The organism is Paraburkholderia sp. EG286B, from assembly GCF_040965655.1.
Lineage (GTDB): Bacteria > Pseudomonadota > Gammaproteobacteria > Burkholderiales > Burkholderiaceae > Paraburkholderia.
On the sequence record NZ_JBFRCF010000004.1, the window covers coordinates 509,378 to 564,968 of the forward strand.

General features: G+C 62.4%; 54 protein-coding genes and 2 pseudogenes (1 of these 56 only partly in view). 32 read left to right on the forward strand and 24 right to left on the reverse strand.

Annotated features, from left to right (window positions below):
* Nucleotides 1-1,577, forward strand: the 3' portion of a protein-coding gene (locus AB4Y42_RS11225; RefSeq protein ID WP_368694173.1) for an acyl-CoA dehydrogenase. Its footprint begins 211 nt before the window's first position; the window shows 1,577 of its 1,788 coding nt (coding positions 212-1,788); its start codon lies off the left edge, out of view; its stop codon occupies nt 1,575-1,577.
* A gap of 81 nt (nt 1,578-1,658) precedes the next feature.
* On the opposite strand, the gene AB4Y42_RS11230 is transcribed toward AB4Y42_RS11225, so the two are convergent.
* On the reverse strand, nt 1,659-2,945 hold the full coding sequence (locus tag AB4Y42_RS11230) for a D-amino acid dehydrogenase (protein WP_368694174.1): 1,287 nt from the start codon (nt 2,943-2,945) through the stop codon (nt 1,659-1,661).
* A 176-nt stretch (nt 2,946-3,121) separates the two neighbouring features.
* On the opposite strand from AB4Y42_RS11230, the gene AB4Y42_RS11235 reads away from it, so the two are divergent.
* Nucleotides 3,122-3,610: an Lrp/AsnC ligand binding domain-containing protein gene (locus AB4Y42_RS11235; protein ID WP_028206748.1), complete on the forward strand. Its 489-nt coding sequence runs from the start codon at nt 3,122-3,124 to the stop codon at nt 3,608-3,610.
* A 114-nt stretch (nt 3,611-3,724) separates the two neighbouring features.
* Nucleotides 3,725-4,870 (forward strand): PA0069 family radical SAM protein, encoded by a 1,146-nt coding sequence (locus AB4Y42_RS11240; RefSeq protein ID WP_368694175.1) that lies wholly within the window; start codon nt 3,725-3,727, stop codon nt 4,868-4,870.
* 28 nt (nt 4,871-4,898) lie between these two features.
* On the opposite strand, the gene AB4Y42_RS11245 is transcribed toward AB4Y42_RS11240, so the two are convergent.
* Together AB4Y42_RS11245 and AB4Y42_RS11250 are read right to left on the reverse strand one after the other, a co-directional pair.
* The gene (locus AB4Y42_RS11245) at nt 4,899-5,372 is read right to left on the reverse strand and encodes an NINE protein (RefSeq protein WP_368694176.1); all 474 of its coding nucleotides are present in this window, start codon (nt 5,370-5,372) and stop codon (nt 4,899-4,901) included.
* 137 nt (nt 5,373-5,509) lie between these two features.
* Entirely contained in the window at nt 5,510-6,724 is a 1,215-nt protein-coding gene (locus AB4Y42_RS11250; RefSeq protein ID WP_368694177.1) for a sorbosone dehydrogenase family protein, read from the reverse strand.
* A 174-nt stretch (nt 6,725-6,898) separates the two neighbouring features.
* On the opposite strand from AB4Y42_RS11250, the gene rpsP reads away from it, so the two are divergent.
* The 6 genes from rpsP to AB4Y42_RS11280 all read left to right on the forward strand — a co-directional run bounded on the left by rpsP (nt 6,899) and on the right by AB4Y42_RS11280 (nt 11,296).
* Complete coding sequence (gene rpsP, locus AB4Y42_RS11255) at nt 6,899-7,162, forward strand: 30S ribosomal protein S16 (RefSeq protein WP_028206744.1); 264 nt, start codon at nt 6,899-6,901, stop codon at nt 7,160-7,162.
* 97 nt (nt 7,163-7,259) lie between these two features.
* Entirely contained in the window at nt 7,260-8,012 is a 753-nt protein-coding gene (gene rimM, locus AB4Y42_RS11260; RefSeq protein WP_368686657.1) for a ribosome maturation factor RimM, read from the forward strand.
* A gap of 72 nt (nt 8,013-8,084) precedes the next feature.
* The gene (trmD, locus tag AB4Y42_RS11265; RefSeq protein ID WP_368686656.1) at nt 8,085-8,852 is read left to right on the forward strand and encodes a tRNA (guanosine(37)-N1)-methyltransferase TrmD; all 768 of its coding nucleotides are present in this window, start codon (nt 8,085-8,087) and stop codon (nt 8,850-8,852) included.
* A gap of 150 nt (nt 8,853-9,002) precedes the next feature.
* Complete coding sequence (gene rplS / locus AB4Y42_RS11270) at nt 9,003-9,398, forward strand: 50S ribosomal protein L19 (protein ID WP_028206741.1); 396 nt, start codon at nt 9,003-9,005, stop codon at nt 9,396-9,398.
* An 86-nt stretch (nt 9,399-9,484) separates the two neighbouring features.
* Nucleotides 9,485-10,207, forward strand: a complete 723-nt coding sequence (locus AB4Y42_RS11275) for a CoA pyrophosphatase (protein ID WP_368694178.1) — start codon at nt 9,485-9,487, stop codon at nt 10,205-10,207.
* A gap of 150 nt (nt 10,208-10,357) precedes the next feature.
* The gene (locus AB4Y42_RS11280) at nt 10,358-11,296 is read left to right on the forward strand and encodes a CobD/CbiB family protein (protein ID WP_028206739.1); all 939 of its coding nucleotides are present in this window, start codon (nt 10,358-10,360) and stop codon (nt 11,294-11,296) included.
* An 82-nt stretch (nt 11,297-11,378) separates the two neighbouring features.
* Here the strand turns inward: AB4Y42_RS11280 and AB4Y42_RS11285 are convergent, their stop codons facing one another.
* The 3 genes from AB4Y42_RS11285 to AB4Y42_RS11295 are packed head-to-tail and all read right to left on the reverse strand — an operon-like array spanning nt 11,379 to nt 13,943.
* Nucleotides 11,379-11,702 (reverse strand): DUF2007 domain-containing protein, encoded by a 324-nt coding sequence (locus AB4Y42_RS11285; RefSeq protein ID WP_321912620.1) that lies wholly within the window; start codon nt 11,700-11,702, stop codon nt 11,379-11,381.
* Between the two features lie 25 nt (nt 11,703-11,727).
* Nucleotides 11,728-12,669 carry a ribosome small subunit-dependent GTPase A gene (gene rsgA / locus AB4Y42_RS11290; RefSeq protein WP_368694179.1) on the reverse strand — a complete coding sequence of 314 codons (942 nt, stop codon included), beginning with the start codon at nt 12,667-12,669 and terminating at the stop codon, nt 11,728-11,730.
* Nucleotides 12,666-13,943 carry a M48 family metallopeptidase gene (locus tag AB4Y42_RS11295; RefSeq protein WP_368694180.1) on the reverse strand — a complete coding sequence of 426 codons (1,278 nt, stop codon included), beginning with the start codon at nt 13,941-13,943 and terminating at the stop codon, nt 12,666-12,668. Before AB4Y42_RS11295 ends, rsgA begins: the two co-directional genes overlap by 4 nt.
* 112 nt (nt 13,944-14,055) lie before the next feature.
* Between AB4Y42_RS11295 and orn the strand changes: the two genes are divergently transcribed.
* Entirely contained in the window at nt 14,056-14,685 is a 630-nt protein-coding gene (gene orn / locus AB4Y42_RS11300; RefSeq protein WP_368686651.1) for an oligoribonuclease, read from the forward strand.
* Nucleotides 14,686-14,752: 67 nt separating this feature from the next.
* Here orn and mog read toward each other — a convergent pair whose 3' ends face one another.
* Nucleotides 14,753-15,376 (reverse strand): molybdopterin adenylyltransferase, encoded by a 624-nt coding sequence (mog, locus tag AB4Y42_RS11305; protein ID WP_368694181.1) that lies wholly within the window; start codon nt 15,374-15,376, stop codon nt 14,753-14,755.
* Entirely contained in the window at nt 15,363-15,977 is a 615-nt protein-coding gene (gene yjgA / locus AB4Y42_RS11310; protein WP_368694182.1) for a ribosome biogenesis factor YjgA, read from the reverse strand. Before yjgA ends, mog begins: the two co-directional genes overlap by 14 nt.
* A 267-nt stretch (nt 15,978-16,244) precedes the next feature.
* Between yjgA and pmbA the strand changes: the two genes are divergently transcribed.
* A complete protein-coding gene (gene pmbA / locus AB4Y42_RS11315; protein WP_342921810.1) occupies nt 16,245-17,615 on the forward strand; it encodes a metalloprotease PmbA in 1,371 nt (456 codons plus the stop codon).
* 94 nt (nt 17,616-17,709) lie between these two features.
* Here the strand turns inward: pmbA and AB4Y42_RS11320 are convergent, their stop codons facing one another.
* The 9 genes from AB4Y42_RS11320 to AB4Y42_RS11360 all read right to left on the reverse strand — a co-directional run bounded on the left by AB4Y42_RS11320 (nt 17,710) and on the right by AB4Y42_RS11360 (nt 26,577).
* Entirely contained in the window at nt 17,710-18,207 is a 498-nt protein-coding gene (locus AB4Y42_RS11320; protein ID WP_368694183.1) for a dihydrofolate reductase, read from the reverse strand.
* 96 nt (nt 18,208-18,303) lie between these two features.
* Nucleotides 18,304-19,830, reverse strand: a complete 1,527-nt coding sequence (locus AB4Y42_RS11325; RefSeq protein WP_368686649.1) for a sigma 54-interacting transcriptional regulator — start codon at nt 19,828-19,830, stop codon at nt 18,304-18,306.
* Between the two features lie 16 nt (nt 19,831-19,846).
* Nucleotides 19,847-21,331, reverse strand: coding sequence for a hypothetical protein (locus AB4Y42_RS11330; protein WP_368686648.1), 1,485 nt, complete (start codon nt 21,329-21,331; stop codon nt 19,847-19,849).
* A gap of 155 nt (nt 21,332-21,486) precedes the next feature.
* On the reverse strand, nt 21,487-22,332 hold the full coding sequence (locus AB4Y42_RS11335; protein ID WP_368694184.1) for a peptidase C39: 846 nt from the start codon (nt 22,330-22,332) through the stop codon (nt 21,487-21,489).
* A gap of 13 nt (nt 22,333-22,345) precedes the next feature.
* Nucleotides 22,346-23,035 (reverse strand): C39 family peptidase, encoded by a 690-nt coding sequence (locus AB4Y42_RS11340; RefSeq protein ID WP_342921955.1) that lies wholly within the window; start codon nt 23,033-23,035, stop codon nt 22,346-22,348.
* 148 nt (nt 23,036-23,183) lie between these two features.
* Complete coding sequence (locus AB4Y42_RS11345) at nt 23,184-24,761, reverse strand: beta strand repeat-containing protein (RefSeq protein ID WP_368686646.1); 1,578 nt, start codon at nt 24,759-24,761, stop codon at nt 23,184-23,186.
* Between the two features lie 27 nt (nt 24,762-24,788).
* Complete coding sequence (locus AB4Y42_RS11350; protein WP_368686645.1) at nt 24,789-25,418, reverse strand: hypothetical protein; 630 nt, start codon at nt 25,416-25,418, stop codon at nt 24,789-24,791.
* A complete protein-coding gene (locus AB4Y42_RS11355) occupies nt 25,415-25,915 on the reverse strand; it encodes a hypothetical protein (RefSeq protein WP_368686644.1) in 501 nt (166 codons plus the stop codon). The genes AB4Y42_RS11350 and AB4Y42_RS11355 overlap by 4 nt, the downstream gene beginning before the upstream one ends.
* Before the next feature lie 122 nt (nt 25,916-26,037).
* Nucleotides 26,038-26,577 (reverse strand): hypothetical protein, encoded by a 540-nt coding sequence (locus AB4Y42_RS11360; RefSeq protein ID WP_368694185.1) that lies wholly within the window; start codon nt 26,575-26,577, stop codon nt 26,038-26,040.
* Nucleotides 26,578-27,126: 549 nt separating this feature from the next.
* On the opposite strand from AB4Y42_RS11360, the gene AB4Y42_RS11365 reads away from it, so the two are divergent.
* The 3 genes and pseudogenes from AB4Y42_RS11365 (at nt 27,127) to AB4Y42_RS11375 (ending at nt 30,403) form a co-directional block, all read left to right on the forward strand.
* Nucleotides 27,127-28,512, forward strand: a complete 1,386-nt coding sequence (locus AB4Y42_RS11365; RefSeq protein ID WP_342921819.1) for a sigma 54-interacting transcriptional regulator — start codon at nt 27,127-27,129, stop codon at nt 28,510-28,512.
* 312 nt (nt 28,513-28,824) lie between these two features.
* Nucleotides 28,825-29,406 (forward strand): annotated as a pseudogene (locus AB4Y42_RS11370) (thymidylate synthase); the annotation flags it as partial.
* 163 nt (nt 29,407-29,569) lie between these two features.
* Nucleotides 29,570-30,403 carry a thymidylate synthase gene (locus AB4Y42_RS11375; RefSeq protein WP_368694186.1) on the forward strand — a complete coding sequence of 278 codons (834 nt, stop codon included), beginning with the start codon at nt 29,570-29,572 and terminating at the stop codon, nt 30,401-30,403.
* A gap of 54 nt (nt 30,404-30,457) precedes the next feature.
* Here the strand turns inward: AB4Y42_RS11375 and AB4Y42_RS11380 are convergent, their stop codons facing one another.
* The gene (locus tag AB4Y42_RS11380) at nt 30,458-30,733 is read right to left on the reverse strand and encodes a helix-turn-helix domain-containing protein (RefSeq protein WP_368694187.1); all 276 of its coding nucleotides are present in this window, start codon (nt 30,731-30,733) and stop codon (nt 30,458-30,460) included.
* A 173-nt stretch (nt 30,734-30,906) separates the two neighbouring features.
* Here AB4Y42_RS11380 and AB4Y42_RS11385 point away from each other — a divergent pair, with 173 nt between their 5' ends.
* From AB4Y42_RS11385 to AB4Y42_RS11410, 6 genes are all read left to right on the forward strand, one after another.
* Complete coding sequence (locus tag AB4Y42_RS11385) at nt 30,907-32,976, forward strand: hypothetical protein (protein ID WP_368694188.1); 2,070 nt, start codon at nt 30,907-30,909, stop codon at nt 32,974-32,976.
* Between the two features lie 21 nt (nt 32,977-32,997).
* Complete coding sequence (locus AB4Y42_RS11390; protein WP_368694189.1) at nt 32,998-35,058, forward strand: hypothetical protein; 2,061 nt, start codon at nt 32,998-33,000, stop codon at nt 35,056-35,058.
* Nucleotides 35,055-35,717 carry a hypothetical protein gene (locus AB4Y42_RS11395; RefSeq protein WP_368694190.1) on the forward strand — a complete coding sequence of 221 codons (663 nt, stop codon included), beginning with the start codon at nt 35,055-35,057 and terminating at the stop codon, nt 35,715-35,717. The genes AB4Y42_RS11390 and AB4Y42_RS11395 overlap by 4 nt, the downstream gene beginning before the upstream one ends.
* Before the next feature lie 3 nt (nt 35,718-35,720).
* Nucleotides 35,721-36,905 carry a tyrosine-type recombinase/integrase gene (locus AB4Y42_RS11400; RefSeq protein ID WP_368694191.1) on the forward strand — a complete coding sequence of 395 codons (1,185 nt, stop codon included), beginning with the start codon at nt 35,721-35,723 and terminating at the stop codon, nt 36,903-36,905.
* 297 nt (nt 36,906-37,202) lie between these two features.
* Complete coding sequence (locus AB4Y42_RS11405) at nt 37,203-37,886, forward strand: SOS response-associated peptidase (protein WP_368694192.1); 684 nt, start codon at nt 37,203-37,205, stop codon at nt 37,884-37,886.
* A complete protein-coding gene (locus tag AB4Y42_RS11410) occupies nt 37,883-38,242 on the forward strand; it encodes a hypothetical protein (RefSeq protein WP_368694193.1) in 360 nt (119 codons plus the stop codon). Before AB4Y42_RS11405 ends, AB4Y42_RS11410 begins: the two co-directional genes overlap by 4 nt.
* Before the next feature lie 728 nt (nt 38,243-38,970).
* Here the strand turns inward: AB4Y42_RS11410 and AB4Y42_RS11415 are convergent.
* Nucleotides 38,971-39,864 (reverse strand): LysR family transcriptional regulator, encoded by an 894-nt coding sequence (locus AB4Y42_RS11415; protein WP_368694194.1) that lies wholly within the window; start codon nt 39,862-39,864, stop codon nt 38,971-38,973.
* Between the two features lie 101 nt (nt 39,865-39,965).
* Between AB4Y42_RS11415 and AB4Y42_RS11420 the strand changes: the two genes are divergently transcribed.
* The 6 genes from AB4Y42_RS11420 to AB4Y42_RS11445 all read left to right on the forward strand — a co-directional run bounded on the left by AB4Y42_RS11420 (nt 39,966) and on the right by AB4Y42_RS11445 (nt 45,757).
* A complete protein-coding gene (locus AB4Y42_RS11420; RefSeq protein WP_368694195.1) occupies nt 39,966-40,865 on the forward strand; it encodes an aldo/keto reductase in 900 nt (299 codons plus the stop codon).
* Between the two features lie 88 nt (nt 40,866-40,953).
* Nucleotides 40,954-41,700, forward strand: coding sequence for a carboxymuconolactone decarboxylase family protein (locus tag AB4Y42_RS11425; RefSeq protein ID WP_368694196.1), 747 nt, complete (start codon nt 40,954-40,956; stop codon nt 41,698-41,700).
* A gap of 28 nt (nt 41,701-41,728) precedes the next feature.
* On the forward strand, nt 41,729-42,487 hold the full coding sequence (locus tag AB4Y42_RS11430; RefSeq protein ID WP_368694197.1) for an SDR family NAD(P)-dependent oxidoreductase: 759 nt from the start codon (nt 41,729-41,731) through the stop codon (nt 42,485-42,487).
* A 148-nt stretch (nt 42,488-42,635) separates the two neighbouring features.
* A complete protein-coding gene (locus AB4Y42_RS11435) occupies nt 42,636-43,865 on the forward strand; it encodes an MFS transporter (protein WP_368694198.1) in 1,230 nt (409 codons plus the stop codon).
* Nucleotides 43,866-43,894: 29 nt separating this feature from the next.
* Nucleotides 43,895-44,572 carry an isochorismatase family protein gene (locus AB4Y42_RS11440; RefSeq protein WP_368694199.1) on the forward strand — a complete coding sequence of 226 codons (678 nt, stop codon included), beginning with the start codon at nt 43,895-43,897 and terminating at the stop codon, nt 44,570-44,572.
* Nucleotides 44,573-44,713: 141 nt separating this feature from the next.
* Nucleotides 44,714-45,757, forward strand: coding sequence for a LysR substrate-binding domain-containing protein (locus AB4Y42_RS11445; protein ID WP_368694200.1), 1,044 nt, complete (start codon nt 44,714-44,716; stop codon nt 45,755-45,757).
* 347 nt (nt 45,758-46,104) lie between these two features.
* Here AB4Y42_RS11445 and AB4Y42_RS11450 read toward each other — a convergent pair.
* Nucleotides 46,105-46,729: pseudogene (locus AB4Y42_RS11450) on the reverse strand (tyrosine-type recombinase/integrase).
* 645 nt (nt 46,730-47,374) lie between these two features.
* Between AB4Y42_RS11450 and AB4Y42_RS11455 the strand changes: the two are divergent.
* From AB4Y42_RS11455 to AB4Y42_RS11465, 3 genes are all read left to right on the forward strand, one after another.
* Nucleotides 47,375-47,911 carry a phasin family protein gene (locus AB4Y42_RS11455; protein WP_368694201.1) on the forward strand — a complete coding sequence of 179 codons (537 nt, stop codon included), beginning with the start codon at nt 47,375-47,377 and terminating at the stop codon, nt 47,909-47,911.
* Between the two features lie 85 nt (nt 47,912-47,996).
* Nucleotides 47,997-48,194 (forward strand): hypothetical protein, encoded by a 198-nt coding sequence (locus tag AB4Y42_RS11460; RefSeq protein ID WP_368694202.1) that lies wholly within the window; start codon nt 47,997-47,999, stop codon nt 48,192-48,194.
* Between the two features lie 373 nt (nt 48,195-48,567).
* Nucleotides 48,568-48,846 (forward strand): hypothetical protein, encoded by a 279-nt coding sequence (locus AB4Y42_RS11465; RefSeq protein WP_368694203.1) that lies wholly within the window; start codon nt 48,568-48,570, stop codon nt 48,844-48,846.
* 311 nt (nt 48,847-49,157) lie between these two features.
* On the opposite strand, the gene AB4Y42_RS11470 is transcribed toward AB4Y42_RS11465, so the two are convergent.
* Complete coding sequence (locus AB4Y42_RS11470; protein ID WP_368694204.1) at nt 49,158-49,505, reverse strand: hypothetical protein; 348 nt, start codon at nt 49,503-49,505, stop codon at nt 49,158-49,160.
* A 177-nt stretch (nt 49,506-49,682) separates the two neighbouring features.
* Here AB4Y42_RS11470 and AB4Y42_RS11475 point away from each other — a divergent pair, with 177 nt between their 5' ends.
* Nucleotides 49,683-50,072, forward strand: a complete 390-nt coding sequence (locus AB4Y42_RS11475; protein ID WP_368694205.1) for an NUDIX hydrolase — start codon at nt 49,683-49,685, stop codon at nt 50,070-50,072.
* Nucleotides 50,073-50,139: 67 nt separating this feature from the next.
* Here AB4Y42_RS11475 and AB4Y42_RS11480 read toward each other — a convergent pair whose 3' ends face one another.
* Nucleotides 50,140-50,580: a hypothetical protein gene (locus AB4Y42_RS11480; protein WP_368694206.1), complete on the reverse strand. Its 441-nt coding sequence runs from the start codon at nt 50,578-50,580 to the stop codon at nt 50,140-50,142.
* A 182-nt stretch (nt 50,581-50,762) separates the two neighbouring features.
* Here AB4Y42_RS11480 and AB4Y42_RS11485 point away from each other — a divergent pair, with 182 nt between their 5' ends.
* Entirely contained in the window at nt 50,763-51,425 is a 663-nt protein-coding gene (locus tag AB4Y42_RS11485; RefSeq protein WP_368694207.1) for a winged helix-turn-helix domain-containing protein, read from the forward strand.
* Nucleotides 51,426-51,613: 188 nt separating this feature from the next.
* On the opposite strand, the gene AB4Y42_RS11490 is transcribed toward AB4Y42_RS11485, so the two are convergent.
* The gene (locus AB4Y42_RS11490; RefSeq protein ID WP_368694208.1) at nt 51,614-52,018 is read right to left on the reverse strand and encodes a hypothetical protein; all 405 of its coding nucleotides are present in this window, start codon (nt 52,016-52,018) and stop codon (nt 51,614-51,616) included.
* 66 nt (nt 52,019-52,084) lie between these two features.
* Between AB4Y42_RS11490 and phoU the strand changes: the two genes are divergently transcribed.
* Entirely contained in the window at nt 52,085-52,792 is a 708-nt protein-coding gene (gene phoU / locus AB4Y42_RS11495; RefSeq protein ID WP_368694209.1) for a phosphate signaling complex protein PhoU, read from the forward strand.
* A 375-nt stretch (nt 52,793-53,167) separates the two neighbouring features.
* Here phoU and AB4Y42_RS11500 read toward each other — a convergent pair whose 3' ends face one another.
* Nucleotides 53,168-55,531: a PAS domain S-box protein gene (locus AB4Y42_RS11500; protein WP_368694210.1), complete on the reverse strand. Its 2,364-nt coding sequence runs from the start codon at nt 55,529-55,531 to the stop codon at nt 53,168-53,170.
* Between the last annotated feature and the right edge of the window lie 60 nt (nt 55,532-55,591).

Below are 55,591 nucleotides of genomic sequence, written 5' to 3' on the forward strand. Positions count from 1 at the left end.
ACGCCACGCCCGGTTTCAAGGCGGCATTCCGGCAATACGTGGAAGGCGGCTGGCAAGGCGTGCAGCATCCTCAGGAATACGAAGGACAAGGCTTGCCGAAGCTCGTCGGCACGCCGTGCGTGGAAATGCTCAATGCGGCGAATCTCTCGTTCGCGCTGTGTCCGCTGCTCACCGACGGCGCCATCGAAGCGCTCCTCACCGCCGGCAGCGAAGCGCAAAAGCAGCGCTTCGTGCCGAAGCTCATCTCCGGCGACTGGACCGGCACGATGAACCTCACCGAGCCGCAGGCGGGCTCCGATCTCGCCGCCGTGCGCACGCGCGCCGAGCCGCAGGGCGACGGCACCTACAAGGTGTTCGGCACGAAGATCTTCATCACGTGGGGCGAGCACGACATGGCGGAGAACATCGTCCATCTCGTACTCGCGCGCACGCCCACGGCGCCCGAAGGCGTGAAGGGCATCTCGCTCTTCATCGTGCCGAAGTTCCTCGTGAACGACGACGGCTCGCCAGGCGCGCGCAACGACGTGCACTGCGTGTCGATCGAACACAAGCTCGGCATCAAGGCGAGCCCGACCGCCGTGCTGCAGTTCGGCGATCATGGCGGCGCGATCGGCCAGTTGATCGGCGAAGAGAATCGCGGCCTCGAATACATGTTCATCATGATGAACGCGGCGCGTTTTGCGGTGGGCATGCAGGGCGTGGCCGTCTCCGATCGCGCGTACCAGAAGGCGCTCGCCTATGCGAAGGAGCGCGTGCAGAGCCGTCCGGTGGACGGTTCCGCGAAAGCGGCGGTGAGCATCATCCATCACCCCGACGTGCGCCGCATGCTCGCCACGATGCGGGCGCTCACCGAAGCCGCGCGTGCGCTCGCTTACGTGGCGGCGGGCGAGAGCGACCGCGCGCATGGCGACCCCGACGAGGCGGCCCGGGCGCGGCATCAGGCGCGCTACGAATACCTGGTGCCGATCGTGAAGGGCTGGAGCACCGAGCTGGCGCTCGAAGTGACGAGCCTCGGCGTGCAGGTGCATGGCGGCATGGGCTTTATCGAGGAAACGGGCGCGGCGCAGTTCTACCGCGACGCGCGCATCCTGCCGATCTACGAGGGCACGACGGCGATTCAGGCAAACGATCTCATCGGGCGCAAGACGCTGCGCGACGGCGGCGCGGCAGCAAAGGCGCTGCTTGCCGATATCGCGCAGACCGTCGACGCGCTAGCCGCACAACAAGGCGCGGCGTTCGAGTCGATGCGTAAGCATCTCGCGGCAGGCAAAGAGGCGCTGGCGTCGGCCGTGGACTTCGTGCTCGCGAAGGCGAAGAGCGATCCGAACGCGGTGTTCGCGGGCAGCGTGCCGTATCTGAAGCTGGCGGGCATCGTGCTGGGCGGCTGGCAGATGGCGCGCGCCATGCTCGCCTCGCAGCGTCTCATGCAGGCGGACCCGAAGTTTCATGGCGCGAAGATCGCCACGGCGCAGTTCTTCGCGCAACACGTCTTGCCGCAGGCGGTGGCGCTCGAAGCGGCGATCGTCAGCGCAAACGGCAGCGAGGGCGTGCTGGCGCTGGCGGAGGATCAGTTCTGACGCAGCCGGGCGCTACTCAAAACGAGAAATGAAACACGGCGCCCTGGAGGCGCCGTGTTCGTTCCCGCAGCGTGGCTGGCTTCAGGCATACGCCGGACGATGCGAGCCTTGCGTGTCGCCGAGATAGCGGTGCACCGAAAGATCGTCGGCGCGGATGGCGGGCTGCTTGCCCGAGATCAGGTCGGCGAGCAACTGGCCCGAGCCGCACGACATCGTCCAGCCGAGCGTGCCGTGACCCGTGTTCAGGAACAGGTTCGAGATCGGCGTGCGGCCGACGACCGGCGTGCCGTCCGGCGTCATCGGGCGCAGACCGGTCCAGAAGGTGGCCTTCGTCGTGTCGCCGCCGCCCGGGAACAGGTCGTTCACGCACATTTCGAGCGTTTCGCGGCGCGCTTGCTTGAGCGTCTTGTCGAAGCCGACGATCTCGGCCATGCCGCCCACGCGGATGCGGTCGTCAAAACGCGTGATCGCGATCTTGTAGGTTTCGTCGAGCACGGTCGAAACCGGCGCGGCACTCGCATTCACGATCGGCGCCGTGATCGAATAGCCCTTGAGCGGATAGACCGGAATCTTCACGAGGCCCGCGAGCAGCTTCGTCGAGAAGGAGCCGAGTGCGACCACGTACGAATCGGCGCGCACCAGCTCGCTGCCGCATTGCACGCCCGCGATCCGGTCGCCCTGCATGGCGAGACCATCGATCGGCGTGTTGTAGCGGAATTTCACGCCCAGTTGTTCGGCCATGGCGGCAAGGCGCGTAGTGAACATCTGGCAGTCGCCGGTTTCGTCGCCGGGCAGCCGCAGGCCGCCCGTGAGCTTGCCCGACACCGCGGCGAGCGCGGGTTCGGCGCGGCCGAGTTCGGCGGCCGTGAGCAGTTCGTACGGAACGTTCGCGTCTTCGAGCACGGCGATGTCCTTCGCCGCGCCTTCGAACTGCTGCTGCGTGCGGAACACCTGGAGCGTGCCGCCCGTGCGGCCTTCATACTGAATGCCCGTGTCGGCGCGCAGCGCCTGCAGGCAGTCGCGGCTGTATTCGGCGAGGCGCACCATGCGGCCCTTGTTGAGCGCGTAGCGCTCGGCCGTGCAGTTCTGCAGCATCTGCCACATCCATTGCAGCTGGAATTTGGTGCCGTCCAGACGAATGGCGAGCGGCGCGTGCTTCTCGAACATCCACTTGATCGCCTTGAGCGGGACGCCCGGCGCGGCCCACGGCGCGGCGTAGCCCGGCGAGATCTGGCCGGCGTTGGCAAAACTGGTTTCGAGCGCGGGACCGGCCTCGCGGTCGATCACCGTGACTTCGTGGCCCGCGCGGGCGAGATACCAGGCGCTGGCCACACCGACCACACCACTGCCCAACACGACGACTCGCATAGCTGCTCCATATAGATTCGTTGAGCTACGCCGCGTTGCCGGGACCCTGGAAGCCGTGTTTTGGCACCGATAGGGAAGAAGGCATGAAATTTCGGGTGTAGCCAGTATTTCTAGCTATGCTATTGTTGTACGTCCAGGTTTTGTTATCGTATTTTTCAGATTTTCGGGAAGAAATCATGAGAACGCAGCGCCAACCGGTCCGTGCGCTCGACCGGCTCGATCACCGCATCCTGAAGCTGCTCCAGGAGGACGGCCGCATGGCCATGAAGGACCTCGCAGAGCAGGTCGGGCTCTCGGTCACGCCGTGCATCGAGCGGGTCAAGCGCATGGAGCGCGACGGCGTGATCACGGGCTACTTCGCACGCGTGAATCCCACGGTGCTGGGTGCGGCGCTGCTCGTGTTCGTGGAGATCACGCTCGACCACAAGAGCGGCAACATGTTCGACCAGTTCCGCCGCGAGGTGCAGAAGATCCCGGAGGTGCTCGAATGCCATCTCGTCTCGGGCGACTTCGACTATCTCATCAAGGCGCGCATCGGCGAGATGGCGGACTACCGCAAGCTGCTCGGCGACATCCTGCTGCAACTGCCGGGCGCCGTGCAGTCGAAGAGCTACGTGGTGATGGAAGAGATCAAGGAGACGCTGACCATCGCCGTGGGGGAATGACGAGGGTCACTGTGGCGGCTGAAAGCGCCCCGTTTTTAGGACTCGACAACGCGGATCGATACTGTATATTTATACAGTATCGATCCGCGTTTTCTTGTCTATTTCGCTCCAGCCGTGACCGACTCCCATCACCCCGATCCCGACGCCTGGTATCCCGTTGCGCCGCCCACGGCGCGCAAGGGGCGCGGGGCGGTCACGAATCTGCAAGGGCGCTACGAAGTCGACCGGCGCGAAGCGTTCGACGACGGCTGGCAGCAGACGGGCGGCGGCGGGGACCATGGCGATGAAACGGGCGAGCCCAGGCTGCGCAGCGAAGTGTTCGAAGAGCGCGCGAAAAGCATCCTCACGCGCAACCAGTCGCCGGACATTCCGTTCAACGTGTCGCTCAATCCCTATCGAGGCTGCGAGCACGGCTGCATCTATTGCTTCGCGCGGCCCACGCACAGTTATCTCGGCCTCTCGCCGGGGCTCGATTTCGAGAGCCGTATCTACGCCAAGGTCAATGCGGCGGAGTTGCTCGCGCGGGAAATCGCCAAGCCGTCGTACGAGCCCGAGCCGATCGCGCTGGGCGTGAATACCGACGCCTGGCAACCGGTGGAGCGCGACCTGCGCATCACGCGCCGCGTGGTCGAAGTGCTGGCCGAACGGCAGCATCCGTTCGCGGCCATCACGAAATCCTCGCTGATCGAGCGCGATCTCGACCTCCTCGCGCCGATGGCCGCGCGCAAGCAGTTCATGGCGGCAATCACGATCACCACGCTCGACGCCGATATCGCCCGCACGCTCGAACCCCGTGCGGCGACACCCGCGCGGCGGCTGCGCACCATCCGCACGCTAGCTGAAGCCGGTGTGCCGGTGGGCGTGAGCATCGCACCCGTAATCCCGTTCGTGACCGAGCCCGACATGGAGCGCGTGCTAGAAGCCTGCGCCGAGGCCGGTGCGACAAGCGCAAGCTACATCGTGCTGCGCCTGCCATGGGAGGTCGCGCCGCTGTTCCAGGACTGGCTGGCGGCGCACTTCCCGCAGCGTGCGGAGCGCGTGATGAGCCGCGTGCGCGATATGCGCGGCGGCAAGGACTACGAGTCGGCGTTTTCGCAGCGCATGAAGGGCACGGGGCTATGGGCCGACCTGCTCAAGCAGCGCTTTCACAATGCCGTGCGGCGCCTCGGGCTCAACGAGCGGCGTCACGGCATTCTGGACATGTCGGCGTTCGTGCAGTCGAAGACCGTGCGCGAGAAGCCGCAGCTCGACCTGTTCTGAGCCGTTACTGCGCGATTTACGGCGCGATTTACTGCGAGATCGCCTTCGCGGCCTCGACCTGCGACTCGAAGTACGTTTGAAACGAAAGTGCGAGTCCCGTCATCAGCAGGAACGCGCCAATCAGCAGCGAGAAGATCACGACGAAGATCACCGTCCAGCCCGAGCGGCTCGTGCGGCCTTGCTCCACGAACGCGGCGTTGAACTGCGCGTCCCATTTGGCGTCGGGGCGCAGCCCGTAGACGATCGCCGCCAGAAACGCCGAGATGACCGACACCGCGCCGATCACGGCGAGCACCCAGCCGGCAATCGACGCGCGTTCGGTGGCGACGAGCAGCATCACGCCCGGAAGGCCGATGAGCGTGCCGAGCAAATGCGCCCAGCCCCACACGTCGCGTGGGCCGTATAGATAGAAGCGGTGTGCGCCGAGACTGCCAAACAGGAAGGCGAGGGCGGCGGTGAGCGTCTTGGAGCGAAAGCGTGCGGGGTTCTTGTCGTTGGGCATGGGCTCGGGCGAAACGTGGGCGTTCGGCCGTCATGAGCGCATTACGTCAAACACACACGGGCCGCCGGGCATTGTATGCCGCACGCCGCGCTTGCAGCACAAGCGCACGCTTATGCCCGGCACCATGCCTGCCCGCGTCACGGTTTCGTGTAGGTCACGCGATAGATCGCGCCCGCATAGTCGTCGCTGACAAGGAGCGATCCGTCGGGCAGCGGCAGCACGTCGGCGGGGCGGCCCCATTGGGTTTCGTCGGCGTTGAGCCAGCCCTGCGCGAACACTACCTGGTGCGCGTTCGTGCCGTCGGGGTTGGCGCTCACGCGCACCACGCGATAGCCGACCTTCTTGCTGCGGTTCCACGAGCCGTGCTCGGCGATGAACATGCTGTTCTTATAGTCGGCCGGGAACATCGAACCGGTGTAGAAGCGCATGCCGAGCGACGCCACATGCGCGCCGAGTTTGAGGACCGGGGGCGTGAAAGCGCTGCACGGATGGCCTGCGCCGAACTCGGGGTCGGCGACGTTGCCGCCGTGACAATAGGGAAAGCCGAAGTCCGCGCCCCCATGCGCGAGGCGGTTGAGCTTGTCGTCGGGGATGTCGTCGCCGAGCATGTCGCGGCCGTTGTCGGTGAACCAGAGTTCGTGCGTCTGCGGATGCCACGCGAAGCCGACCGTGTTGCGCACGCCGCGGGCGATAGTCTCGTAGTGCGAGCCGTCGGGGTCCATGCGCCCGATCATCGCGAAGTGCACGCGCTGCGGGTCGCTGGCCGGCAGGCAGACGTTGCACGGCGCGCCTTGCGGCACGTAGAGCTTGCCGTCGGGGCCGAAGGCGATGAACTTCCAGCCGTGGTGGTGCTCGCTGGGCAGCGAATCCGTGACGACGACGGCTTTGGGCGGATCGTCGAGATGGCGGTCGATGTCGTCGAGCCGCACGATCGACGACACCGCCGAGACATACAATTCGCCGTTGCGCCAGGCCACGCCCACCGGCATCGTCAGTCCCGAGGCCACGATATGGCGCTTGATGGCCTTGCCGTCCCTGAGTTCGAGTGCGTAGACGTCACCGCCCATACTCCCCACATACAGGAGGGTGCCGTTGCCCGACAGCGTCATTTCGCGTGCGCCGGGCACGTCGGCGGACAGCACCTCGATGTGGAAGCCCGGTGGCAGCTTGATGCGGTCGATCGGAAGCGCCGCGTGAGCGAGCGGTGCCGCGAGCAGGGCGGCGGCAAGGACGAGCCATGCCGCTGCCAGGCGTCTGGCCGTCTCGCGAGACACTGGGAAAAGCGAGCCGTTACCCATGCCGCGGCCGCCACCGCGACGCGGCCATTGCACGAGTCGTCTGAAAGTCGCCACAATTCGCTCCAGGGCCCGCCCGTCGCGGGCATGGGCCGCAGTTTGACCGCTGTGTCTTGCCGCTTTCTGCGCGCCGGCGCGCAATTTCCCGTTAAGTGTTTGTTATGCCTCCGGTTTCGGGCTATAATCGCATGTTTCAGTAGTCCCGAACCCCCGGTTTTCAAGGATTTTAGTATGGTCATCATCCGTCTGGCACGCGGCGGCTCGAAGAAGCGCCCGTTCTACAACATCGTCGCAACCGACTCGCGCAACCGTCGCGACGGCCGTTTCATCGAGCGCGTGGGCTTCTACAACCCGGTCGCTACCAAGGGTGAAACGCTGCGTATCGCTCAAGATCGCGTGACGTACTGGAAGGAAAACGGCGCGCAAATGTCGCCGGCCGTCGAGCGCCTCGTGAAGGAAGCGCAAAAGACCGCCGCCGCTGCGCCGGCTGCTTAAGTCATTAAGCGTCTTTTCAGTCCGTTGTCCGTGTTTTGCCCGCGTACGCGCTGCATGATCCGCGTATGCAATATCAAGCTGGTCGCAAGGGGTGCCGATGTCCGCGCATGACGCCAAATCTGCCGTAGAGGCGAACGACGCGTCGGAACGCGGGGCGCCCGAAGTTGCGACCGGCGGCGCCGGCAAGGCTGCCGCCCGCGGCGCGCCGTCGTTTGGCGCGTTCGTGCGCAAGCCTGCACGCGAGAGCGCCGCGAAAGCTGCGCCCGCAGGTGAGAGTCTGCGCGCCGAAACCGAAGCGAGCTGGCCGGCCGACGCCGTTGAAGTCGGTGCCGTGATCGACGCCTATGGCCTCAAGGGCTGGCTGAAGATCGCGCCGCACGCGCAGGACGGCCGCGCGTTGCTTTCCGCCAGGCGCTGGTGGCTCCTCAAGGGCCGCGAGGGTCAGGCGCATCGCGAGCGTCATTCCGCGGTGCGCGTGAGCGCCAAGGTTCATGGTGACAGCGTCGTTGGCCAGCTTTCGGGCCTGGACGACCGCGATGCCGCGCTGCTGTTGCGCGGCGCGCGCGTGTATGTGAGCCGGGCCGAATTCCCGGCGCCCGCAGCCGATGAATATTACTGGGTCGACCTGATCGGCCTCGATGTCGCCAATGAGGCGGGTGTCGAGCTCGGCAAGGTTGCCGACCTGATCGACAATGGCGCGCAATCGGTGTTGCGTGTCACGTACGCGTCCACAGACAAGGATGGCAAGCCGGCCACCGGCGAGCGCCTGATCCCGTTCGTGGGCGTGTTCGTAAAGACGGTGGACCTGGCGGCGAAGCGTATCGTCGTCGACTGGGAAGCCGACTACTAGGCACCGCGGCAACGCTGTGCTGTGGCAACCCCGCCGCGCGCCCTGATTCAATTTCGCTGAACGGAGAGAGCGATGCAGTTCGATGTCGTCACGCTCTTTCCCGAGATGTTCCGCGCGCTGACCGACTGGGGCATTACCAGCCGGGCGGCGAAGCAGCAGCGTTACACGTTGCGCACGTGGAATCCGCGTGATTTCACGACCGACAACTACCGCACGATCGACGACCGCCCCTACGGCGGCGGCCCCGGCATGGTCATGCTGGCCAGGCCGCTCGAAGCGGCGATCGACGCGGCGCAGGCCGCGCAGGCGCAAGCCGGCGTGAGCGCCCCGCGTGTGCTGCTGATGTCGCCGCAAGGCAAGCCGCTCACGCACGAACGCGTCATGCAGTTCGCGCAGGAGCCGGGCCTCGTGATGTTGTGCGGCCGCTATGAAGCGATCGACCAGCGTCTCGTCGACCGCTGCGTGGACGAAGAAGTGAGCCTCGGCGACTTCGTGCTCTCGGGGGGCGAATTGCCCGCGATGGCCTTGATGGACGCCGTGGTGCGCAACCTGCCGGGCGTGCTGGGCGATGCGCTTTCGGCGGTGCAGGACAGCTTCGTCGACGGTTTGCTCGACTGCCCGCATTACACGCGCCCCGAGGAATACGACGGCGTGCGCGTGCCCGATGTGCTGCTTGGCGGCCATCATGCGGAAATCGAGCAGTGGCGTCGCCGCGAGGCGTTGCGCAACACGTGGAACAAGCGGCCCGATCTGATCGCGCGGGCCAGAAAGAACAAGATGTTGAGCCGGGCCGACGAGGCGTGGCTCGCTAGTCTCGCGAAGGGCGCGGACGAAGCGTAAGGCTTCGGGCGTGCGCGACAAGGGGCGCAAAAGGCGGTGCCGCTTCATGCGTGAACGGCGCCAGTTGTGAATCCATCCTCTATCGGGGCCGTAGTGCAGGCAACCCTGCACAGGTACGAACGCCGACAAGATGGCATACGGAGTCAATCCATGAATCTGATTGAAAAACTCGAGCAGGAAGAAATCCAGCGCGTGCTGGGCGAGAAGACCATCCCCGAATTCGCTCCCGGCGATACGGTGATCGTCAACGTGAACGTGGTTGAAGGTAACCGCAAGCGCGTTCAGGCATACGAAGGCGTCGTGATCGCGAAGCGTAACCGCGGCCTGAACTCGTCGTTCATCGTGCGCAAGATCTCGTCGGGCGAAGGCGTCGAGCGTACGTTCCAGACGTACTCGCCGCTGCTGGCCAGCATCGTGGTGAAGCGTCGCGGCGACGTGCGTCGCGCGAAGCTGTACTACCTGCGCAACCTGTCGGGCAAGAAGGCACGTATCAAGGAAAAGCTGGTGTCGAAAGACCGTGCAGCTGCTCCGGCCGACCAGGCGTAAAAGCTGTAAGAAAGAAGCACCCTCCGGGGTGCTTTTTTCTTTTTGGCCGCAAAATAATCTCGTGTACGTGTCATCCGGGACGCCCGTTGATCCGCCCAGTATTTGAACCCGAAAGCCTGCCGATCGAATCGACGGGCGCGAGCCTTCCGCAGGTCGCCGCGGAACGCCTGACTGCCGCCGGCTTGCGCACGCGCTTCGAGCAGCGCCTGCCGTGGGACCCCGAACCCCAGGAAGCCCGTCTGTTCGAGATGCGCGATCCGCGCGAGGCCGCCGTGCTGATGCCCATCGCCATGCGCCCGGGCGGCCTGACCGTGCTGCTCACCCAGCGCGCCGACAACCTCAGCAATCACGCGGGCCAGGTGAGCTTTCCCGGCGGCAGCCGCGAACCTTCCGACCCTACGCCCATCGCCGCCGCGCTGCGCGAGGCGCACGAGGAAGTGAACCTCGACCCCGCGCGCGTCGAGGTGCTCGGCGCGTTGCCCGACTACCTGACCGGCACGGGCTTCAGAGTCACGCCCGTGGTCGGTCTCGTGCACGAGCCGTTCAGTCTCGCGGCGGACTCGCTCGAAGTGGCGAGCATCTTCGAGGTGCCGCTGAGCTTTCTCATGAACCCGGTGCATCACCAGGTGCGTGTGTTCCGCTGGGAAGGCGGCGAGCGGCGCTTCTATGCGATGCCGTATCCGGACCGCCATTCGCCGGACCACAACGTGCCCGAACCCGTCATCGCTTCCGGCGTCGGGTCCTCGCACTTCATCTGGGGGGCGACGGCGGGCATGCTGCGCAACTTCTACCGTTTCCTGCTCGCGTAACACGTCTGACGGCGCGTGCAAGCACCGCCGTGCACTGTTGCGAGTTTGCCGCCCGAATTGCCGGCGATGGTCAGGCACATCTGGCCCTGTGATATCGTTGCAACACTTTCATAAAACCCCTTTCGCAACCCGATCTGCACGGCGCGTCGCATGACCTTCTTTTCCGTATTGCTGGCTCTCGTCATCGAACAGGTGCGGGCGCTGTCGCCCAATAATCCGGTCATGGCGCTCGTGCGCCTCAATGCGGAGTGGGCCGCTCACGGCTTCGACGCCGGCAAGCAGAAACATGGCCTCATCGCTTGGCTCGTGGTCGTGCTGCCGTGGACGCTTGCCACGGCGCTCGTCTACTACGTGCTGTACCACATCAGCTTCGTGCTGGCGTTCCTGTGGAACGTGGTGGTCGTGTACTTCACGCTCGGCTTTCGCCAGTTCAGCCACTATTTCACCGACATCCATCTCGCGCTGAACAACGACGACGTGCCGCGCGCGCGTGAAATCCTCCATGAATGGACCGGCATCGACGCCGTGGACATGCCCGTGAGCGAGATCGTGCGCCACACGCTGATTCACGCGGTGATCGCCTCGCACCGGCACGTGTTCGGCGTGTTCTTCTGGTTTCTCGTGCCGATCGGGCCCGCGGGCGCCGTGCTGTACCGCATCGCCGAATACCTCGCGCGCGAGTGGGCGCGTCCGGCCGAGGACCGCACCGAGGCTTTCTCGAACTTCGCGCAGCATGTGTTTTTCGTGATCGACTGGGTGCCGGCGCGCCTTACGTCGCTGGGCTTTGCGATCGTCGGCAACTTCGAGGACGCGATCTACTCCTGGCGCAACCACACGAACCAGTGGCCCGACACCAACGAAGGCGTGCTGCTCGCCACCGGCAGCGGCGCGCTGGGCGCGCGGCTTTCTGGCCCGCTCGCCGAGCAGTCCAGCGTCGATGTGCTCGCGCAGCCGGGCGAGGGCGGTCCGTACACGGTGGGCGACGACTGCACGCCGCGCACGCTGCAATCGGCCGTGGGCCTCGTGTGGCGCGCCGTGATCCTGTGGATGATCCTGCTGCTCATGCTGACGATCGCCGTCTGGCTCTGAGCGCCGCAGTGCAGCGCTGAGTCGTAGAAATCCAAATGGGCCGCTTCCAGCGGCCCATTTACGTTTGGGTCAGCACCTGACGTCACTCGTCGCGCACGTCGCGATCGCGTCCGCAATTCCAGCACACGGTGAACTGCGCTTCGAGCACCTCGCCGCAGCGCGCGCAGCGCCACGTCGGCGAGCCCGGCGGCGGGCCGCTCACCGCTTCGTCGATCAGCCGCCGGGCGAGCTTTTCGTCGCGTTCGTCGACGAGCCAGAGTTCGGGCGCGCACTGCTCGGCCGGAATCTCGCCCATCGCGCCGCTCAGGTAGCGGTTGTGCAGCTCGCAGGGCACGCCCGCCGTCGCCAGGATGTTCATCCAGTGCTGGGCGATCAGCAGATTCGGCGCGCGCACGAGCTTGAGCATAGGCGTTTTGCGGGCAGGCGGCGCGTCAGCGCACGACCTGGCTGATCTCGTGGATGAGCTGCGCGTACAGCGCCTGGCGCTCGGGCGCGATGCGGCCGTCGTCGACGGCCTCCAGAATTGCGCAGCCCGGCTCGTGCAGGTGATGGCAGTTGTAGAAGCGGCAGTGCGCGAGCAGCGGCCGGAACTCGGGGAACGCGCGCTCCAGCTTGCCTTCGGTGAGGTGATACAGGCCGAACTCCTGGAAGCCCGGTGAGTCGATCAACGCGCCGCCTTCGGGCAGCGTGTAGAGCCGCGTGAACGTCGTGGTGTGGCGGCCGCTGTTGAGTGCCGTCGAAATCTCGCGCGTGGCCGCTTCGGCGTCGGGAATCAGCAGGTTCACGAGCGTCGACTTGCCCATGCCCGACTGGCCGAGCAGGATCGTCTGATGGCCGTGCAGGTGCTCGGCCAGCGTCGCGTGCGCCTCCTCGGGGCGGCCCTTCACCGATACCTCCAGCACCGTATAGCCCAGCGCGCGATAGCGCTCGAGGCGCTGACGCGCGAGCGGCAGCGCGGCCTCGACGTCGATCTTGTTGAGCACGATCAGCGGCTTGAGGTCGTTGGCCTCGGCGGCCACGAGCGCGCGCCCGAGCAGGTCCTCGCTGAAGTGCGGCTCGGTGGCGAGCACGATCAGCAGCTGGTCGAGGTTCGCCGCAAAGAGCTTCGACTTGAACTGGTCGGAGCGATAGAGCAGGTTGCGCCGCTCGCCGATCGCGACGATCACGCCCTGGTCGGCGGAAGTCGACTGATACTCGACGCGGTCGCCCACCGCGACCTCGCTCTTCTTGCCGCGCGGGAAGCATTGCAGGTGCGCGCCGCCGCCGTCGGGCGCGACCAGATAGTGGCGCCCGTGGGCGGCGATCACCACGCCGTGCAGCGTGGCGCCTGCAGCTTTTGCATTGCCGGCGGCTTTGGTTGCGCGCCGGTTCATGCGTGCGCGAGCAGTCGGTCGATCCGCTGCGAAGCCGGCGGATGCGAGTAGTAGAACGCGGTATAGAGCGGGTCGGGCGTGAGCGTCGACGCGTTGTCCTCGTAGAGCTTCACGAGCGCGTTGACGAGATGCTGCGCGTCCGTTTGCGTGGCGGCGAAGGCGTCGGCCTCGAACTCGTGCTTGCGCGAGGAGAGGCTGCCAAGCGGCGTGACGAAGAACAGGAACACGGGCACGGCGAGGAAGAACAGCACGAGTGCGAGCCCTTCGTTGCCGCCGAGCAGCGACGGCCGCACGCCGAGCCCCTCGTAGAACCAGACGCGCTGCGAGAGCCAGCCGAGCAGGGCGAGCAGCGCGAGGCTGATCGCGAACGTGACGACCATGCGCTTGATCACGTGACGGCGCTTGAAGTGACCGAGTTCGTGTGCGAGCACGGCCTCGATCTCGCTGCCGGAGAGGCGCGCGAGCAGCGTATCGAAGAAGACGATGCGCTTGGACGCGCCAAAGCCCGTGAAATAGGCGTTACCGTGCGCGGAGCGGCGGCTGCCGTCCATCACGAACAGGCCCTTGGCCGCAAAGCCGCAGCGCTGCATGAGCGCCTCGATGCGCGAGCGCAGCGCCTCATCGCGCAGCGGTTCGAACTTGTTGAAGAGCGGCGCGATGAAGGTGGGGTAGAGCACCAGCACGAGCATCTGGAAGGCGACCCAGACGGCCCACGTCCAGAGCCACCAGAGGCTGCCCGCCTGCTTCATGAGCCAGAGCACGACGAACAGCAGCGGAATGCCGAACGCGGCGCCGATCAGGAGCCCCTTGATGCGGTCCATGATGAAGATGCGCCTCGTCATGCGATTGAAGCCGAAGCGCTCCTCGACCACGAACTGGCGGTAGTAGTCGAGCGGCAGCTCGACCAGGCCGGAGATGGCGAGCACGGCCCCGATCAGCGCGATCTGGCCCACATATTCGCGTCCGATCGCATCCGAGATGCCGAGATCGAGCGCCTGCACGCCGCCGAGCAGCGTGAGCGCGATCAGCACCACGGCGCCGAGCACGATCTCGATCATGCCGAGGCGCGTGCGCGCGACCGTGTAGTCGGCGGCGCGCTGGTGCGCGGCGAGCGGAATGGTGGCGGTGAACTGCGCGGGCACCGCACCGCGGTGGGCGGCCACGAAGCGGATCTGGCGCGAGGCGAGCCAGAGCTTGGTCGCGACCATGGCGAGCACGCCGACGACGAACAGCACGCTGAAGTACAGCGCAGGGGAGGGGGACAGATTAGGCATCCAGGAAGTCCGTGGTATCTATGCGACAATTATATGTTCTCGCCGGCCGGGCATCGCATCCTGTCGATGCCGCGCACGCGCCGCGCCACCAACGCTCTCCGGGTTGCCTTTCATGACTGACATTACCGCTGCCGGCGCGCCGCTCATCGAGCGCACCGACATGAACCTGATCTGGCTCGATATGGAAATGACGGGCCTCGATCCCGACAACGACCGCATCATCGAGATCGCCGTGGTGGTGACGAATTCGACGCTCGACAAGCTCGTGGAAGGCCCCGTGCTGGCCATCCATCAGCCGGAGACGGTGCTCGACCGCATGGACGAATGGAACCGCAACACGCACGGCCGCTCGGGCCTCACCGAGCGCGTGCGCGCCTCGACCGTCACGGAGGAAACCGCTACCGAGCAGATCATGGCGTTTCTTTCGCAATACGTGCCGCCGGGCAAGTCGCCGATGTGCGGCAACTCGATCTGCCAGGATCGCCGCTTCATGGCGCGCTGGATGCCGACGCTCGAGCGCTTCTTCCACTACCGCAACCTCGACGTGAGCACGCTCAAGGAGCTGTGCCGCCGCTGGCAGCCGACCATCTACAAGGGTTTCCAGAAGCGCGCGATGCACACGGCGCTCGCCGACATCCACGAGTCGATCGACGAACTCAAGTACTACCGCGAGCACTTCCTCGTTCCGGCGCCGGGCATCGTGCCCGACATGGCCGCGGGCGAGGCCGGTCCGGCGCTCTGAGCGCCGTCGAGATACGCAGCAGCAGCGGTTCTGCCGCTGCTGCTGCGCGATCGTTGAAGTTCGAGAGTTACGCGCGCGGCGCCCGCTGCGCGCTTTTAGGCCGGAACGCCGCCACGACGTTCGGATCGGTTTCGATATACGGGCCGCCGATCAGGTCGATGCAATACGGCACCGCAGCAAAAATGCCCGGCACCTTCACGGCGCCCTGATCGTCACGCAGGCCTTCCAGCGTTTCCTTGATCGACTTCGGCTGCCCCGGCAGGTTGATGATGAGCGCCGCGTGGTCGTCATTTTCGCGGATCACGGCAACCTGGCGCGACAGAATGGCCGTCGGCACGAAATTCAGGCTGATCTGGCGCATCTGCTCGCCAAAGCCCGGCATTTCCTTCGTCGCCACCGCAAGCGTCGCCTCGGGCGTCACGTCGCGGCGCGCGGGGCCGGTGCCGCCCGTCGTCAGCACGAGGTCGCAGCCGAGGCCGTCCACGAGCGCCGTGAGCGTCGCGGAGATCGTCGCCGCGTCGTCGTGGATCAGGCGCGTTTCGGCGCGCCACGGCGTTTTCAGCGCATTGCCGAGCCACTCCATCAGCGAGGGAATGCCCTTGTCCTCGTAGACGCCGCTCGTCGCGCGGTCGCTGACCGACACGAGGCCGATCACGAGTTCGTCAGGATGGCTGCGCTCAGGCTTCGTCATCTTCGCGGTCCTCGTCGGCACGCTCGTTTTCGTGCTCTTCGCCCTCGTCGGCGCCCTGGGCGCTCGCGTCCTTGATCCACTGGAACAGCTCGCGGAAGGACTTGGGCGGCTTGCTTTGCTCCTGCTCGCGGCGCGCGTTGCGGATCAACGTGCGGCCTTCCTGCGGGTCGGCGGCGGGGTGCAGGCGGATGAATTCGGTGAGCGCGGTGTCGTCCGCGAGCAGCTTGTCGCGCGTGCGTTCGATCCAGTGCAGGCGCGCCGTGGCGGCCTTGTTCACGCCGCGGTGCTCGTCGAGCTTCGTGCGCAGCGCGGCGACTTCGGCCTCCGTGAGCCCGCGCATCATGCGGCCCACGTACTGGAGCTGGCGGCGACGGCCTTCGTGGTCGGTGATGCGGCGGCACTCATGGACGGCGTCCGCGAGGTCTTCGGTCATCGGCATGCGCTTGAGCGCGTCCTTGGGCAGTTCCACGAGGGCCTGGCCGAGTTCCTGGAGCGCTTCCATGTCGCGCTTGAGCTGCGATTTGCTCGGGCGATCGTAGCCGTTGTCGTCCTGCTCGGCGACAGCGTCGTTCATCGGTTGAATGCGGGTTTTGCGTTTCATGGGGCGTATTGTAGCGTGCGCGCGCGTGCGGCTCGGGCTGGAAGGCGGCGGACGGCGGCGCCGGCGGCCCGATGCCGGGGCGGGCGTTGGTGCGGCAGTTGGTGCGAGGGGCCAGGCGGCGAAAGCGCCTGTGATGCGTGTTCACATACCTTGCTATGATCGCGGGATGCGCTTTGCGAACGCAGCGCGTTCCGAAGCACCTGAACCGACACCAGCGAAACACGACACCAGCGGGCCGCACCGGCCCAATACCGGACCGTAACGACAATGGCAGCAGACATCGAAGCCCGGCAACGCTTTTTCCCGCACACCCAGGACGAGCTGAAGGAGATCGCCTCAGACATCCTGCGGCACGCCAGCGCGCTCGGCGCGAGCGACGCCGCGACCGAGATCTCCGAAGGCGACGGCTTGTCCGTTTCGGTACGGCGCGGCGAGGTCGAGACGATCGAGCACAACCGCGACAAGATGGTCGGCGTGACCGTCTATATCGGCAACAAGCGCGGCAACGCGAGCACCTCGGATTTTTCGCCGCAGGCGCTCAAGGACACGGTGGCGGCCGCGTACAACATCGCGCGCTTCACCGCCGACGACGACTGCGCGGGCCTCGCCGAACGCGATCTGCTCGAAACCGCGCCGCGCGACCTCGACCTCTATCACCCGTGGAATCTCTCCGCCGACGAGGCCGTGGAAATCGCGCGCCGCGCCGAAGACGCGGCGTTCGCCGTCGACCCGCGCGTGAAGAACTCCGAAGGCGCGAGCGTGTCGGCACAGCACTCGCAGTTCGTGCTCGCCACCTCGGGCGGCTTCATGCACGGCTATCCGTACTCGCGCCACTACGTTTCGTGTGCGCCTATCGCAGGCGTCGGCCGCAACATGCAGCGCGACGACTGGTACACCTCGCGGCGCAGCGCGGCCGAGCTGGCCTCGCCCGAAGCCGTCGGGCGCTATGCGGCCGAACGTGCGCTTTCGCGCCTGAACGCGCGCAGCCTCGACACGCGCAAGGTGCCGGTGCTGTTCGAGGCGCCGCTCGCCGCGGGTCTGCTCGGCGCGTTCGTGCAGGCCGTGAGCGGCGGCGCGCTGTATCGCAAGACGTCGTTCCTCGTCGACAGCCTCGGCAAGCCGGTGTTCGCGCCGCACATCCAGATCGTCGAGGACCCGCATGTGCCGCGCGCGGCCGGCAGCGCGCCGTTCGACGAAGAGGGCGTGCGCACGCAGCGCCGCGAAGTCGTGAAGGACGGCATCGTGCAGGGCTATTTCCTGTCGTCGTATTCGGCGCGCAAGCTCGGCATGCAGACCACGGGCAACGCCGGCGGCTCGCACAACCTGCAGTTCCAGAGCTCGCTCACGAAGCCCGAGGACGACTTCGAGGAGATGCTGAGAAAGCTCGGCACGGGCCTGCTGCTGACCGAACTGATGGGGCAGGGCGTGAATTTCGTGACGGGCGACTATTCGCGCGGCGCGTCGGGCTTCTGGGTGGAGAACGGCAAGATCCAATACCCGGTGGAGGAAATCACGGTGGCGTCCACGCTGCAGGAGATGTTCCACCATATCGTCGCCGTGGGCGCGGATACGCTCGCGCGCGGCACGCGTCAGACCGGTTCGGTGCTGATCGAGCGGATGACGGTGGCGGGGCAGTAAGCGCCGTTTAACGCCTTCTGCGCTGGCTCGATGAAAAACGGCACGCCCAGGCGTGCCGTTTTGCTTTTGGGAGCCGCGCTGCGCGCCCCGTCGATCAATCCCGCCGCACGTACCGCACGAACGCGAAATCGAAGTCGTTCGGCGCATGCGCATGCAGCGTCTCGCGCGACGTTTCCTGCCACACGTCGGGGTCGGGCGCGGGGAAGGTGGCGTCGCCCTCAAAGTCCGCGGAGATTTCCGTCACCAGGAGTTCGTGCGCGAGCCCGAGTCCTTCGCCGTAAAGTTGCGCGCCGCCGATCAGGAACGCCGTGGGCGCCTGGTCCTGGGCCGCGAGCGCGAGCGCCTCGTCGAGGCTCGTGGCGGTGTCGCAGCCGGGAAAGCGCTTGCCCGCGTCGCGCGTCACGACGATGTTGCGGCGGCCCGGCAAGGCGCGGCCGATCGATTCGTGGGTTTTGCGGCCCATGATGATGGGCGCGCCCATGGTGGTGCGCTTGAAGAACGCGAGGTCTTCGGGTAGCCGCCAGGGCAGCGCGTTGTCGCGGCCGATCACGCCGTTGCGGGCGCGCGCGACGATGAGGGTGAGCGTCGTCATCGAAAGGGTAGAGGTGCGAGGTTGTAAGCTGTTCGCAGCGATTCTACCTGAGCGCGCCGGGCGCCCCGGCGCGCTTCCTCCACGCGATCGACTGTTTCAGTCCTGCCCGTCGGGCGGCAATTCCGCCTGGTTCTCCGCTTCGCCGCCAAAGAACGTTTTTTCGTCGCGCAGGCCGTGCGTGCCCATCAGCCGGTAAAGCGTCACGCGCGAGATGCCGAGATCGGCAGCGGCCTCCGTGAGCCGGTGCCGGTGCCGCAGCAGCGCCGCCTCGATCGCGCGTCGCTCCGCGGCCTCGCGGGCCTGCGCGAGCGTGACCGTCTGCTGCGCGGTGAAGTGCGCGAGATCGAGATCCTCCGCCGAGATCAGCTTGCTCTCGGCCATCACGATCGCGCGGCGCACGCGGTTGATGAGTTCGCGCACATTGCCTGGCCAGTTGTAGTTGTAGAGGGCCTCGATGGCGTCAGGCGTGAAGCCGCGGATGCGGCGCGCGCTGTCCTGCTTGAACTTGTGCAGCACGTGGTGCGCGAGAATCTCGATGTCCTTGCCGCGCGCGCGCAGCGGCGGCTCGTCCACGCGCAGCACGCACAGGCGGTGAAAGAGGTCGGCGCGAAAGCGTCCGTCGCGCATGGCCGCCTCGAGATCGACGTGCGTGGCCGAGATGATGCGCACGTCCACGGGAATCTGCTCGTGGCCGCCCAGGCGTTCGATCTTGCCTTCCTGCAAAAAGCGCAGCAGGCTTGCCTGGCTTTCCAGCGGCAGGTCGCCGATCTCGTCAAGAAAGAGCGTGCCGCCGTTGGCCGATTCGACGCGCCCGATCTTGCGCTGGTTCGCGCCCGTGAACGCGCCGCGCTCGTAGCCGAACAGTTCGGATTGCAGAAGATGATGCGGGATCGCGCCGCAGTTGATCGGCACGAAGGTCGCCTTGCGCCGCGCGGAGCGCTCGTGGATCGCGAGCGCCGTGAGTTCCTTGCCGGTGCCCGATTCGCCCGAGATGAACACCGTGGCGTCGGTGTTGGCCACCTTGCGGATCGTGCGAAAGAGCTGCTGCATCGCTTCGCAGGTGCCGACCATCTCGTCTTCGTCCTGGCTCGCGGCGGCGGCCGGCGTGTCGAGATCGCACAGCGACACCATGCCGAACGCGTGGCCCACGAGGTAGTCGAGCGTCGCATGTGAGACCGGCACATGCACGTAGTCGAAGCAGTAGTGGCGGATCAGGCGCCGCACTTCGGCGTCGGTGAGGCGCGAATCGTCGGTGAGTGCGATCCATCCCACCTGCTGCAGCCGCAGGATCGTCTCGAGGCTCGCGAACTCGCGCGGCGCGAAACCCGTGAGATCGACGAGGCCGGCATAGGCCGCCTCCGGCTTCACGAGGCGCGAGGCCTCGTGCACCGTGCGCGCGGTCGCGATTTCCCAGCCGCGGCTCTTGAGGTAGGCGCACAGCAGCGGGTCGGGCGTGCGCGCGACATACAGCAAGGTGCGCTCGAGACTCGCCTCGGGCTTCGCATCGCGCGCGCGGCCGGCGTCGGGGACATCGCCGGCAAGCGGCGGTCCGCCCACGGCGAGACGCTGCCCGGCTCCGGCGAGCGGTGTCACAGTGGCGCCCAGATGTGAGGATTCGCGCACGATCGGCCTCATGTCATCAGAAGGTGTAAGGGAAACGCACGCCGACGACGAAGTTCGGTGCATCGGGCGTGAGCCCGACGGACACCGCGCCGTTGATCGTCAGGTGCTTGTTGACCACGTGATTCAGGCCGAAGTTGAGCACCGAGGCCGTCGTCTCGCTGCCCGGCACGCCGGTCCAGGTGCCGCCCGGCGACTTGGTCTTCGACTGCGGCTCGATGGCCATGGTGTACGAAATGCTTGCCGAGTCCTTGTCCGAGAAGGCGAGCGCGACGCCGCCGCCGAACTGGATGATGTCGCCGAGCTTCACTTCGGCAGGCTCGGTCTGCCCGATCACCGAGGAGATGTCGGCGAACGAGCGCGAGATGTTGTACGTGTACGAGAAGCTGCCGAACAGCACCACCGGGTCGTAGGTCTTCAGCACCGAGATGCCGGCCGTGACGTTCCAGAAGCCCGTGCCCGTGGGCAGCTTGCTGGGGGCGACGAGATTGGTGTTGTCGGGCGTGATCTGCTGAACCTTGATGCCGAACGGCGAGGTGCCGGTGTCCGTCTTCACGCGCAGGCTGCCGACCACGTCGGGAATGTTGTTGGTTTCCTTCAGGAACTGGTAGTAGATCCCGAAGTTCACGTCGCCGATGGAGTTCGAATTGACCGACGCATCCGTGAGCGTGCTGGCCGAGCCGCCCGCGCCACCGACGATGAAGGTGCTGTGCCGGTAGACGTAAGGCACGTCCACATCGATGCTCATGCGGTCGGTGAGGCCGTAGCGCGTGTCGAGGTCGGCGGTGATCGTGTGCGACTTGGTCTGCCCCAGATTGATGTTGCCGAGGAAGATCGCGTCGAGGGCGAGAAAGCCCGAAAGCTGCAGCTGGCGGCGATCGTAGTAACTGTCGCTGATGCCCCAGTCCAACGTCAGCTTGTGGTCGAAGAGCGGCGCGTGCTCGCGCTGCACGACCGCTTCTTCGGCTTGCGTGCGCGACGGCTCGGCGCTCTTTTGCGTCTCGCCCACGGTCGGGTTGTTCGGGTTCACGCCAACCGGCGCGCCCTGCTGCGGCCCGCTCGCGGCCGAGCTGCCGGTCGCGCCATTGGTCGCGCCTGCGTCGGGCGAGGGCGGGTTCACGGGCACGCCCGTGGCCGTGCCGGTGAGCGCACCCGGCGCCGTCGCGCCCGGCAGCGCCTGGGCGAGCGGCGGCAGGGGCACAGGCAGACCGTCTGCGCCCGGTTGTTCGGCGACCGTCGCGTCCGACGCGGCGTCGGGCGCACCCGCGCCCGGCATGCCGCGACCGCGCTGCGCCATTTCGAGGTTCGTCACCTGGCGCTCGAGTGACTGGATTTGCCGCTGCTGCTCGTCGACGACGCGCATGAGCGTATTCAGACGGTCTTCGATCGACTGGCTTTGTAGCGCCTGCGCGTGGGCGGACTGCGAGAGCGCGAATAGTAAAACGGCTGCTGGAATGGCGGCCAGCGACACGTGTGGCGCGGCCGCCCTGGACATCATCTTCATTGTTCTTCCCCCGGGATCGAATGCGGGCGCCCGGCGGAACTCCCTGGTTCCACGCCCGCGCACGTCGATGCTCCTCATTCAAAGTGCTGCTTCTCGCGCGGGTCCTTGCCCGCGTGGTGGTCTCCTTGACTGGTACGTCTCGTGCAGGCCCTCGGTTAGTGGAGATTTCGCAGAGCCTGTAATACGCCGGTCTGCCGGATCATTTGCGACGTCATCTGCTGCGTCTGCAGACTCAGTTGCAACTGGTTGGCGACCTGCTGGTTGTTGCCTGCGACCTGGAGTAACTGGGCGATCGCGCCGGCCTGCTGCATGTTGCCTGGCACGATGTTCTGCGTGGCGATGCCCGCCGGCGTCTGCAGCGTCACGTTGACGCCGTTACTGCCGAACGAGATGCCCGCTCTTATGCTGCCGGTCGCGTTCGATGCCGACGCGCTTGGCTGGTTGGCCGCGCCTGGCAGACTGGCGAGCTGCGGCGCGTTGTTGTCATAGGAGATGGTTGCGGCATTGGCGCCCGTATTGCCGTTGCCGGCCACCTGGGTGATCTGCGAGACGCCGTTGACCGAAACGTTCTGGCCGCCGGTGGCCGTCGCGTTCGGGTTGGCGCCGCTGTTTGCGCCCGTGGTTCCGCCCTGCGTCGGGTCGATCACGGTTGCATAGGTCTTCACCTGCGCGCTCACCTGGTTGGCCGCGTTCTGGGCGACCGCGAGCGCGCCTTGCGCGACTGCGGTCGCGCCGTTTGGCAATTGCCATTGAGAAAGCAGGTTCAGAACGAACCCGGAAATCATGTCGCTGCCGGCATATTTGCCGGTCTGATGCGCGAGCACGTCGTCGCCGACGGCTTCGCAGCGGATGCCTTGCGCCTGCGCGTCGGCGTTCGAGAGAAACGCCGGCATCGGTTGCGGCAAGCCGATGCCTTCAGCCGCTAGCGCACCGCTCGAAAAAGCGCAGGCGAGCGCGGAGACGGCTGCCGCGATGCCACACTGTGAGAGGTTGCGTTTCATGATTCTTCGGACTTCAGAACATGACGGCCTTATCGAGGCCGTATTCGAAGAAGGGAGTCGCCGCAGTGCCATTGAGCAAGGCTTGTTCACGCAGCTTGAGCGCGAGCGACTCGTTGTTCTGCAACAGCGGAGAGTCCTCCAGAAACGGTTTGCCGAGCACCGCGAAGACGAGTCCGTTCCATGTTTTGGCGAAGTCGTCTTCGGCGACGATACGGTTGCCGAGCGCGGGGTCCGCAATGAAGATGCGGCCGTTCTCGGCGTGCTTGACGATCACGAAGTGCTCATAGCCATCGATGTTCATGAGCACCAGCACGGGAATCTGCAGGTGGTAGAGCGCGTCGGTATTGACGCGAAAACCGCGGCCGCGCAAGCCGATCGTCTCGACGAACTTCTTCATGTCGAGCATGGAGAAGCCGTTCTTGACGACCACCTCGGGCGTGGAGAACACCATCATCTGGCGGATCAGCTCAGGTTCGGGGATGTCGATGCCGTAGCCATACTTGAGCAGTGTGGCGAGCGCGGCGGCGCCGCAGCTGTAGTCATACTGCTGGCTGACGATGCTGCGATAGCGCAGGTCCCGCATCGAGTGCAGCGGCAGCTTCACCGGCACGCCGATGAGGTGGGTCGCGTCGAGCGTCGACTGCTGCGCATGCACAGGCACAAGGGCTGCGCTGGCCGAGAGCGTCAGCGCGACGACAAACATCCTTGATGCCGGGGTCGATACGGGCCCGGACATGGTGGTCTCCTACCTTCTGGTATGCGCGCCGGCTGCGGTGGGACAGCCGGCGCGCGTTGCTTGCTGCGTTTTCTGCCTGGGGCGAGCCCAGTTCCTGCAGTGCTGCCAGCCGTGCCTAGTGGCCGTTGTTCATCGCGGCGATTGCCATGCCGTTGTGCTGCAGGTTGCCGATGCCGCCGGCAATGTTCACGCCGATGTTGCCTTGCGCGCCGGTGAGCGTATTGGCGCCGAGGCTGGCCGTACCCTGGAACTGGCCGACTGCCGACATGTTGGCGTTCTGCGAGTTGTTATCCGTCGCGACCATTGCAACCGTCGAGTAGGCACCCGGGGTTGCCGTCGTCACCGAGCCGGCGAGGCTGTTGTTCTGCGCGTTGCCGATGCCCGATGCGACGTTCACGCCGACGTTGCCCGATACGTTGGCGAGCGAGCCGTCGCCGACCGACGCGTTCAGGTTGAAGTTCTTCACGTGGGCGCTACCGCTGGACGCCTGATTGTTGAAGATCTGCGCGTTGCCGAACACGTTGCCCATGTCGACAGAAGCGAGCGCGACATCGTTGCTTTGCGCGTTGTTGATGCCTTCCGCGATGTTCACGCCGAGGTTGCCCGTCACGCCGGTGGCTGCGCCGCTGCCGGTGTTGGCGTCGAGCGTGCCCGCCTGTTGTGTGTTGATATGCTGCGTGACGGAGCCGGTGGTGTGCTCGTCGACGGTGTTGAGCGAGTCGCTCACGTTGTAGCCCCAGCTCTTGCTCGAGCTCGAGCTGCGCGACGACGAGTGGCTATGCGAATCCGAGCTGGAGCTCGACGAGCTGTACATGGAAGCGTACGTGCTCGACGAGTTTTTCGACTTTTCGCTCGTGCCGTTTACGCTCGTCGAAAGCGCGGCGCTGGCCGTGCCGTCAGCATGAGCCGTATTGGCGGTCGTCGAGCTGTTGCTCGTATTCTTGTTGTTGTTCACGGACCAGGCCGCGCCGACGTTCGTCGTGTCGCTGTTGTTGTGGGCGTTGGTCGTCGTGTGCGACGTGCTTTCCGAGCCGCTGAGGTTGATGCCGGCCGAGCCGTTCTTGTGGTTGCCGGTGTGCGACCACGATGCATTGGCCTGGAGGCTGCCATTGCCGCTCTGCGACTTCGTCGACGTGTTGTTGCCTACGCTGCTGTAGCTCGTGCCAAGGGCCGCGCTGCCCGTGTCGCTATAGGTGCTGGCCGTCGTGTGGTCATGTGTGCTGCCATTGTCGGTCGCGACATGATAGTCGGCGCTCGCGCTTGCGTTGAAGGTCTTGCTGAAGCTCGAGTTGCTCGACGAGCTCTTCGAGTTCGATGCATTCACTTGATGCGAATGCGACGAACTGCTCGACGACGACGAACTGCTCGACTCGCTCGAGCTCGAGGACTTCGAGAAGGAATTGCTGCCTGTGCCCGTCACGCTCCACGTGGTGTTGTTCACTGCCGTGGTGATCTTGCCGCTGTCGTAGCTTTGCGCTTGCGGCAGAAGCGTGCCGCCACCGGTGGTCTGGTTGTTGTTGATGACGGCGCCGGCGGTGCTCGAAACCGAGACGCAGCCGAACAGCGTGACGAAGCCTTCGATGCCGACGTATTGGGTGACGCCTGTGGCGTTAAAGAGATACGCCGAACTAGCTGCGTGAGCGGAACCTACCGCCGACGCAAGAACTGCCGCTGCTATGAGGGTGCGCTTCATGATTTCGCTCCGATACTGAGTGGTCAGTTAAAAAAGAGTGCCCGCCGGGGGACGGAGCACAAAACTGTTTGCCGTAGCGTTACCGGCGCCGGCTGTCTGGTTCACCTGCACGAGGCCCGTCGCATTCCTGAATGCCGCATTGTCGATGCGTACCTCACGAATGCCCCCTGCCTGGGCCGTTTGCCCATGACCGCCGTTTTGAGCAGCCGCCGCGGACAGTTCCCCGTCCGAGACCGCCACTACACCAATCGCACCACTGCTGATGAGCGCAGTGTTGCGCTGGACATTGCCCACGCCCGCCGACTGATTCACCATCATTGCGCCGTTCGTGTTTGCAAAAGCTCCTGCACCAATCGTTGCGCTTGCGCCCTTGAGCTGCGCCGTGACGCTGGCGAGCTGCTCGTCGCCGTTCACGTTGATCGACACGTTGCCGGTCGTGATCGTCAGCTGGTTGGCCTGCGCGTTGTCGACGCCCGCGGTCTCGTTCACCGTGAGCGCGCCGGTGGTCGACGTGGCGGCGCCCGGGGCGATGCTCGCCGTCGCGCCGACGCTCACCTGGGCCTGCGCGGCGCTCGCGAAGGCGAGCGCGGCGGCGCAGGCGAGCGCGCCGGAAAGCGCCGTGCGCAACGTGCGTGACGTGTGGATCGAACGGCTCATTTCATGCCTCCCATGGCGCCCGTGAGCGGGGCGAGCGCGCCTGTGATCGTCGAGGAAATCGTGCCGCCGAGGCCGGCGCCGACGCCGGCGCTCGCGCCGGCACCGGCCGCCACGTTCGAGCCCGTCGCGCTGCCCGTGAGAATGCGCGTGAGCGCCTGGACGCCGGCGGTTTGCGCGCTCAATGCGCCGTTTGCGTTCACGCCACTCGAGCCGTGCGCGTTGGTGAGATCCGTGTCGGTGACGAGCGTCGCCATCGCCGGGTCGAAGCTGTTCTTGGGGAAGGTCGTCGCGCGCACGAGCACCGGGTCCTGACTCTTCGGCACGTTGTCGAAGGCGCTGCGCGGCGTGATGTCACGTTCGACGATGACGTCGCCGGGGTTCGTGACCTGCTGGGCGGCCACGCTCGCCGTGGCGCTCGCGGCCAGCAAGCCGCACAGGGCGGCGGCGACCTGGGCCGACCGGCGGCTGGCGCCGCGCGTCGAGTTGCGTGCTCTCATGCTGGTCTCCTCCTGGCCGGCGTCGGCGTATCGGCGCCTGGTCCGGTCCTTTCGCCCTGGCTGCGCGTGTTCGCAGCGAACCAGGACACCGCGCCGCAAGCGGCGCGGGTGCTATCTCATCGTTACTTTCTCGTGTAGCTCGCGAGGTTGCCCTGCGCGTTCTGGGTGGCGTCGACGGGGATCGGCAGCGGTGCGGGCGGTGCGATTTCGTCCCAGAGCGTCACGTTGTTGTTGCCACGCATCAGTTGCGGGGTGGCGGCCACCATCACCATGCCGACGGCGCCGCCGCGCTGGCGCGCAAGCGTCTGGTCGTCGAGCGAGCCGATGCCCGCGAAGACGCCGTCGTTGCCGGAGGTGACGGGGTCGGCCGGGGCGCTGGCGGTCGTGGGGCTGGCCGGGTCCGTGGCGGTCGAGGGGACATCGCCGGCCGGCGCGCTCACTGCGAGCGTGGCGGGAACGAGTGCCGCAGGTGTTGCAGGAACGACATCCGGGGCGGCGCTGGCGACGCTGGCAACGGCGGTTGGCGCGCCAGGCGCATCGTCCACCGACTGTGCGCGAGCACCGGGCGAGAGGACGAGGAGGGCGGCGGGAAGGAGCACGGCGGCGCATGCACTGCCGTAGCCGATGACACTGCGCCGGACCTGCTGGATGTTGAGTCGCATGGCGTATCTCCTGGTGCGAGACATTTAGCGAAACGTGTGCCATCGCCCGCAATCCATTGATACGCTTCGAACCGCACTATTCTCTGCAAAATTTGAATGGCGGATATTCGCCAAAATGTTTCAGTGCTGAAACGTGAGGCCGTTTAAACCCGTTTGGAATGCGATATGGGTTTCAAAGGAGAACGTTTGCGCGTGAGGCGCTTAGCTATTGAGAGAAAGGAAACATCCGTAATTATTTCTGCACTGACAAAATGCCGGGAAAGTGGTGGAAACATTTCCATCGGTCCCTTATCCATTCCTGCCGCATAAATTCTATCCAAGTGCCACGAGGCTATAGTAAGCTTCAGAAAAAGCCGTAATGCCTAAAAGAAAACGCCCGCAACTGGGCAAGTTGACACACACGCCACAACTCGGGGATTCACTGTCAGCAAAAGCATGCGCGTTCACTGTTTTTTTCAGGTACGCGAAAGTCGCTTTTTGCTGCGTGTCTGTACATTCAGGTGCGTGCCGTCATTCCCAAACGATGGTGTTGGCAAGAGGATCTGAATAATGGAACCTGCAACGCGGCAATTGGTGTACGTGACGCGAAAACCGGTCGAAGCGTTGAACGAACGGTTCCACGAGCGTGGCTGGCAGGTGGAGATCGTCGGCAACGCGCGGGACGCGCGGCGCGCCCTCCGTGCGGGTATGCCTGCGGGCGGGCTGCTCGATCTTTCAAGTGAATTCCATCTGCACGAAATCGGCTCGTTCGAGCCTTGCCTCACGCTGCCCAACGTCGGCTGGGTCGCGGCGACCACGACGGGGCAGCTGCAGGACGCCACGCTGCGCCGTCTGGTGCGCGATTACTGTTTCGATTACGTAACGGTCCCCTGGAACGGCGACCGGATCGTCGATTCCGTCGGCCATGCGTATGGCATGGTTTCGCTTGGCGAAGTCGCCTCGAACGACACCACGGGCGGCACCGAGGGCGAAATGGTCGGCTCGTGCGAGGCGATGCTGGCGCTGTTCCGCTCGATCCGCAAGGTCGCGCTGACCGATGCGCCGGTGTTCATCTCGGGCGAGTCGGGCACGGGCAAGGAACTCACGGCTGTGGCGATCCACGAACGCTCGGCGCGCCGCAGCGCGCCGTTCGTGCCGATCAACTGCGGCGCCATCCCGCCGCACCTGCTGCAGTCCGAGCTGTTCGGCTACGAGCGCGGCGCGTTCACGGGCGCGAGCCAGCGCAAGGTCGGCCGGGTCGAATCGGCCAACGGCGGCACGCTCTTTCTCGACGAAATCGGCGACCTGCCCATGGAAAGCCAGGCGAGCCTGCTGCGCTTCCTGCAGGAAGGCAAGATCGAGCGCCTGGGCGGTCATCAGTCGATTCCCGTGGACGTGCGCATCATTTCGGCCACGCACGTCGACATGCGCGCGGCGATGGTGGAAGGGCGCTTTCGCCAGGATTTGTATCACCGTCTGTGCGTGCTGCAGATCGACGAGCCGCCGCTGCGCGCGCGCGGCAAGGACATCGAGCTGCTCGCGCGGCACATGCTCGAGCGCTTCAAGAAGGACGGCAGCCGGCGCCTGCGTGGCTTTTCTCCGGACGCCATCGCAGCCCTGCACAACTACAGCTGGCCCGGCAACGTGCGCGAGCTGATCAACCGAGTGCGCCGCGCCATCGTGATGTCGGAGGGCCGTGCGATCACGGCGCGCGATCTCGAACTCGGCGACTACGTCGAGGTGGTGCCGGTCTCGCTCGCCCAGGCGCGCGAAGCTGCCGAGCGCCAGGCCATCGAACTCGCGCTGCTGCGCCACCGCGGGCGCCTTGGCGACGCCGCCCAGGAACTCGGCATCTCGCGCGTGACGCTGTACCGGCTCTTGTGCGCGCATGGCATGCGCCATATGGAAAGCGAGCCGCTCGCGCCGCATCCGGGCGGCCTGGCTTCGGGCGGTTGAGGCGGAGTGGGCTGCTTGAGCCCGATTGACGTCGATTGAGGCGAGCGGCGCTTTCGTGCTTCGCGCATGGGGCGTGTGCCGTCGCTTTTCCCGGCCATTGCCATGGCGTTTCATCTCGCCGCGCCTTGTTGCGCCGCGAACCTGTTCCCGGGCTCGTCGTAGCCCGTCCTGTGGGCGTTGCGCCCTTGTCCCCGTTGTGTGATGGACTTGCGCTTTCGGCGCGGCCGACCCGCAACGCGCGCGCCGGGTAAAATCCTTCTTTTCCATCCTGAATCCGAACCGGGCGCCACGTGCCCGACGAGGGAACCGCGCATGAAACAGTATCTCGAGCTCGTCCGCTCGATTCTCGACACCGGCACCTGGCAGGAAAACCGCACCGGCATCCGCACGATCAGCCAGCCGGGCGCCATGCTGCGCTTCGACCTGCAGGAAGGTTTCCCCGCGGTGACGACGAAGAAGCTGGCGTTCAAGTCTGCCGTGGGCGAACTGATCGGATTTTTGCGCGCCTCGCGCAGCGCCGCCGACTTCCGGGCGCTGGGCTGCAAGGTCTGGGACGCCAACGCCAACGAGAACGCCCAGTGGCTCGCCAACCCGTACCGCCAGGGCACGGACGACCTGGGCGACGTGTACGGCGTGCAATGGCGGCGCTGGCCAGCTTACAAGGTGCTCGACGCCGACGCCTCCGCACAGCTCGCCGACGCGCAATCGCGCGGCTACGCGCGCGTGGCAGGATTTACCGAGGATGGCCGCGCCAAGGTGCTGCTCTACAAGGCGGTGGACCAGTTGCGCCAGTGTCTCGATACGATCATGAGCAACCCGGCCGACCGGCGAATTTTGTTTCATGGCTGGAATCCGGCCATGCTCGAAGAGATCGCGCTGCCGGCTTGCCACCTCTTTGTGACTCGGTGCAGTTACGGGCTTCGCCGAACCCTTTGCTGGGCAGCCGAGCGACGGCAAGCGATTGCCCGTAACATTACGGGCAGCTCATGGCTGGTCCTCAAGCCCCACTAATATAGTAGGCCCCCGCGGCACCATACGACCCTTTTTTAGCTCGAACATGATTCAATACCTCGACCTCTTGCGTGACATCTTGTCGACCGGATCCAAGAAGATGGACCGGACCGGCACCGGGACGATTAGTGTTTTCGGGCGCCAGCTTCGATTTGACCTTTCAAAGGGTTTTCCTCTCGTGACCACGAAGCGCATCCACATGAAGAGCGTCATTCACGAGTTGCTCTGGTTCCTGAACGGTGACACAAACATCAAGTACCTGAACGAGAACGGCGTCACCATTTGGGATGAGTGGGCGGACGAAAACGGGAATCTCGGTCCTGTCTATGGGCATCAGTGGCGTTTTTGGCCGCGCCCGGACGGAACAACTGTCGACCAAGTCGAGCAACTCGTCCGGCAGATCAAGGGCCGACCGAACTCGCGCCGTCTGTTGCTGACGGCCTTGAATGTGGCAGAGTTTCCGGACGAGAGCGTCTCGCCGGTCGACAACGTGAAGGACGGCCGCATGGCATTGGCGCCTTGCCACTGCCTCGCCCAGTTCTACGTGAACGAAGGCAAGCTGAGTTGCCTGTTGTACTGCCGCAGTCAAGACGTCTTCCTAGGAACGCCCTTCAATATCGCGAGCTACGCGGTGCTCGTGTATATGCTGGCACAGCAGTGCGACTTGGAAGTCGGCGAGCTGATTTGGACGGGGGGTGATTGCCACATCTACCTGAACCATCTGGAACAGGTGAACGAACAACTCGAACGTGCACCGTACCCGCTTCCGGCGCTCAAGCTTGCTCGGAAGCCGAACGACATCTTCAGCTATCGCTACGAAGACTTCGTAATTGAGAACTATCAGCACCATCCGGCGATCAAGGCTCCTATCGCTGTTTGAGTAGCGACTCTCGAATGTGGGGCAGCGCTGTCTGCCTCACGTTCGTAAACATTGTCATCTCACACGCAGTGTCGGGCTCAGCAGTTCGTACACTTCGTATCCCAACGCCTTCGCGATTCTCGCAATCGTATCCAACGAGGCGTTTCTCTCCGCTCGCTCTAAGCCGCCAATGTATGTGCGGTGCAGGCCCACAAGCTGCCCCAATTCTTCCTGATTGAGGCCTCTGTGCGCACGCGCGCTGCGCAAATTGGCGGCGAGCAAGCGGCGGGTACGGTCTTCGTAGTCCTCTATAAGCTCCGTGGTCATTTTTTTTGCCTTGACATCAATCATCTGCGCTACTATTTTGAATCTAATAGATACGAAAAAGTATCAATTTGATGGCAATATGGCCAGCCGGGTATCGTTGGGCGCACTTTACATTTGCGCATTCTACGTTATACGTGGTCGCCAGTACGACCTGTTCTCCCCAGTTTCTCGCTCAGTCCAGTCGGAGATGGAGGCGCATGTCCAAGCCGAGACAACCGAGGCAAGTGATGGTGTCGGAGAGTGGAGAAAGCGTCGCGGCAATGGTGATACGACGAGCGCCGCTTGTTTACGAAATCCCTGCATTGGATAGGGTCTTCGAGTTCTCTTTTCTCTCCAAGGTTCTGCCGTCGTCGTTCGCAGACGAAATCGCCGCGACTTTGGCGAAGTCGTTTTCCAATGGAGAGAGCCGGCGCTATGCCTTGGCTAAGCTTTACGTGATGCAGAACTTCGTCGGATTCGTCGCTGAAGATGAGCATCTACGTGTCGAAGTTGCTAGCGCCCCTGCGGGCAACGTCCTGCGCGATAGGTCCCTTCTTGAAACGGCCGTAAGGCGCTGGTTCGCATCAAAACGGTCGGCGATGTATCCAAAGCAGGCAACCACCCTTGCCGAACAGCTGAATTGCCTCCGGTCGAGTCTGCGAGCACTGTTTCTCGCTGGCAAGGCTCCGCAGATTGCCTTCCCCAAGATGCCCGCGAACTACCACGCACACGGCACTCACAAGCCTTCGCTTGTTGAGGAGAAGAAGAGAGACACACTCTGTGACGAAATTGTTGAAGAGCTACGACGACTTGCCAGCGACTCGGGTGTTGCGTTGCCTCCTGACGTCGCCGACTACGTCGTCAATCTGAGTAAAAGTGTTCCGACTGCGTTACTCGCGAGCGAGGAGGCTTTTAGGAGTGCGTTTCAACGAATCAACGCGCAACGGTTGCAACTCATCCGGAAGGTCGCAGAGGACGCAATCGTGCATGCGGCGGCACTCTTCAATGAAGGGAAGGTAGCGCTGGCACAATCCTACAGCGGAACTGGTGCTATCCAAGATGAGCTGAAAAAGCTTATCGCACATGGCGTGTGCGACCTAAAGGTTCTTCTCCCTCTAGACGATCCCGGAGTTGCGCTCGGAAACCTACTTCGCATGAGCGTCGAAAGATACGCAGGGAAGTTACCCCAACCGAGTGAGTTTATGAAGGTCCGCGCCGGGAAACACTTCAAGGAGGTCTGCCGAATGCTCGGCGGCCGGCGGCGAATCCAAGCAATGCTGACGTGTGACCCAGACGGGATCGCCGCCGCCGGTCTGCTCTATCTCGTGGATTCCGGCGACAACGTCGCTTCGGCCCTAATGCTTGGGCCGAATTGCCTCGAGCCGACCGACGAGCCGGGCATCGTCCGCGTAGTTAGCTATAAGGCACGCAGCAACTGGCAGCCGATTGTCGGCACCTTTCCGGTTTCTGATGCTACGGTGCGCCTTACGGTACCGCAGGCAATCGAATTGGTCGTGAGCATGACGAGTCAAGCTCGCAGTGCGCATCCAGCCTTTGTCGACACGCTGTTGATGTTTCGCTGGTATGACGACGCACCATCTGCTGCAAACGAAGAATTTTTGGCGAACAGGCTTCGTTATTTGCTTCGCGACGCGGCCGACGTGCAAGACCGAGCAATGTTGCCTGGGTCTATTCGCCAATCATTCCTCCTCGACCGTACGCTTATTGGTGACGGGCGTACCAAGGTTGCGGCAGTGTTGGCGAAGCACAGGAGCAAGACAAGCAGTTCGACTCGTATTTATACGGACATCTGGCCTGTGCGGCTCCTGTACGCCGCAAAGATTCGTGAATTTCAAAAAATCCTCGAAACGGACATCGCCTTCAATGGGCTCAATCTCGAAGAGGCTTTGGGAATGACTGCGGACGAGGGCCGGCAGCTGCTGAAGACCGCCGAACGAACTGGCAACGGGTTACGGTGTAGAAGTCCCAGAGAAGGGCATGGGCCTACTTCCCGTTCCGGGGAAGATTGTGAGGATGCGGGTCTCTCCTGTCTGCACTGCAAAGCGAAGCTACTTGTCATTGACGAGGAGACAGTCGAGGATGCATTGAGAATGAGGTGCAGCCTCGAATCACAGAGGGAATTCCTGGAAGCCAACGCCTCTGGGACTTGGGAGCGTGAGCTGTTGCCACAATTGGCTTTTGCGGTCGCTCTAATCACGAAACTGAAGCGTACTTCTCACGCTGCGCTTTTAAGGAAAGTTGAGCGCAGACTTCTTAGAGAAAAGTAATCGTCAATTGGAAAAGTGACTATGATAGTTCCGGCACTGAACACTAACTTAGACGTCCAAATCAATTCGAAGCCTTCGATTGAGATTATGGATGGTGGAAAGGCGTGGAGAGTGGTGGACGCATCAGGAAATTCTGGAATGGTCAAAATAGACCGCCCGATGCCAGACGGTACGCGTCTGACATCGCCTGAAAACGCTCACTTCCTCGATGCAATGCATTCGTCTCTTTCAGCGATATGGGGAGGCGCAGACTACGAGCACACGCTTACCAATGTCGACTCGATGCGCACAAGTGTCGCTAATCAGTACAGCTGGATTTACTGGTTAGTGGACCGTGGACACCGTCGCCTTGAAACAGTACAGCCATGGGATATCGAGGCCTACCTCCACGCATGCGCGCAGGGTGGTTCCGAAGGTGCCTTAAACGCTCGTGAAAGAATCAGAACGGCATTGAAACAGCTGAGAAGCTCAGGATTCGATATAACTAGCGTAGGCCTCACCGATATCCTAGAAGCATCGAATCTCTCGCGCAATCGCTGGCTAAACGGCGTTGTGGAAGAAGTGCGTGGCGAGATTCTTCACGGATTAAAAAGCAAGGCCGCCCGAGAAAAAAAGAATATGTCGGAGTCGGCATTGTACAGCAAGGGGTACGCAATTACGCTCTTGCATCGCTTGTGCGGTCCAGGACAGACCAGACTTCAGTTCGACCCCGAAGATCACGTTAGGGACGCGATTTCGACGGTAGAAACCGGGAAACAGGAAGGTACTCGGTTGATTCCGATCGAGGCCGCGATGCGGTTGATGGACCAAGCTGCGCGATGGGTCATAAGTGTCGCACCGGTACTTCTGGACTTCCGAGAGCTGCTCGTCGATTTAGTAAAGCGCAAAGGAGCGCTCGACGAGGCAGAGTTCGTGCTACGTCGTAACGAGCTGCTCGAGTTGGTCAACGCTGACTTACATGGGTTACTGCCGCGACCGATCGTATTCGACAATAGAATTCAGAGTGGCACTCTATCAGTGCGCTCCGTATTTACGCGAATGTTACCGGCAGCATGCTATACATGCATCGGCACGCTCTCGGGGCGACGAGATATCGAAATTAGGAGTCTACGCCAAGGCGCTTGCTCGGGTACCGAGGAAACAGGATATTGGCTTGAGTCATACATCGGAAAAAACTTTCAAGATACACAGCGTACCCCATGCTCGAAATTGATCGTCGACGCGGTGGCGGTATTGGAGATGTACGCCCAGATAGGAACCGAAGATTGCGAACATGGTGACCTGCTTTTCGATATGCCGCAGTACGGGAATCCAGAGAAGAGCGCGCGATTCAATAGTAGTGAGGCTCTGCAAGATTTTGCAGATTTCGTAGGTGCGTCTTCTCTTGGGGTCCCGACAGGGGAACGTTGGCCGATTGCACGCCATCAACTGAGGAAGCTATTCGCTGTTCTCTATGTTTGGCGATACGATGCTGGTGATCTCGACGCACTGAGCTATCACCTACGGCACCTAAATCTCCAGGTGACCATCCGCTACTGCGGCTCTCGTGACTTGTTTGATGAAATCGACCGACAGCTTGGCGAGCTGACGCGTCGCAAAATAGCCAACATGGTTAAGAAGACGGTCGGAAGCGCGGGCATTTACGCCAAGAAATTGACGAAGCTGGTAGAGCGATTTCTTCCGGAACTCGAGCTTGCAACCGAAGGCGATCTGAAGAAAAAACTTGATAGGCTAACTAAAGCGAAGGGTATCGTGCTGCGCGCCACGCCATGGGGATTCTGCGGATGTTCGGACGCACCTTCTCACCTCAGGCGAGCAGCATGTCGGCGAGATACAACACAGCCGCCGAACCTAGAGTATGACGGTCGGCCTGATACGACTGCTTCCGATGAAGGAAAGTGTAGCGGATGCATATTCTTCATGTCGGACACGACACGGACCCCGCGTTGGGAATCTGCTTGCGAGAAGGTCCGTACCGAGTTGTACAGTGAACATACCGTTCGACTGAGGAAGGTGAGGTTGCAAAAAAACCTTAGAACACTCGAATCATTTACCTCAGCGCTGACGAGAGCGGCGGTATGAAAGCCTCTGGTTCCAACGAAGAACGCCGTAACGCGTTGCTGGCAACAATAAGCGCGCGTGTACGATATATCCGGGAGTACCTCGGTACTGGCGAGCCTGCAGGATTTCAACTTCCCGCGACGATGCTGCAATTTCGAAAAATGGACTTTCCGGAGTTGTGCATTTTTCCCATTGAGAGCCCATCCACGCTCAATGCGAAGCAGAATCCAACTTTGGCGGGGTTGCTCTCGGTGATAACTCTATTGCTCAAGCATCTGAAGGTCTATCAGAAGCACCCGGTCATACTATCGGAGCTTGACTTTGTACCTATTCAAGAATCGGTGATTTGCGATGCCAGCAGGCTGTTGGGCACGGCAGCGTTGGCCTCCGAGATTGCCGTCCTCGTCGGGCAATTGGAGTGCCTTGAGAAGCTCGGACGTCGGGAAAAGGCTCCGTCAATGAGTGAAATCATTCGGCGACTACGCCGTGACAAGCGCAGAATGGACCTGACTATCGCGGGACTAAGTCGTGCAAACCATGAGCAAGCTGTCGAAATCGAACGAATTCGTATTTCCCTCAGCATGGCCGACACCACAGTAGCATCGCTCACGGAAGAACTGACGGCGCTACGTCGGCAGCACGGCGAAATGGTGTTTCGCGTCGTCCGCCCAGAAGGTTGATGTATGGCCTACATGACTCGGACTGGCGATGGTTGTGTCATCAATGGTGCGTCATACGACGGTGTCCCTCTGGCGATGTCGGGCACCGATCATCCGGTCGATGCTGTGAATTCCTTTATCCGATTTTCAACGAGAAGTCGCAGGATCGTGCCTGGAACAACGCTGCAGCTATCTCATACATTGGTAAATCTATGCACTTTCCTCGAGCAAGACGATTTGATGCGCGCACGACTGGAACGACGGCCTGTACAGCGGGACATACGTGTACTCCTAAATCAGATAGACGATGAACAACTTGAACGCTGGAGAAATCGCGACGAGAGCGCGGGCGTCCTGCCGCGAGCCATAAACGCGAAACTGTCGGTGGCTTATCATTTCTTGTGGCACTGTTCCAAGATCCCAGGATTCCCCCATCGAATTGGAGATGTTGCGAAAGATCCCGAGGCACCTGTAAAGGTGTGGTTTGAGCGGCGTAGACATCGCAAAGTCATCGTGAGCAATCTTCTGTATCGCGGTGGCAAGACGAAATCGAGAAAAAAGGGAGTGCCAACGAAGACTGAGATGGATGACGCATATGCCAGAGCAGCCGACGCCCGTTGGGACTTGGCGAGGCGCGACGTACTAATCCTAAACATCGCCGAAGATGCTGGGCTTCGCCTTTCCGAGGTGTTAAACCTCCGTTTCTGCGATTTGCCGAGCCTTCTCGAGGCCGAGGACTCGGAGCGTACGGATGTCGCCGTTGTGCTGAGGCTGATACGTAAAGGAGGTGCTGAGCATGAGGTCTCATTTCCGCCGAACCTGATACGCGACATCTATGACTATATCGAGAATGTCAGGCCTCTATTGCTGAGCGGCGCGGCAGCAAAGGGAAAAGATTTCATTTTTTCTGGTCCACGGACGGGAAAACCCTTGAGCAGGCAATACATGAGCCGCAGGCTCAGCAAGCATTTTCGCGATGCAAAACGAACGCGGCGGCTGACTTACCACCGAGTGAGAGCGAGATTCGCGACAGAGACCGTTAAAGCATTGGTCGATATCGAAATGGAGAAAGCAGGAAGCCTTCGAGATATCCGTGAGGAGAACATCCTTCTCAAGCTAACGGAGATGATGGGTCAAAGCCGCATTGAGTCGCTGAGGAGCTACCTTGATATTGAGTTGCAGGCGCGGTACAGCCGCGAGGTTCGTTAAGCTAGAGAACAGCGGAGAAGCCACCGCCGACGGCGTCTGGATGACCTTCACCAACTGTTGAACGGGAGCGGTGCTCAAGTCGGTAGACGCACATGTCGTAGGCGTACCAGTCGGACCGTGCCTCCTCGTCGGTAAGCCAGATCGGCGTGGGCACGAAGCGTGTTTTGACCTCGTCCCAGACTGCCCACTTGTATTCCCAAACTGGCTCCATGACCTGACAAAAATACTGTATGAATGTACAGTATATCCAGGAAGGTCACGATCTGGTCAAGATGGGATTGCGTTGAGGGAGGACCTATGTGCACGAACTACGCAGCAGCGCGCCGCGATCGATTATTCAAGCACTTCGGCGTCGAACCACCCGATAGCCCGTGGCGCGATGACGTGTACAAGGACTATCCGGCGCCAATTCTCAGGCGCGTGGTCGACGCAGAAAGGGCCGACGTCGCAACGTTCGGGATGGTGCCGCGCAAGCACATCCCGCCCGGCGTTCGTGTCTTCGACACGATGAACGCGCGCGCGGAAACGGTTGGCGAGAAGCGTAGCTTCAGCGGCGCGTGGAAGCGGCTGCAGTTGTGCCTTATCCCATGCGAAGCGTTCTACGAGCCGAACTACGAGAGCGGGAAAGCCATCCGCTGGCGCATCGATATGGCGTCAGGCCAGCCATTCGCGATTGCCGGGCTGTGGCGCGAGTGGGATGGCGGACACGAAGGCAAAGCGTTGTCGTTCACGATGCTCACCGTTAACTCGAGCGAGCACCCGCTGATGAAGCGCTTTCACAAGCCGGGCGACGAGAAGCGCTCCGTTGTCATAGTCCGACCGACGGACTATGAGAACTGGCTGCACAGCAGTTCGACGGACGAGGCACGCTCGTTCCTGAATCTCTTCCCTGCTGATCTGATGAAAGCCGAGGCGTGTCCCGCGCCGCCGCGCGGGCCAAAGAGCAGTACGGCCGCTACGAATGCGGACGCCGCGCAATGAAGAAGCTGGATGACGAAACAAAGGCCGAGCTGCTCACGTTCCTCGTGGTCGGCCAGCTGTTTGCATTTGCTCGAAGTGGCGACTGGTTGGGTACCCTCCATCTCATCGAGTCTGCGCAATTTTGGCTCAATTCCAACGGCGCTGAATGCGATTGGCTAGAGCGCGCGCTGCTCATCGAAGCGTGCCGAGTAGTCTCATTGAAGGCGCTTGATTTGCCATTCCCTCAAGCCGAGGCTGATCTTGTTCAGCTCTTCAACCTGAATCGCGGCTGGTTTCTCGACTATCGGAAGCCCGTTGTCCAGCAGGTTCACGCGATGTGCATCGCGCATCTGTCCCACGACGCCAGCCTGATATAGACGGTCCGCCGCTGTGAACTCCAAAACCTACCCTTTTCGGACAAGCCGGCCAAGTTTCATACACTTTTCGGACAATTCGTCCCGGCCCGCGCCTGAAGTCGCACAGGTTTCGGTCAACCACTTTGAGCAACTTACCGTGACGGCGAATCGCGGGGGCCTACTCATTCGAATAGTTATGCGGCGCCCCGGCACTGGCTAGAGTGTGCGAAGAGGGTATCCCAGTGGCCCTCGGTCTCCAAAGGAATTGCGCCCGCCCTGTGCGGGCATTTTTTTCGATTCATCGCGAATATCAGGGAAACACGGTAGAGGCGGCCCTAGTTCGGCTAGGACGCGACATGCACATGTGCCATTGCGCGCACGTTCAAACATCGGCTTTGACGCCGTCTGACAGACGCTCGCTAAGCGTGTCCGATGCGGAAGGCCGAAGCCGACCCTGAGCAGCCGTTCGGCACCTCGCCCATCGAACGGCCGGTCTCAAGGGCCGAACTGCCGTTTGAACATGTGACCGGTGGTGTATGGGACCCGCGAGATCTGTCGCATCGGGTAGGTCCACTTGTGAAGCTATTAGCGTTCACCTGCCGCCCGAGTGAGAGGCCAGCAATTGACTCCGTATCCCCGGCAAAGCCTTTATCCAGTCATCGTTTGCGCGGCCCGATAACGCCGACGCGAGTTGTCTCTACGCCCTTCCTCGATCGCTGACAGGCGGACACGTTGTCAGAGCAACGCCTTCAGCTCCCGCCGTACCGCAGGGCATCGACCACGGCCGTGAACGCCGATGACGCATGGCGGCGACTGGGGTAATACAGATAACAGGGAAACGTCTGCCACCAGTCCTCGAGTAGCGGCACAAGGCCACCTGAGTCAAGTTGCGGTTGCGCCAGGTCCAATGGGAGGAGCGCAAGCCCCAGCCCGTCGACAGCGCCCTGCAGCACAAGAAGAACGGTGTTGAAGATGGCAGGCCCATTCACCCGCACGCTCACCGTCTGGCCGTTCTTCTGCAGCTCCCAAGGGAACAACCCTCCGGACGTCGGCACCCGCAGATTGATGCACCGATGCTGTAGCAGATCATCGGGGACCAAGGGCCGTTGGCGGTCGGCCAGGTACTCCGGCGAACCGACGACCGCCAAAGTCATTTTCGGGGCAATCAGTACCGCAATCATGTCTTTGGCGATCTGATCTCCCGCGCGTACGCCCGCGTCGAACCGTTCCGCAACGATGTCCGTCAACCCATAGTCGACGTGCAGCTCGATCTGCACGTCCGGAAAGCGCCGCATGAGAGGTACCAGCTTCGGCCACAACATCGAGTTGATGGCGTAGTCCGTCGCGCTTATGCGAACGAGGCCCGCAGGCGTCTCGCGGAACTGGCTCAGCTCTTCCAACTCCGCGTCGATTTCGGCCAGCCGCGGCTCCAGCGTGGCGAGCAGCCGGGCACCGGCTTCGGTGGTCGAGACGCTTCGGGTCGTCCGGGTAAGAAGCCGCACGCCCAGCCTCGCCTCCAACCCGCTCATCGCATGGCTAAGGGCTGAACGGGACAAGCCAAGCTGTGCCGCCGCGCGGGTGAAGCTGCGCTCACGAGCCACCGTGACAAAGGCGCTGAGATCGGCAAGGTTTTCACGGCTCATTGTTGAATGTGATGCACTAACGAATCCCGGATTTTGCGGCTTCTCTGTGCAAGTTGCAATGCGTAAAGTTGATGCTCGGAACATCAACCGGAGCAGTCCCTATGAACAAGCGATCGGTCAATCCTGAAGCAGTCACACTCAATAACGGCGTTCAGATGCCGACGATAGGCTTGGGTGTTTTTCAGGCGTCGCCCGCCGAGACGGTCGGCGCCGTAGTCGCCGCGTTCGAAGAAGGTTATCGGCTTATCGACACCGCCAGTGCCTACCACAATGAAGACGGGGTTGGAGAAGGCATCCGCCAAAGCGGCGTTACACGTTCCGAGATCTTTGTCACGACCAAGTTGTGGCTGAGGGACTATGGCTACGACGAAACCCTTCGCGCATTCGACAAAAGCCTGTCGCGGCTGGGACTGGACTATCTGGATCTGTACCTGCTGCACTGGGCGACACGGGATTTTGACGCAACGGTTCAGTCCTTCGAGGCAGCCAAGCGCTTGCTCGCGGACGGTCGTGTTCGGGCCATCGGCGTGTGCAATCACACGATCGAGCACCTCGACGAGCTCATCGCTCGAACCGGATTCGTACCGGCGGTTAATCAGGTAGAACTGCACCCGTACTTATCTCAGCCGGATCTCTGCGTCAAGCACAAGGCGCTCGGCATTGTCACGGAGGCATGGGCACCAATCGGTGGCATTCATCGCTATACACCGGGATCGCCGGTCCCCGGCGGAACGGACCTCCTCGACCATCCGGTCATCAAGGAGGCGGCCCATGCAAACAACAAGACGGCAGCACAAGTCATCCTCCGCTGGCATCACCAGCACGGCGTGGTCGCCATTCCCAAGTCGGTCAAGGCAAGCCGAATCGCGGAAAACATCGACATATTTGATTTCCATCTGAGCGATGAGCAAATGGTCGCCATCGACGGGCTCAATGTCGGTGGCCGCGGTGGGCCTGATCCTTCGGACATCGATACGCATAGCTTCGCACAATTCGATTGACGCTACACACGAACCGCGTGACGCGCTCTGCGCAGACCAGAGCCTGACCTTTGCGCGTTGATCCACACCTTCTCATCGAGCCTATCGCATGAATACCACCACTGCTTTTGCCATCGCCATGTCCTTCGGCACAGGAAATCTTAGCCCCGACGACGTTGCTGCAGTGTCGCCGGCGTTGGACCACTACATCAAGCACACCATCGCTCAGGATCTATGGCATCGCCCGGGGCTTTCGGCGCGTGACCGAAGCCTGATCACCGTAACCGCCGTTATCACCCGGAATCAGACCGTCCTTCTTGACGAACAACTGCGCCTGGCGCTGGACAATGGCGTCAAGCCAGCTGAGCTGTCCGAGACCATCGCGCATCTGGCCTTCTACGCAGGGTTGGGCAATGCGTTGACCGCAACAAGCGTTGCCAGGCAGGTGTTCGCCGAGCGCCACATTGGCGCTGATCAGCTACCGACGGTTGATGTGATCAAGCTTCCTCTGGACGAAGAGGTCGAGGACGCGCGCGCCAAAGCTGTGGAGCAGATGACCGGGCCAGCCGCCCCCGGGCTGGTCCGAGATACCACCGACGTACTGTTCAGGGATTTGTGGCTCCGTCCCGATCTGCAGCCGCGCGACCGTAGTCTGGTGACGGTAGCCGCGCTGATTTCAGCTGGGCAGAGCGCCCAGATCCCGTATCACCTCAACCGGGCGATGGACAGCGGTCTGACGCGCGAGCAGGCGCAGGAAGTCATCAGTCACCTTGCCTACTACGCCGGCTGGCCCAACGCTTTCTCCGCCTCTGCGATCGCTAGAGATGTGTTTGACAGACGCGACGGCAAGAAGTGAACCTCAACCTGGAAAGGAAGCGAAGACCATGACTCGTTTCAATGACAAGGTGGCAATTATTTCTGGTGCCGGCACCGGCATCGGCGCCTCTGCCGCGCGGCTGTTTGCCAAAGAGGGTGCTAAGGTCGTTATCACGGGCGACAAGGAACACGAGATCCGCAAGCTGGCCGAGGATTTGTCCGCAGCGGGGTTAGCCGCTGTTCACTTCGTTCTCGACGCAACGTCTGAAGAGCAGTGGAGCGCAGCCGTGCGCTATGCGATCGACACCTTCGGCAAGATCAACGTTCTGGTCAACAATGCCGGCATCACGGGCGACCCGGGCGGTTGGTCGGAATCCTCTCTGGCCAATTTCCATCAGATCCTCGAAGTCAACCTGACGAGCCAGTACCTTGGCATGCAGGCGGTGCGGTCGGCAATCAAGGACCAAGGCGGCGGTTCGATCGTCAATGTTGGTTCGACCGCAGCCTACATTGCCTTTCCCAACACCAAGCCGGGATATACCGCATCGAAGGGAGGAGTCCGTCAGTTGACGAAATCAGCGGCGGTCGAATTTGCCCCGGACAACATCCGGGTGAATTCCGTACATCCGGGCGGCGTCGACACGCCAATGAACCGCTATCTGACGGAGGACGCCGAAGTGCTGAAAAGCGTCAACGCCAAAATACCGATGGGTCGCATGGCCCAGCCGGAAGAGATCGCGCGCGTGATCCTGTTCCTGGCGAGCGATGACGCCTCCTACATCACCGGCACCGATTTACTTGCCGACGGCGGTCTGACCGCCGTTTGAAACTCCCGTCCTCGGACGAGCCGTACCGCTTCGCACGCGATTCGTCTTCGACTTTCCGGTCGTGATGATCGCGTCTTCACGTTGACTACATCAAGCGCCACGAGATGAACACTCTCGGGGCAGCTTGCGCCCCTTGAAGGACCTGGACATGACCATTAATTCGACGATGCCGGACGGTAGCCGTCAGCGTCGCGATGATGCGGCGCCCGCCGCGTGGAGTGCCGTCTACGCGATGTCGCTGTGCAGCTTCGCCCTGGTCGCATCGGAATTCATGCCGGTCAGCCTGCTGAGCCCGATCGCCGCCGATCTCCATCTCACCGAAGGCCAGGCGGGTCAAACGATCGCAATATCCGGTTTGTTTGCCGTTCTCACCAGTCTGTCAATTTCGAAGCTGACCGCGCGGTTCGATCGGCGCTTCGTGCTGCTGGGGCTGGCTGCAATGCTGATTGTGTCAGGCACGATTGCGGCGCTTGCACCTTCGTTTGCCGTCCTGCTGATCGCAAGAGCGGCGGTCGGCGTTGCAATCGGCGGCTTCTGGTCGATGTCGGGAGCTATCGCAATGCGGCTGGTGCCGGCCAATTCGGTTGGCAAGGCGCTGGCCGTCCTCCAGGTGGGACCCGCGCTCGCATCGGCGCTCGCGGCGCCGCTCGGAAGCCTGATGGGCGGCGTAATTGGCTGGCGAGGCGCATTCTTCTCGATGGTGCCTATCGCGCTAGTTGCGCTCCTGTGGCAGCTGACCACGCTGCCTGCGATGCCGGCGCAAGTGCGGCAAGACAATGGCGGGCGGATGATCGCGTTGCTACGACGGATGCCAGTTCTTTTCGGTATGGCAAGCGTCGGAGTGTTGTTCGCCGGGCAGTTTGCCCTCTACACCTATATGCGACCGTTTCTTGAGCAGGTGACGCATCTTGGACTCGGCATGGTTTCTACCATGCTGCTCGTCGTCGGCCTTTCGGGTTTCCTCGGCACTTTGTTTATCGGTCGTTTTCTCGATCAGCGTCTGTACTCCACGCTTACCGTACTGCCCGCCATCATGGCGGCAGTCGCGTTCGCGCTTGCCGCATTTGGCAACTCAGTCGCAATCGTGGCGGTGTTGCTGGTTTTCTGGGGCTTCGCGGCCACTACGGCACCGGTCGGCTGGTGGGCGTGGCTGACGCGCGCCGCGCCCGACGACGCGGAAGCCGGCGGGGGAATGATGGTGGCGGTCGCCCAGATCGCAATTACGCTGGGCGCCACCGTCGGCGGCATTGCGTTCGATAACCTCGGCGCGGTACCCGAGTTCACCATCAGCGGTGCAATTCTGGTGCTGGCCACCGCAGCGGCCTTTGGCATCGGCCGAATCGCGCAGCGTGCTGGGGCTGGCAACGCAGCTACCTGAGCGATGTTGAGCGATAGGAGATTCGACGCATGAATACCTGTTTGAGCCGGCGCAGATTCATGACGACAGGCTCTGCGATAGCGGCATTGTCAGGCCTGTCATTGTCACCTGCCGCAGCGCTTGCGGCGGCGATTGGTGGTTCACGCCTCGATCCGACCGACATGCAGGTCCTGTTTGCTGATCTTCAAGCCTCGACTGTGGCGCAGTCCGCGACGACGCCGGCGTTTAGCCTCTCCCGTGCCGCAGGCGCGTTGGCGAAGGTTGCATCCATTGTGCAAATGCCGAGCACCTTCAGTGTCGTTGCAGAGAATGATGCGCCGCCCGTCCTTATACCGGAACTACGTCCATTCGCCACAGCAGAGAACACGATCCAGCGAACGCCGGTGAATCCATTCCATGATCGCCGGACTGTCGAGGCGCTTGCGCGCTCGGGAAGGAAGACGCTCGTGATTGCGGGCTTCGCCATGGAGATTGTCGTAGCGCAATCCGTACTCGATGCGATCGAAGAGGGCTACACCGTCTTTCACGTTGTCGATGCGAGCGGTGGCTTGTCCCGGGGCGGCGAAGACGCGGCGCTGGAGATGATGGCACGCGCCGGGTCGACCCCAACGTCCGTAGTGGGCCTGGTCACCCGATTGGTCAATGACTTCGAAGGCCCGACTGGCAAACAGGTCTGGGCTGCGGTGCAGCTGCTTTCTATGCGCTGATGCGAATGGTTTGCGAAGACTAATGAGAGGTGAATGCTCATGGTCCATTCCTGCGTTAGGTTTCGCTCATGATCGAATAGAAGTGTCTATTCATGAGCCGGCGCTCAGACCTCGTTCTCTGTTCAGAAAAGAAGGAACACTATGGACCGCATCCAGGCAATGCAGGTTTTTATCCGTGTGGTCGATGCAAACAGTTTTTCCCGCGCCGCAGAACAGCTTGTAATGCCGCGTGCGACGATGACGACGTCAATCCAGAATCTTGAGCGCAAACTTGGGGTCCGGCTGATTAACCGGACGACACGGCGCCTATCGCTCACGCCGGAGGGCGCCGCGTACTACGAGCACTGTATGCGCATCATCAAGGACATTGAGGAGACGGACGCCAGCTTCCACGCTGGGAACCGCAGCCCGAGCGGGACGCTGCGTGTCCATATGCCAACCTCGCTTGCCCGTCATCTCGTTATCCCCGCGTTGCGGGATTTCCATGCGCGCTATCCGGAAATTTCCTTGGACCTTGCAATCTCGGACCGGCCGGTTGATCCAGTCGAGGAAGGCATCGACTGCATGATCCGCGCTGGAGCGCTTGAAGACTCTTCAATGATTGCACGTCGGATCGGGACGTTGAAGCGTGTCACATGTGCATCACCCGATTATCTGAGCCGATACGGCAAACCGCAAACCATCGATGAACTCTTGGGACACCAGGCAGTTAACATCCGCAGCGCAGGTGGCACAAAGCCGATGCCATGGACCGTTATCGTCGATGGCAAGCCGGTCGAGGTAAGGATGAAAGGGGTTCTCACGGTCAACGATTCAGAGGCGTATGTCAAGTGCGGCCTCGAGGGCTTCGGGCTGATTCAGCCAATGCTGTTTATGGTTGCCCCACACTTGCGCGACGGGTCGTTAGCAGAGGTCTTGCAAGGATTTGAACTGCGACCCAAGCCGGTCTCTATCGTTTTCCCGAACAGACATCTGTCTGCGAAGGCACGAGTGTTCGCCGATTGGACGGCCGAGCTCTTCGCAGCAACGCCAGCGCTCGCATGCAAAAAAGAGCGTCCAGTTCCTTCTGTTACCTCGCCCTACAAGTCGTGGCGGTCATACTCAACAGACTTGCGCGAAGCGCATTCGCCAAGCCTGACTGGAAGCCATCGCGATCGTCGTTCAACATCAAGTGTCGACCAGTAGGCCAACGCGTTCCTTCAAGAAGCGTAGCGCACCTTCGCCTCTTGGGAGGACATTATCAAATCATCGAAGCAAAGCGAGCGCCATACGGCTTCAGGAGTTCTCACGCGACTTCCATCATTTTCGCTGGGCCGGTAGACATATAGTAGCTAAGGCCGCGTTTGCTGCTATCGGCGAACTCGGCTTGGCGCGCTGCCGGCCGCGACGCTCGCGCCCGGCGTAAAGTCGCTGAAGTCCGTTCCGGCGACGACTGCTATCGGCCCGAATTTCGCCGTCTGAATGTCCATTCAGTGTCGGCATCGGATGACTCGAATTGGCCGGCAAGCGACCGCTCGCCGACCATCGTGTCATCAAACTTCTGTCTGCTCCGCCATCTCGAGGGCATCGTCGACTTCAATGCCGAGGTAGCGCACTATACTTTCCAACTTGGAATGTCCGAGCAGCAGTTGCACCGCCCGCAGGTACTTGGTCCGCCGGTAGATCAGCGAGGCCTTCGTGCGGCGCATGGTATGGGTGCCGTACGCCGTATCGTCGAGTCCGATGGAGGCGATCCACCGATGAACCACTCGGGCATACTGACGTGTCGACATATGCGGCGACGCATGCAATCGGCTTGGGAATAGATAGTCGCTAGGCTTCAATTCCCGCGCCATAATCCATGCCTCGAGGCTCTGACGAGTCTGCTCCGTGATCTCGAACTGAACCGGTCGTTGCGTCTTCAGCTGCATTACCATTGCCTGTGATCCGACGTGGGCCCCTTGGCAAACGTCTTGCACCTGCAGCCGCGTCAGATCGCATGCTCGAAGTTTGCTATCGATCGCGAGATTGAACATAGCCAGCTCGCGAATGTTCGAAGACATCTGGAGCCGGGTGAATCGCCCAGATTTCCGGAAGCTTCAACGGCGGCTTCTGACCGGTGAGCTTGCCCTTGTTCCACGGCACACGGTTGCCGGCGCGACCATTCTGCGTTTCCATGATGATCTCCTTCCAATTGAAGGGAGATCCAGTGTGCAGTCTGGCGGTGGTAGCAGTGGTCGCTGCTCGACCCTGAACCGCCGCTTGAGCCGCCAGAGCTTCGACGGCAGCTATCGAAGTGATCCGGTCATCCGCGGCGGCGCCTCATGGGTAGCACACGGTTTATTGCAGAAATCCTGCGTTAGCAGCGCTTCCTCAGCGGCCTCATGATCTTGAACGGATGCTCCGCCAGAAATGCCGATGCCCCCAACCAGAGGCCGACGCGCTCATGGGCGGCTACAGCGCAGCGCGCAAGATCGTTGATGACCTGTTCAGCCACGAGGGGCGCTGAATCCTGATCGATCCGCCGTGCAGGTGGACCGGTTGAGACCGGCGCGCCCGCAACGCCGGGGTCGGGCCTTCGCAAGGGTGCTCCGCATGCACATCGATCCGACGTTGTGGCCAGTCATCACGTCCGGCTGTTCCCACATATTGGGGAAACTCCTGGATAACTCGGATTCATGGCGCACATTTAACAAAGTTAGAATGAAGCCTCTAGATTGATCGGCGAGGCGTCGCGCAGCGAAGGTTTGCGCACGCTGGCATGCCGACGATCGGCCGCAGTGGCAGCGGCTACGCCTGTTGGTGAGCACCTGGAGCCAATTCGTGAGCAGTCCTGAAAAGCAATCATTTGCCACAGCTGCAGCCTGTACGGCTGCGTTCCCCATTCTGGCCGGCCATCTGGTTGCCGGTTTCAGCGAACTTGCGCGGTTGAACCTCTCGATGCACGCAGCGGTTCTCGCGGTTGCGCAGAACAGGCACGAGAGCTTGCTGCGGTCGCAGAGCCCGGACACGCTTGCCGGGAATCAGGCCGGCACGATGCCGCCGTTTGCTGCTCAATTCGTTGAGCACACCAGCGCCATGATGGACATGACGCTACAGACGTCGGCCGCGCTGAACCGGCTTTTCCTTGATGGCTATGTTGAAGCGGTCCGGCACGCGACAGCGACAGTCGCTGCAATCGCCACGAGCCTGAAGGTCACCGACGCCGTGGTGAAATCGCCCGGTCTTGATCCCGCTGATACGCGTTGCGCCGTTACAGCGCAGCCCGCCGCTGCCCTGCAGGACAGCATGCGCAAGCATGCGGATTCGGGCGAGAGCGTGTCGGCGACAGGCCGCAAGCGCCGAAGCCCGTCACGCTAACCAGTCAGACGTCCAGATAGTCGTTTCCCGGCGGATCGCCGCCGGAAATGGACTTCTTTTCAACATCCCAACGCCAGGGAATGCCATGCTGAGCCCCCACGAACTTGCCACGCTGATGCTGGTGAAGGATGCACCTGAGCGGATGGAGATGGGCCGTCTGGAGCTCGGCGCGCTTCGGGAACTCGAGCTGATTGCGCTTGAGCTACCCGATGCGGGGCTGCCGATGCCCCGCGTGACCCCGCGAGGCGACGCTGTCCTGCGCGCGATTGCACGGGCACGCTGAGCGCAGGCACGTTGCCGATGGCCTGTCATCGGAGCGGACTATATTCACGATGCGCACCGCCCGAAGCTTTAGGCGGCGATCCTGGGATCACTGGGGAGGCTGACGTGGACATAACCTGGCTGGGTATGACTGCCGGCACGATCGTGCTTGTTATCGCAGTGGTTGGTGTGACTGCGCACTACTTCCGTGAGCGGCGTCGTGCTGACCTGCTACGCAATCTCGATCACCATGAATGGTGGCAACAGAGCCGTTCACGGCGCTGAATGTCGTCGGAGCCTGCAAGGTGCAACTGCCCTCCAGGCGGCACCAATACTGGAAGCAGGTAAGTGCAAACAGGAACGAACAAGCCAGACACGACAACGGGGAATCTAGCGTGAGTGACGAATTTGCGGAAAAGGATCTGGCGCATATCAGGCACGTGCTAAGTCATCTCGAGCACTCGGCCGACAGCGTTCGCGCTATCGAAACAGGGGCGATGGTCAATCTGAGCTACTGGCGGGACAGGGTCCGTGCCATTCTGGCCATGCCCTTGCTGCCCATGCACATCGAGAAACAGGCCAAGGATCTGCTCGCCCGTCTGGATCGAATTGAGAAGCACGGCCCCTGCTCCGCCGCTGGTGGCGCCGCCGCATCGTTGTTCCCGGTGCATTGAGAGGACGGTGGGCAGTCGCAATGACGGCCACGCCTCCATGCGATATCGAGCCCGCTGTCCTCGTGACTGGCTCGCCCAGGCAGGCGGACCTCTTCCTGCTGGGAGTCCTGTTTGGTGCGCACGAAAATTCGATCCCCGTCCCGTACGTGCTGCACTGGGTGAAGTTGTTGCACGCGAGGGGCGACGACTTTGCATCCCACGCCGCGACGTGCCATTACTGGCTTTACGAACACCATCGGGGCTACACACCTGAGCGGCTCCATGCGAATTGAGGATGCGAATCCTTTTCATGAAGCCGCCACGATGGTCTGTCAGGGATTACCGTCGCTTTTGTGACTGGACGGTGCGCTGCGATTGCGCAACAGCCTGCACCTGACGAACCGGGCTTTTGCCTGCGCGGCAAAATCATGCAGCTCGTGGCGCATGTACCACGGCCACCATGCGAGATGATAGAAATGCAGACAGCCACTACGCGCCCCATGGCACCACCTGTGCGGCACGCCGTCAGTGGGGAAGTCCGCAAGCGTGCGGTAGCCCAGACAGCAGACACCGATCGACATCCAGGCAATGGCGACGACGAGCGTCGGAACGGAAAGTGCGCAGGCGATGACGAAGATGCCAAGCGGCACACAGATTTCGAACGACGAACGGGCTTTCATAACTTTTTCTCCCCGTCAAAACAGTGCGCCCAATGCGTCTGCGTCTCGCCACCGACTGATGCGCACGCGTGGCTTCGCCATACCGGTGAAGGCCCGGCCAGTCAGTGGCTCCAGCGTCCCTGAGCGCCGTTTCGATTTGTCTTAAGAACTATAGTACGTGCAGCGAAACCTGGAATCATGAAAGAACGAGCCACCGTTGTGTGCTGGCAACTTGGAAGGGTCCTTCTCGTCGAACGCGGTCGGGCAAGATGGTCGCTGCCCGGCGCCACGATCCGGCAGGGCGAGTCTCCAGCAGATGCGGCCCGGCGCGAACTCAGCGAAGAAACGACGCTTGAGGGCCAGGAACTGGGCTACCTGTTCCAGTTCGGAGGCCTGAACAAACGGCATCACGTCTTTTTCTCTGTGTTGCCTGAAGCGGCGCGACCCGTGCCGAACAATGAAATCCAGCGATGCCGATGGTTTCGTCCCGGGAAAGTGGCCACGCTCATCACCAGCGTGCCGACGCGCGAGATCATCAACCTGCTGTTCAGTCATGAGGTGACAGCGTCCGGGCTCGCTTCCGCGTAGACAGCCTGGCGAACCATCGGCATCCTGGGCTTGAACGGTGTGGCGCCAGATGATCGGCGCGAGGCCGTCACGTTGTGGCCAGCATCATGTGCCTTTCGAGGTGTTCGCTGGCTCGGGCGACGATCTCGACGCGGGTCGTGGCGAGCTGGCGATCGTACTCGTTCACCACGGTCGTGAGTGCACTGATCAACGACTCAGGAATTTTCCATTCTCCCGTTCTATCCGCCTCGGCGACTACCTCACCGAGATTTCGCTCGACGCTGTCAATGTCGTGGATATCGAGCCTGCCGAATCCGGCGCGGGTGATGTAGCCGGTGATGAAAACGATCTGGGACATGTGACTGAACAGTGACCGGCGCGCCTCGCCGTTGCGCAGTCGCTCTAGAGCGATTCGCGTGCGCAGCGCAAGACTGGACGCGTCGCGTTGGGACATGGGAAGGAGCAGTGCTTTCGAAAGTGCCCTTGAAGAGGGCTGGCGAAGGGAGCGAGGCTTGGTATTGCTGGACATGTCCGGGTCTCCGCGCGTGAAGTCTGAACCCGCCCGTTCCTGGCGTTTTCCCCGGGGAACATGGAGGTCGCTCAAATGAACGACGGGGGCCCAGTATTCCGGCGCATTGTCGGCAGCAGGAGCTTAAGGGATGCTTAAGCGATGCGCGTCGACAATGAGGGCGTTTCACGGGAGGTCGCACCATGCGCCTGCTGCTGGTGGAGGACGACGGGATGCTCGCTTGGCCCGTGGTAGAGGCGATGCGGTGCGCGGGCTATGTCACCGATTGGGTGCGTGACCGGCACGAGGCGGATTTGGCGCTTCGACACGGAGCGTTCGACCTGATTGTGCTCGACCTGAGTTTGTCCGGAGACGAGGGGCTCGACCTGTTGAACCATTCCCGGCGACGTGGCGGCCGCGCCCTGGTGATCATCCTGACGGCTTGGGACGCGGTGGAAAGCCGTATTGGCGCACTCGACGCGGGCGTCGATGATTACCTGATCAAGCCCTTCGACCTTGATGAACTCGCAGCGCGTGTACGGGTGCTGTTGCGTCGTCGAACCGGGCAGGCAGCGCGAGTTTGCGCGCACGATGGTCTTGTGCTGAATCACGCTTCTCACGAGGTGACGCTGTATGGAGAGGCGCTCGACCTGGTGCCCCGTGAATTCAGTCTGCTCGGGGCGCTCATCGAAGACCCAGAACGGGTTTTCACCCATCGTGAACTTCTGGGAAAGGTCTACGGCCCGGACGACGAAATCGACAGCAATGCAATTGAAGTCCATGTACATCGCCTGCGGCAGAAGATCGGCGCAGAGCGGATCGTGACGGTGCGCGGCGTCGGCTATCGTCTGAGGAAGCTCATATGACGCAGGGATGGGATAACCGGCAACAGCGCCGGTGAAGGCGCCGCAGCATCAAACTCGAGAACTTGCATGACCAGTGTTGCGCGTGGCCGCGCCGTTACATTTGACGCGTAAATCGTTACCGTTCCTGCTGTGCCCCCGCAGCCTGCGGAAATATCGAGCGGGACTCACTCGCAGGCCACGCACGCGGCTCACTTCGATTTCGGTGGCCGGCCCGTCTTGACTGGTTCCACCGCCTTGACGGCAGCGAGCAGGCGTTTCGTCGGCTCAGATGCCAGCAGAAGCAGCCCTGCGCGGATGAGCTCGCTCTTTTTCACGGACACGCCCGCATCGAGGCACCGCTGCTTGAGTATCGTGAGCTGTTCGTAATCGTCCCTGGGCATCGTGAAGGTGTCGCGTACGACCTTGTCCTGTTTGACATGTTCCCTGCGGTGTCGGGGAGCGTCGTCAGCAGGCGTGGTCTTTCGGCTCTGTGGCTTCGGCGCCGCCTGTGGAGACTTCGCAGTCTTACCGCTGGCCACGGCCTCGCTGGTGCCTTCGCCCGGCGAAGCATGTGGCCGCTTGCCGCTTCTGTCCCTGGTAGCCTGTGTTTTCATGGGTTTTTCAGGTTTGACAAACCGTACAAACAGTTTATCGTCAAATTGGTAAGGGAGGAGTTTTCTATGCCAGACAAGCACATTTCCAGCCAGTTCGATGCTGACCTGGAACACCTGTCGTCGAGATTTTTCGAGATGGGTGGGCTGGTTGAGTCCCAATTGACCGATGCGATGGAAGCGCTCAGCCGCTTCGACATGGATCTGGTCGAGAAGGTGATTAATGCGGAGCATCGACTCAATGCGATGGAAGTCGAGATCGATGCTGAGTGCAGCAACGTCATCGCGCGGCGCCAGCCCATCGCGACCGACCTGCGTCGACTGTTGGCCTTCTCCAAAGGGATCAGCAATCTCGAGCGCGCAGGCGATGAAGCACGCAAGATCGCAAAGCGGGCGAGCCGTATCGCGAATGACACTGCGGGCAGGAACATGAATATCGCGGAAATCCGGTCATCCGGTCAGATGGCGGGAACCATCTTCCATAACGCGCTCGCTGCATTCGCGCGGCTCGACACGGTTGAGGCGGCGCGGATCATGCGTGAGGATGAGGCAATCGATGAGGAGTACCGTGCATTTGTGCGCAAGCTGCCAGGATACATGGCAGAGAATCCCCGCATCATCTCTTCTGCGCTTGACTACGTGTCCATTGCGTCGGCCATCGAACGGATTGGTGACCATGCGAAGAACCTGGCAGAGCTCGTCATTTATGTTGTCAAGGGCAAGGATGTTCGCCATATTTCGCGCGACCGGCTTGAGCGCGAGGCCCTGGATGACTGAGAGCGACGGTTGCGTGTGCGGCGCGCGGAAATAGGCGTCGTGTCGCTACGCATCCGGGACCCGAGGGTACCGTCGGCTAATGTCCGCTTTGTGCTTCATGGCAAGACTTCCGAGTGGTGCGTTCGGCGGGAGTCGACCCGAAGCGGTCCTCCGATGCACGTTGGTGCCAACGACTCATCTCGAATGTACCTCGGCCATTCGTTCGGGCAGCAATTGCCGGCGCGAGCTAACGAGACGGAAACAGCTTTGGTGGGCGACCGTGGCGGGTAACAGACGTACGCTTCTTTTTCTCTCGACTCAGCACTCAGCTTGCCGCTGCGTGAGCCACTTGTTGATAGCTGGCAAAGCAATCTCCTGGCCTCGTGGGAAAGCGCATCAGCTGACAGCGGTCTGCAGGGCGACGCGGAGCTGATCAAGCGTATAGGGCTTGCGTAACGCGGTCCACTTGAACGCAAAAGTGCGATTCTCGGGAACAGGATTTCCCGAAGCGAAAATGATCCCGATTCCCGGACGGATAGCGAATGCGCGTTGGGCCAATTCGAACCCGGAAATGTGGGGCATGACAACGTCGGTGATCAGAACATCAAATCGGTCCGTCGTGAGCGCATCAAGCGCCGCCGCCGCGCTTGCCGCGCGTTCGGGCTCGACTCCGATCAACGCCAGCAGCTCGCAGGTAGCGTCCAGCGACGCAACATCGTCTTCGACAACAAGTACGCGCGTCCCTTCCGGGTTCCATTCTCCCCGGGGTGCGTCGTGGACAAGGCTGTCCGCCTCATTTTCCGGTGTTTCGCTGTCGCTGCTCCCAAGGACCTGCCGCACTTTAGCAGCGAGCTGATGACGGCTGTACGGCTTGCTCAGCAGTTCCACACCAGGGTCGAGCCGGCCACCATGGACGATCGCGTTATGGGTGTAGCCCGACGTATAGAGTACCTTCAGCCCGGGCGCCATCCGGACCGCCCTCCGGGCCATTTCCGTGCTGCGCAACGCACCTGGCATCACCACGTCCGTAAAGAGCAGATCAATATGGATGCCGCTCGCGACGACGGCCAGCGCCTGCTCTGCATTGCTCGCCTTGAGCACCGCATAACCAAGACCAGCAAGAAGTTCGACGACTGTCGACTGAACCTTCGGATCGTCTTCCACGACAAGGACAGTCTCGCTCCCGTGCTTCACTTCCCCCGTGCTGCCCGGATTGATTTCCACCGCCGTTTCGGTAGAGCGGGGCAGATAGATCCTGACGGACGTTCCGTGGCCGATCTCGCTGTAGAGCCGGATATGGCCTCCACTCTGCTTGACGAAGCCGTAAGCCATGCTCAGGCCAAGCCCTGTACCACGACCTTCCGGCTTGGTGCTGAAGAACGGGTCAAATGCCCGCTCCATTACTTCCAGGCTCATACCTGTCCCATTGTCTGTGACGGCGAGCATCACATACTGTCCAGCGGCAACGTCGGGAAGTGTAGACACATACTCGTCGTCGAGCGTTGCATTCGAGAGTTCAAGCGTGAGCTTGCCACCGTGTGGCATCGCATCGCGCGCATTGATCGCCAGGTTGAGGATCACGTTTTCGAACTGGTGGGGGTCGACCATGACGTTCCAGAGCCCGCCCGTGACCACGGACTCGATCTCGATCGTCTCCCCCAGGGCCCGGCGCAGGAGTTCATCCATCGCGTGGAGTCGGCGTGCCGGGTTGATGACGATGGGTGCCAGAGGCTGCTGACGGCCAAACGCTAGTAGCTGTGAAGCGAGTTTCGCACCGCGTTCCACCGCGTCGACAGCGTTGCCAAGCCGAGCGGCGGCCCAGGCGTCACGGCCATACCGGCTTTCGAGCAGCTCCAGATTGCCACGCAAAACCTGCAGCACGTTGTTGAAATCGTGTGCCACCCCGCCTGTAAGTTTTCCCAGGGCCTCCATTTTCTGCGCCTGGAACAAGGCCTTTTGCGTCTGCTCCAGCACTTCGGCTGCGCGCCGTCGTTCGGTAACATCCCGCGTGATCTTGGCGAATCCGACAAGCTCGCCATCTTCCCTGATGGCATCGATCACAACGTGCGCCCAGAAGTGGCTTCCGTCCCGCCGAACGCGCCAGCCCTCCGCCTCAAAGCGTCCCTCGCGTCTCGCCGTCTCGAGGCCCCTGAAGGGCACACCAGCTGCGACGTCTTCGGGTGTGTAAAACCGGGAAAAGTGCGAACCGATGATCTCCTTTTCGGTATACCCCTTGATCCGCCGGGCGCCGGAGTTCCAGCTCGTGATGTGCCCATCGGGCGAGAGCATGAAGATGGCGTAATCACTGACGCCCTGAACCAGAAGTCGGAAACTCCGCTCGCTTGCAAGTACAGCCTCGTGAGCGGCCTTCTTGTCACTCATGTCCTGGACCACCTTGCCGAAACCGACGAATTTGCCTTTGCCGTCGCGTAGCGCTGTCATGACCACATGCGCCCAGAACGTGGTGCCGTCCTTTCGCACCCGCCAACCCTCGGAGACATGACGCCCGGCATCCAGCGCGGCGCGGAGCGCCGCTGCAGGTGCACCGGAGGTGCGTTCAGCCTCGGGGTAAAAAAGGGAAAACGGCCGTCCGATGATTTCTTCGGGTCGATAGCCCTGAATGCGTTCACCGCCCGGGTTCCACGTCAGGATCGTGCCGTCAGGCGAGACGGCGAAGATCGAGTAATCTTCGGTCGAGCCAGCCCACAGTCGGAGCCAGGCGAAGCCGAAATCCTCGGACGGAAAGGGAGCGTCGTTCATATGTTCGTGTGTGTTGGCGTCTGAGCCGGGCGCGGCTGCCAGGGCGTGGCAGTGTCAGCA

Coding starts and splice junctions, on each gene's coding strand:
- AB4Y42_RS11405 (WP_368694192.1), top strand. CDS start 37,203: ATGTGCACGAACTACGCAGCAGCGCGCCGCGATCGATTATTCAAGCAC.
- rpsP (WP_028206744.1), top strand. CDS start 6,899: ATGGTCATCATCCGTCTGGCACGCGGCGGCTCGAAGAAGCGCCCGTTC.
- AB4Y42_RS11425 (WP_368694196.1), top strand. CDS start 40,954: ATGAATACCACCACTGCTTTTGCCATCGCCATGTCCTTCGGCACAGGA.
- rsgA (WP_368694179.1), bottom strand. CDS start 12,669: ATGAACCGGCGCGCAACCAAAGCCGCCGGCAATGCAAAAGCTGCAGGC.
- AB4Y42_RS11475 (WP_368694205.1), top strand. CDS start 49,683: ATGAAAGAACGAGCCACCGTTGTGTGCTGGCAACTTGGAAGGGTCCTT.
- phoU (WP_368694209.1), top strand. CDS start 52,085: ATGCCAGACAAGCACATTTCCAGCCAGTTCGATGCTGACCTGGAACAC.
- AB4Y42_RS11235 (WP_028206748.1), top strand. CDS start 3,122: ATGAGAACGCAGCGCCAACCGGTCCGTGCGCTCGACCGGCTCGATCAC.
- AB4Y42_RS11295 (WP_368694180.1), bottom strand. CDS start 13,943: ATGCCTAATCTGTCCCCCTCCCCTGCGCTGTACTTCAGCGTGCTGTTC.
- AB4Y42_RS11380 (WP_368694187.1), bottom strand. CDS start 30,733: ATGATTGATGTCAAGGCAAAAAAAATGACCACGGAGCTTATAGAGGAC.
- orn (WP_368686651.1), top strand. CDS start 14,056: ATGACTGACATTACCGCTGCCGGCGCGCCGCTCATCGAGCGCACCGAC.
- AB4Y42_RS11415 (WP_368694194.1), bottom strand. CDS start 39,864: ATGAGCCGTGAAAACCTTGCCGATCTCAGCGCCTTTGTCACGGTGGCT.
- mog (WP_368694181.1), bottom strand. CDS start 15,376: ATGACGAAGCCTGAGCGCAGCCATCCTGACGAACTCGTGATCGGCCTC.
- AB4Y42_RS11390 (WP_368694189.1), top strand. CDS start 32,998: ATGATAGTTCCGGCACTGAACACTAACTTAGACGTCCAAATCAATTCG.
- AB4Y42_RS11280 (WP_028206739.1), top strand. CDS start 10,358: ATGACCTTCTTTTCCGTATTGCTGGCTCTCGTCATCGAACAGGTGCGG.
- AB4Y42_RS11410 (WP_368694193.1), top strand. CDS start 37,883: ATGAAGAAGCTGGATGACGAAACAAAGGCCGAGCTGCTCACGTTCCTC.
- rimM (WP_368686657.1), top strand. CDS start 7,260: ATGTCCGCGCATGACGCCAAATCTGCCGTAGAGGCGAACGACGCGTCG.
- AB4Y42_RS11460 (WP_368694202.1), top strand. CDS start 47,997: ATGCTGAGCCCCCACGAACTTGCCACGCTGATGCTGGTGAAGGATGCA.
- pmbA (WP_342921810.1), top strand. CDS start 16,245: ATGGCAGCAGACATCGAAGCCCGGCAACGCTTTTTCCCGCACACCCAG.
- AB4Y42_RS11360 (WP_368694185.1), bottom strand. CDS start 26,577: ATGCGACTCAACATCCAGCAGGTCCGGCGCAGTGTCATCGGCTACGGC.
- AB4Y42_RS11375 (WP_368694186.1), top strand. CDS start 29,570: ATGATTCAATACCTCGACCTCTTGCGTGACATCTTGTCGACCGGATCC.
- AB4Y42_RS11355 (WP_368686644.1), bottom strand. CDS start 25,915: ATGAGAGCACGCAACTCGACGCGCGGCGCCAGCCGCCGGTCGGCCCAG.
- AB4Y42_RS11365 (WP_342921819.1), top strand. CDS start 27,127: ATGGAACCTGCAACGCGGCAATTGGTGTACGTGACGCGAAAACCGGTC.
- AB4Y42_RS11470 (WP_368694204.1), bottom strand. CDS start 49,505: ATGAAAGCCCGTTCGTCGTTCGAAATCTGTGTGCCGCTTGGCATCTTC.
- AB4Y42_RS11485 (WP_368694207.1), top strand. CDS start 50,763: ATGCGCCTGCTGCTGGTGGAGGACGACGGGATGCTCGCTTGGCCCGTG.
- AB4Y42_RS11490 (WP_368694208.1), bottom strand. CDS start 52,018: ATGAAAACACAGGCTACCAGGGACAGAAGCGGCAAGCGGCCACATGCT.
- AB4Y42_RS11320 (WP_368694183.1), bottom strand. CDS start 18,207: ATGACGACGCTCACCCTCATCGTCGCGCGCGCCCGCAACGGCGTGATC.
- AB4Y42_RS11245 (WP_368694176.1), bottom strand. CDS start 5,372: ATGCCCAACGACAAGAACCCCGCACGCTTTCGCTCCAAGACGCTCACC.
- AB4Y42_RS11285 (WP_321912620.1), bottom strand. CDS start 11,702: ATGCTCAAGCTCGTGCGCGCGCCGAATCTGCTGATCGCCCAGCACTGG.
- AB4Y42_RS11420 (WP_368694195.1), top strand. CDS start 39,966: ATGAACAAGCGATCGGTCAATCCTGAAGCAGTCACACTCAATAACGGC.
- AB4Y42_RS11445 (WP_368694200.1), top strand. CDS start 44,714: ATGGACCGCATCCAGGCAATGCAGGTTTTTATCCGTGTGGTCGATGCA.
- AB4Y42_RS11395 (WP_368694190.1), top strand. CDS start 35,055: ATGAAAGCCTCTGGTTCCAACGAAGAACGCCGTAACGCGTTGCTGGCA.
- yjgA (WP_368694182.1), bottom strand. CDS start 15,977: ATGAAACGCAAAACCCGCATTCAACCGATGAACGACGCTGTCGCCGAG.
- AB4Y42_RS11230 (WP_368694174.1), bottom strand. CDS start 2,945: ATGCGAGTCGTCGTGTTGGGCAGTGGTGTGGTCGGTGTGGCCAGCGCC.
- AB4Y42_RS11350 (WP_368686645.1), bottom strand. CDS start 25,418: ATGAGCCGTTCGATCCACACGTCACGCACGTTGCGCACGGCGCTTTCC.
- AB4Y42_RS11500 (WP_368694210.1), bottom strand. CDS start 55,531: ATGAACGACGCTCCCTTTCCGTCCGAGGATTTCGGCTTCGCCTGGCTC.
- AB4Y42_RS11400 (WP_368694191.1), top strand. CDS start 35,721: ATGGCCTACATGACTCGGACTGGCGATGGTTGTGTCATCAATGGTGCG.
- AB4Y42_RS11430 (WP_368694197.1), top strand. CDS start 41,729: ATGACTCGTTTCAATGACAAGGTGGCAATTATTTCTGGTGCCGGCACC.
- AB4Y42_RS11335 (WP_368694184.1), bottom strand. CDS start 22,332: ATGAAACGCAACCTCTCACAGTGTGGCATCGCGGCAGCCGTCTCCGCG.
- AB4Y42_RS11385 (WP_368694188.1), top strand. CDS start 30,907: ATGTCCAAGCCGAGACAACCGAGGCAAGTGATGGTGTCGGAGAGTGGA.
- AB4Y42_RS11340 (WP_342921955.1), bottom strand. CDS start 23,035: ATGTTTGTCGTCGCGCTGACGCTCTCGGCCAGCGCAGCCCTTGTGCCT.
- trmD (WP_368686656.1), top strand. CDS start 8,085: ATGCAGTTCGATGTCGTCACGCTCTTTCCCGAGATGTTCCGCGCGCTG.
- AB4Y42_RS11480 (WP_368694206.1), bottom strand. CDS start 50,580: ATGTCCAGCAATACCAAGCCTCGCTCCCTTCGCCAGCCCTCTTCAAGG.
- rplS (WP_028206741.1), top strand. CDS start 9,003: ATGAATCTGATTGAAAAACTCGAGCAGGAAGAAATCCAGCGCGTGCTG.
- AB4Y42_RS11435 (WP_368694198.1), top strand. CDS start 42,636: ATGACCATTAATTCGACGATGCCGGACGGTAGCCGTCAGCGTCGCGAT.
- AB4Y42_RS11440 (WP_368694199.1), top strand. CDS start 43,895: ATGAATACCTGTTTGAGCCGGCGCAGATTCATGACGACAGGCTCTGCG.
- AB4Y42_RS11330 (WP_368686648.1), bottom strand. CDS start 21,331: ATGAAGATGATGTCCAGGGCGGCCGCGCCACACGTGTCGCTGGCCGCC.
- AB4Y42_RS11345 (WP_368686646.1), bottom strand. CDS start 24,761: ATGAAGCGCACCCTCATAGCAGCGGCAGTTCTTGCGTCGGCGGTAGGT.